The sequence below is a fragment of the Pseudomonas sp. P5_109 genome, from assembly GCF_034009455.1.
Classification (GTDB): Bacteria; Pseudomonadota; Gammaproteobacteria; order Pseudomonadales; family Pseudomonadaceae; genus Aquipseudomonas.
The window spans coordinates 3,479,750-3,537,420 of the sequence record NZ_CP125380.1 but is presented as its reverse complement, the minus strand read 5'-3'; the positions used below and the strand labels follow the sequence as shown (position 1 = coordinate 3,537,420).

At 59.8% G+C, this 57,671-nt stretch carries 48 protein-coding genes (2 of these 48 running past the window's edge); 18 read left to right on the top strand and 30 right to left on the bottom strand.

Translation table 11 applies throughout. From position 1 onward, the window contains the following. The 10 genes from QMK54_RS15875 to QMK54_RS15830 form a co-directional block, all read right to left on the bottom strand. Positions 1-82, bottom strand: partial view of a fumarylacetoacetate hydrolase family protein gene (locus QMK54_RS15875; RefSeq protein ID WP_320400838.1) — the start only. Its footprint begins 902 nt before the window's first position; the window shows 82 of its 984 coding nt (coding positions 1-82); the start codon lies at positions 80-82; the stop codon falls past the left edge of the window. Next, on the bottom strand, positions 79-660 hold the full coding sequence (locus QMK54_RS15870; RefSeq protein WP_320400837.1) for a cupin domain-containing protein: 582 nt from the start codon (positions 658-660) through the stop codon (positions 79-81). The genes QMK54_RS15875 and QMK54_RS15870 overlap by 4 nt, the downstream gene beginning before the upstream one ends. A 13-nt stretch (positions 661-673) precedes the next feature. Beyond that, positions 674-1,921 carry an MFS transporter gene (locus QMK54_RS15865; RefSeq protein ID WP_320400836.1) on the bottom strand — a complete coding sequence of 416 codons (1,248 nt, stop codon included), beginning with the start codon at positions 1,919-1,921 and terminating at the stop codon, positions 674-676. Next, a complete protein-coding gene (locus QMK54_RS15860; RefSeq protein WP_320400835.1) occupies positions 1,911-4,379 on the bottom strand; it encodes an efflux RND transporter permease subunit in 2,469 nt (822 codons plus the stop codon). The genes QMK54_RS15865 and QMK54_RS15860 overlap by 11 nt, the downstream gene beginning before the upstream one ends. A 4-nt stretch (positions 4,380-4,383) precedes the next feature. Then, on the bottom strand, positions 4,384-5,478 hold the full coding sequence (locus QMK54_RS15855) for a WD40/YVTN/BNR-like repeat-containing protein (protein ID WP_223595454.1): 1,095 nt from the start codon (positions 5,476-5,478) through the stop codon (positions 4,384-4,386). Between the two features lie 62 nt (positions 5,479-5,540). Beyond that, entirely contained in the window at positions 5,541-6,929 is a 1,389-nt protein-coding gene (locus QMK54_RS15850) for a DUF1329 domain-containing protein (RefSeq protein WP_320400834.1), read from the bottom strand. A gap of 12 nt (positions 6,930-6,941) precedes the next feature. After that, on the bottom strand, positions 6,942-8,639 hold the full coding sequence (locus tag QMK54_RS15845; protein ID WP_320400833.1) for a DUF1302 domain-containing protein: 1,698 nt from the start codon (positions 8,637-8,639) through the stop codon (positions 6,942-6,944). A 44-nt stretch (positions 8,640-8,683) separates the two neighbouring features. Further along, positions 8,684-9,808, bottom strand: a complete 1,125-nt coding sequence (locus tag QMK54_RS15840; protein WP_320400832.1) for an FAD-dependent oxidoreductase — start codon at positions 9,806-9,808, stop codon at positions 8,684-8,686. Positions 9,809-9,895: 87 nt separating this feature from the next. Continuing rightward, a complete protein-coding gene (locus QMK54_RS15835; RefSeq protein WP_223595445.1) occupies positions 9,896-10,306 on the bottom strand; it encodes a Rieske (2Fe-2S) protein in 411 nt (136 codons plus the stop codon). Positions 10,307-10,315: 9 nt separating this feature from the next. After that, positions 10,316-11,245 carry a VOC family protein gene (locus QMK54_RS15830; protein ID WP_223595440.1) on the bottom strand — a complete coding sequence of 310 codons (930 nt, stop codon included), beginning with the start codon at positions 11,243-11,245 and terminating at the stop codon, positions 10,316-10,318. Positions 11,246-11,522: 277 nt separating this feature from the next. Between QMK54_RS15830 and QMK54_RS15825 the strand changes: the two genes are divergently transcribed. Then, positions 11,523-12,485, top strand: a complete 963-nt coding sequence (locus QMK54_RS15825; protein WP_320400831.1) for a LysR family transcriptional regulator — start codon at positions 11,523-11,525, stop codon at positions 12,483-12,485. 59 nt (positions 12,486-12,544) lie between these two features. Beyond that, the gene (locus QMK54_RS15820; RefSeq protein WP_110658387.1) at positions 12,545-13,702 is read left to right on the top strand and encodes an alpha/beta hydrolase family protein; all 1,158 of its coding nucleotides are present in this window, start codon (positions 12,545-12,547) and stop codon (positions 13,700-13,702) included. Positions 13,703-14,189: 487 nt separating this feature from the next. Here QMK54_RS15820 and QMK54_RS15815 read toward each other — a convergent pair whose 3' ends face one another. Next, complete coding sequence (locus QMK54_RS15815) at positions 14,190-14,576, bottom strand: nuclear transport factor 2 family protein (protein ID WP_110662107.1); 387 nt, start codon at positions 14,574-14,576, stop codon at positions 14,190-14,192. A gap of 259 nt (positions 14,577-14,835) precedes the next feature. Between QMK54_RS15815 and QMK54_RS15810 the strand changes: the two genes are divergently transcribed. Then, on the top strand, positions 14,836-16,185 hold the full coding sequence (locus QMK54_RS15810) for a metal-dependent hydrolase family protein (protein ID WP_110662106.1): 1,350 nt from the start codon (positions 14,836-14,838) through the stop codon (positions 16,183-16,185). Positions 16,186-16,196: 11 nt separating this feature from the next. Continuing rightward, positions 16,197-16,643, top strand: a complete 447-nt coding sequence (locus QMK54_RS15805) for a GlcG/HbpS family heme-binding protein (RefSeq protein WP_223595432.1) — start codon at positions 16,197-16,199, stop codon at positions 16,641-16,643. Here the strand turns inward: QMK54_RS15805 and QMK54_RS15800 are convergent. Both QMK54_RS15800 and QMK54_RS15795 read right to left on the bottom strand, forming a co-directional pair. Continuing rightward, positions 16,628-17,563, bottom strand: coding sequence for a LysR family transcriptional regulator (locus QMK54_RS15800; protein WP_320400830.1), 936 nt, complete (start codon positions 17,561-17,563; stop codon positions 16,628-16,630). The two genes, QMK54_RS15805 and QMK54_RS15800, sit on opposite strands and share 16 nt — an antisense overlap. A 134-nt stretch (positions 17,564-17,697) precedes the next feature. After that, positions 17,698-18,168 (bottom strand): MarR family winged helix-turn-helix transcriptional regulator, encoded by a 471-nt coding sequence (locus QMK54_RS15795; RefSeq protein ID WP_110662103.1) that lies wholly within the window; start codon positions 18,166-18,168, stop codon positions 17,698-17,700. Positions 18,169-18,439: 271 nt separating this feature from the next. On the opposite strand from QMK54_RS15795, the gene QMK54_RS15790 reads away from it, so the two are divergent. Further along, positions 18,440-19,393, top strand: a complete 954-nt coding sequence (locus tag QMK54_RS15790) for a PDR/VanB family oxidoreductase (RefSeq protein ID WP_320400829.1) — start codon at positions 18,440-18,442, stop codon at positions 19,391-19,393. 40 nt (positions 19,394-19,433) lie between these two features. Beyond that, positions 19,434-20,510, top strand: a complete 1,077-nt coding sequence (locus QMK54_RS15785) for an aromatic ring-hydroxylating dioxygenase subunit alpha (RefSeq protein ID WP_223595426.1) — start codon at positions 19,434-19,436, stop codon at positions 20,508-20,510. Positions 20,511-20,524: 14 nt separating this feature from the next. Here the strand turns inward: QMK54_RS15785 and QMK54_RS15780 are convergent, their stop codons facing one another. From QMK54_RS15780 to QMK54_RS15770, 3 genes are all read right to left on the bottom strand, one after another. Continuing rightward, positions 20,525-20,995 carry a hypothetical protein gene (locus tag QMK54_RS15780; protein WP_320400828.1) on the bottom strand — a complete coding sequence of 157 codons (471 nt, stop codon included), beginning with the start codon at positions 20,993-20,995 and terminating at the stop codon, positions 20,525-20,527. Positions 20,996-21,491: 496 nt separating this feature from the next. Further along, a complete protein-coding gene (locus QMK54_RS15775; protein ID WP_320402891.1) occupies positions 21,492-22,550 on the bottom strand; it encodes an IS110 family transposase in 1,059 nt (352 codons plus the stop codon). Positions 22,551-23,357: 807 nt separating this feature from the next. Beyond that, on the bottom strand, positions 23,358-24,293 hold the full coding sequence (locus tag QMK54_RS15770) for a LysR substrate-binding domain-containing protein (RefSeq protein WP_110661401.1): 936 nt from the start codon (positions 24,291-24,293) through the stop codon (positions 23,358-23,360). Positions 24,294-24,383: 90 nt separating this feature from the next. Here QMK54_RS15770 and QMK54_RS15765 point away from each other — a divergent pair, with 90 nt between their 5' ends. Then, positions 24,384-25,328 (top strand): DMT family transporter, encoded by a 945-nt coding sequence (locus QMK54_RS15765; protein ID WP_320400827.1) that lies wholly within the window; start codon positions 24,384-24,386, stop codon positions 25,326-25,328. Positions 25,329-25,400: 72 nt separating this feature from the next. Here QMK54_RS15765 and QMK54_RS15760 read toward each other — a convergent pair whose 3' ends face one another. From QMK54_RS15760 to QMK54_RS15745, 4 genes are all read right to left on the bottom strand, one after another. Next, positions 25,401-26,987, bottom strand: a complete 1,587-nt coding sequence (locus QMK54_RS15760; protein WP_320400826.1) for a GMC family oxidoreductase — start codon at positions 26,985-26,987, stop codon at positions 25,401-25,403. A gap of 153 nt (positions 26,988-27,140) precedes the next feature. Continuing rightward, positions 27,141-28,025 carry a sugar phosphate isomerase/epimerase family protein gene (locus tag QMK54_RS15755; RefSeq protein ID WP_320400825.1) on the bottom strand — a complete coding sequence of 295 codons (885 nt, stop codon included), beginning with the start codon at positions 28,023-28,025 and terminating at the stop codon, positions 27,141-27,143. A 91-nt stretch (positions 28,026-28,116) separates the two neighbouring features. Then, complete coding sequence (locus tag QMK54_RS15750; RefSeq protein ID WP_320400824.1) at positions 28,117-29,139, bottom strand: glycoside hydrolase family 3 N-terminal domain-containing protein; 1,023 nt, start codon at positions 29,137-29,139, stop codon at positions 28,117-28,119. Positions 29,140-29,186: 47 nt separating this feature from the next. Further along, positions 29,187-30,356, bottom strand: coding sequence for a Gfo/Idh/MocA family oxidoreductase (locus QMK54_RS15745; protein WP_320400823.1), 1,170 nt, complete (start codon positions 30,354-30,356; stop codon positions 29,187-29,189). A 420-nt stretch (positions 30,357-30,776) separates the two neighbouring features. Here QMK54_RS15745 and QMK54_RS15740 point away from each other — a divergent pair, with 420 nt between their 5' ends. Then, the gene (locus QMK54_RS15740) at positions 30,777-31,643 is read left to right on the top strand and encodes a helix-turn-helix transcriptional regulator (protein WP_110661413.1); all 867 of its coding nucleotides are present in this window, start codon (positions 30,777-30,779) and stop codon (positions 31,641-31,643) included. A 14-nt stretch (positions 31,644-31,657) separates the two neighbouring features. On the opposite strand, the gene QMK54_RS15735 is transcribed toward QMK54_RS15740, so the two are convergent. Further along, a complete protein-coding gene (locus QMK54_RS15735; RefSeq protein ID WP_223588640.1) occupies positions 31,658-32,830 on the bottom strand; it encodes a thiamine pyrophosphate-dependent enzyme in 1,173 nt (390 codons plus the stop codon). 529 nt (positions 32,831-33,359) lie between these two features. Here QMK54_RS15735 and QMK54_RS15730 point away from each other — a divergent pair. The 5 genes from QMK54_RS15730 to QMK54_RS15710 all read left to right on the top strand — a co-directional run bounded on the left by QMK54_RS15730 (position 33,360) and on the right by QMK54_RS15710 (position 39,170). Beyond that, positions 33,360-34,520, top strand: a complete 1,161-nt coding sequence (locus tag QMK54_RS15730; protein ID WP_110661895.1) for an ABC transporter substrate-binding protein — start codon at positions 33,360-33,362, stop codon at positions 34,518-34,520. Positions 34,521-34,615: 95 nt separating this feature from the next. Next, complete coding sequence (locus QMK54_RS15725; protein ID WP_110661896.1) at positions 34,616-35,551, top strand: ABC transporter permease; 936 nt, start codon at positions 34,616-34,618, stop codon at positions 35,549-35,551. A 28-nt stretch (positions 35,552-35,579) separates the two neighbouring features. Beyond that, positions 35,580-36,371 (top strand): ABC transporter permease, encoded by a 792-nt coding sequence (locus QMK54_RS15720; protein WP_007996153.1) that lies wholly within the window; start codon positions 35,580-35,582, stop codon positions 36,369-36,371. Positions 36,372-36,376: 5 nt separating this feature from the next. Continuing rightward, complete coding sequence (locus tag QMK54_RS15715) at positions 36,377-37,456, top strand: ABC transporter ATP-binding protein (RefSeq protein WP_110661897.1); 1,080 nt, start codon at positions 36,377-36,379, stop codon at positions 37,454-37,456. Positions 37,457-37,583: 127 nt separating this feature from the next. Beyond that, a complete protein-coding gene (locus QMK54_RS15710) occupies positions 37,584-39,170 on the top strand; it encodes a GMC family oxidoreductase (RefSeq protein ID WP_320400822.1) in 1,587 nt (528 codons plus the stop codon). Between the two features lie 820 nt (positions 39,171-39,990). Here the strand turns inward: QMK54_RS15710 and hisD are convergent. Then, complete coding sequence (gene hisD, locus QMK54_RS15705; protein ID WP_320400821.1) at positions 39,991-41,274, bottom strand: histidinol dehydrogenase; 1,284 nt, start codon at positions 41,272-41,274, stop codon at positions 39,991-39,993. Between the two features lie 395 nt (positions 41,275-41,669). Here hisD and QMK54_RS15700 point away from each other — a divergent pair, with 395 nt between their 5' ends. The 3 genes from QMK54_RS15700 to QMK54_RS15690 are packed head-to-tail and all read left to right on the top strand — an operon-like array spanning position 41,670 to position 45,807. Then, positions 41,670-42,395 (top strand): ThuA domain-containing protein, encoded by a 726-nt coding sequence (locus tag QMK54_RS15700; RefSeq protein ID WP_223588633.1) that lies wholly within the window; start codon positions 41,670-41,672, stop codon positions 42,393-42,395. Further along, a complete protein-coding gene (locus tag QMK54_RS15695; RefSeq protein ID WP_223588631.1) occupies positions 42,392-44,179 on the top strand; it encodes a thiamine pyrophosphate-binding protein in 1,788 nt (595 codons plus the stop codon). The genes QMK54_RS15700 and QMK54_RS15695 overlap by 4 nt, the downstream gene beginning before the upstream one ends. Positions 44,180-44,196: 17 nt before the next feature. Continuing rightward, complete coding sequence (locus QMK54_RS15690) at positions 44,197-45,807, top strand: GMC family oxidoreductase (RefSeq protein ID WP_320400820.1); 1,611 nt, start codon at positions 44,197-44,199, stop codon at positions 45,805-45,807. A gap of 66 nt (positions 45,808-45,873) precedes the next feature. Here the strand turns inward: QMK54_RS15690 and QMK54_RS15685 are convergent, their stop codons facing one another. Together QMK54_RS15685 and QMK54_RS15680 are read right to left on the bottom strand one after the other, a co-directional pair. Continuing rightward, positions 45,874-46,968: a LacI family DNA-binding transcriptional regulator gene (locus tag QMK54_RS15685; protein ID WP_110657671.1), complete on the bottom strand. Its 1,095-nt coding sequence runs from the start codon at positions 46,966-46,968 to the stop codon at positions 45,874-45,876. A 61-nt stretch (positions 46,969-47,029) separates the two neighbouring features. Beyond that, complete coding sequence (locus QMK54_RS15680) at positions 47,030-48,115, bottom strand: MFS transporter (RefSeq protein ID WP_413787373.1); 1,086 nt, start codon at positions 48,113-48,115, stop codon at positions 47,030-47,032. A gap of 347 nt (positions 48,116-48,462) precedes the next feature. Between QMK54_RS15680 and QMK54_RS15675 the strand changes: the two genes are divergently transcribed. Further along, positions 48,463-49,734 carry an MFS transporter gene (locus tag QMK54_RS15675; RefSeq protein ID WP_320400818.1) on the top strand — a complete coding sequence of 424 codons (1,272 nt, stop codon included), beginning with the start codon at positions 48,463-48,465 and terminating at the stop codon, positions 49,732-49,734. 123 nt (positions 49,735-49,857) lie between these two features. Here QMK54_RS15675 and QMK54_RS15670 read toward each other — a convergent pair whose 3' ends face one another. From QMK54_RS15670 to QMK54_RS15650, 5 genes are all read right to left on the bottom strand, one after another. Then, on the bottom strand, positions 49,858-50,856 hold the full coding sequence (locus QMK54_RS15670) for a 3-hydroxybutyryl-CoA dehydrogenase (RefSeq protein WP_223588625.1): 999 nt from the start codon (positions 50,854-50,856) through the stop codon (positions 49,858-49,860). Beyond that, entirely contained in the window at positions 50,856-51,962 is a 1,107-nt protein-coding gene (locus QMK54_RS15665) for an NAD/NADP-dependent octopine/nopaline dehydrogenase family protein (protein ID WP_223588623.1), read from the bottom strand. Before QMK54_RS15665 ends, QMK54_RS15670 begins: the two co-directional genes overlap by 1 nt. A gap of 96 nt (positions 51,963-52,058) precedes the next feature. After that, the gene (locus QMK54_RS15660) at positions 52,059-53,033 is read right to left on the bottom strand and encodes an AraC family transcriptional regulator (RefSeq protein WP_110657665.1); all 975 of its coding nucleotides are present in this window, start codon (positions 53,031-53,033) and stop codon (positions 52,059-52,061) included. Between the two features lie 84 nt (positions 53,034-53,117). Then, positions 53,118-54,479 (bottom strand): MFS transporter, encoded by a 1,362-nt coding sequence (locus QMK54_RS15655; protein WP_320402917.1) that lies wholly within the window; start codon positions 54,477-54,479, stop codon positions 53,118-53,120. 160 nt (positions 54,480-54,639) lie between these two features. Further along, positions 54,640-55,890 carry an OprD family outer membrane porin gene (locus QMK54_RS15650; protein WP_320400817.1) on the bottom strand — a complete coding sequence of 417 codons (1,251 nt, stop codon included), beginning with the start codon at positions 55,888-55,890 and terminating at the stop codon, positions 54,640-54,642. Between the two features lie 509 nt (positions 55,891-56,399). Between QMK54_RS15650 and QMK54_RS15645 the strand changes: the two genes are divergently transcribed. Beyond that, positions 56,400-56,945, top strand: a complete 546-nt coding sequence (locus QMK54_RS15645) for a DinB family protein (RefSeq protein WP_110657659.1) — start codon at positions 56,400-56,402, stop codon at positions 56,943-56,945. A gap of 64 nt (positions 56,946-57,009) precedes the next feature. Here the strand turns inward: QMK54_RS15645 and QMK54_RS15640 are convergent, their stop codons facing one another. After that, a protein-coding gene (locus QMK54_RS15640) for a CaiB/BaiF CoA transferase family protein (RefSeq protein WP_110657657.1) crosses the window boundary here: on the bottom strand, positions 57,010-57,671 show its 3' portion. It continues 454 nt past the right edge of the window; only the last 662 of its 1,116 coding nucleotides appear in the window; its start codon lies beyond the right edge, outside the window; the stop codon is at positions 57,010-57,012.

Genomic DNA, 57,671 nt, shown 5'->3' with positions numbered 1-57,671 from the left:
CATCCAGCGCCCAGGCAAGATCGCGCGAGACCACCACGAGCTGACCATCGCGACTGCCGTTTTTCAGGGTGGCGAGTTTCATGCCGATGCTCCCTTGCCGTTGCTCAGCTCAGCGGCATAACGCCCGTCGAGCAAGATGAAAACCATGCGCGCCATCGCTTCCGTGCGGTTGCTCCAGGCATGATTGGTACCGCGTTGAACCACCACGTCGCCGCGTTTGAGGTGCACTTCTTCCTCATCCAGCACCAGCCACACTTCACCTTCGGTGACGATGCCGTAGTCGAGGGTCTCGGTGCGGTGCATCAATTTATGTTTGGAGTCACGCTGGCCGGTGCCTGCATGGGATTCACCGATTTCGGCGAACACCGCCGCGGCATCTTCAGCGCTGACCTGGTTCTGCACGCTGTCCGGCGGAATATCCACCACCCGGATGACACTGCCCTGGGCCCCGGGACTGAGTTGCAGGGGCTTGTTGCTGGGGTCGCTGGCGTTGTCGAGCAAGGCCGGGCTGGTGGTGCTGTTCCACAGTTCATGAAACACCGTGCCCGGCACCGCCGAAAGCGGGAACACGTTCGGCGTCGGCCCGTTGCTGGCGACGATGGCCTGGCCTTGCTGATCGTGACCGGTGACCACTCGTTTGAATTCAGGAAGCGCTTGCATGGAAAATCCTCGTTCAATTTTTCTCGGCGATGGTCGAGCCACCGGCCACAACGTTCGCGTCGTGTAACAAACCACCTGACCTCGGCACGGCCAGACAAAACACCGCCACCAGCAGTTGCAGGCCACCCACGAGGGCCAATGCCTGAGGTAGCACCGTGGAGTCACCACGGGTCATGCCGAGAACCACGAGAGGGCTGATGAATTCGCCCGCGAAGATCGCGGCGGTGAAACACCCAGCCGCCCGCCCGCGCTGATGAAAACTGACGTGCGCCATAATCCAGGTGATCAGTGTCGGCAGCATCAAGCCGATGCCCAGGCCATTGATCGTCACCGCAACCACGACCTGCGTATGGGTCGCGGCAGCCGCCATCAATAACCCGCCAATGCCTGCAAGTACGTAGGCACTCAGCAGCAGATGCTGCCCTCGCATGCCACTGAACAATCGAAAACTCAGCGCACCGACCAGCACGCCCAGTTGGTTGGCACCCATGGTCATGCCTATTTGTTGTGGAGCATCGACGTGCAGCAGGTTGAGCAGATACCCGGCCTGCACCGGCACGATGAACAGGCTCAAACCTGCCAGCAGAGACAACACGTACAGGGGGGCGAGCCCGCGCCACGGGAATTTGCCGGTCGGCAATGGCTGCGTCGGTTGCTCAGGCTGCGTGCGGGCTTGCGGCTCCCACAGTTGCCAGGCCATCAGCGGCAGAAAAATCAAACCGACGGCGTACAACGCAAACGGCGTACGCCAGTCGTTCTGCCCCAGGAAGCCACCCAACGCGATGAATGCCGCAGCCGACAAAGACGTCGCGACCATCTGCAAGGCAAACAGACGCTCGCGTTTGGCACCGCTGTAGTAGTCACCCATCAGTGTGGTGCAGCAGGTCATGATCCCCGCCTCGGCCAATCCGATGCCAGCACGGCTGAGCACGATGGCCTGCAGCGACTCGAGCCAGAGCGGCAGCACGCCGCAGAGCACATACAGCACCATGCTCGCCAGCAGTAACGGCTTGCGCCCAAGTCGATCGGCGATCAGCCCGGCGAAGGGTGCCAGCAAGGCAATCACCAACGCTGGCAGCGTCAGTACGATGGGGACCAGCACGGCGCTGCCGTCGACGCTGGCAAAATGCGCCTGCATCCTCGGTAACACCGGGGCCAGCAACACGGCACCCAACACTGGCAAGCAGCTGCCCAACAGCAGCAATAGCGATTGCGCCAGTCCCGGCTGCCGAGCAGGTTTTACGAAGGTATCAGCGACCATGACAGTGCTCCTTGATTTGCAGGTGTTGAACGTGTGCGACCACTGCCTTCTCGGCACCCATCTCGTTGGGCATCGGCACAACGGCACCCTGCGCCTTGCTGCGTGCGGGTAACAGGAAGTACGCCAACGCCGGCAGCAACACCAATGCGCCAACCATGTTCCAGACAAACATGAACGCCAGCAGCACGCCCATGTCGGCCTGGAACTTGATGGGTGAAAATGTCCAGGTCGCCACGCCGATGGCCAGGGTGATACCGGTCAGCATCACCACCTTGCCGGTGGAAACCAGGGCGCGGTAATACGCTTCGGACAGGCTTTCCCCTTGGCGCAGATGCCCCAGGAGAATGCTCATCACGTACAACGCATAGTCGACACCAATGCCGACGCCCAAGGCGATGACCGGCAGCGTGGCGACTTTCACACCGATGTTCAGCCAGACCATCAACGCTTCGCAAAGGATGGACGTGAGCATCAGCGGAATCACCGCGCACAGCGTGGCGCGCCAGGAGCGGAAGGTGATCAGGCACAGCACAATGACCGCACCGTAGACCCAGACGAGCATCTCGCGGTTGGCTTGCTTGACCACGATATTGGTCGCCGCCTCGATGCCGGCGTTACCGGCTGCCAGAAGAAATTGCACCTCGTCGGTGTTGTTCTCGGCGGCAAATTTTTCCACGTGTTCGACCAGGCGGGTCAGGGTTTCCGCCTTGTGGTCGGTGAGATAGGCATACAGGGTCAGCAGGCTGCAATCTTCGTTGTACAACCCCCGCGGCGCACTGGCTGTGATCATGTTGAGCATCGCCTGATTATTCTGTAGCTCGTACCACTTCGGATTGCCCTCGCTGAGCCCGACCAGCATGCGCCGGTTCAGCAACGCCAGCGAGTTGGTCGAGTCAACGCCCGGCAAGGCGCGCAGTTGCCAGTCGAGGGCATCGACCTTGGCCAGAATGTCGTAGCGCGCACAACTGCTGGCGGGGGTTTTCACCATCACCGCGAACAGGTCGCTGCTCGCGCCGTAATGTCGGGTCAGAAAAGCATCGTCCTGGTTGTAGCGCGAGTCTGCACGCAGTTCCGGCGCACCGGCGTCGAGGTCACCAATTTTCAGTTGCAGGCTGACCAGAAAGCCGAGCGCTGCCAAGGCGAGGCTGATGGCGATGCACAGGCTGGCCCAGCGCCGATGGGTGAACAGGTCCAGAAAGCGCCAGAACCCATGGCGCTTCTGACCGCTTTGCTCGGCCTGTTCGCTCTTGAGGCTCAGTTGCGCGGCACGCGGTGTCACACCGACATAAGAGAGCAGGACCGGCAGCAGAATCAGGTTGGTGAAGATCAGCACCGCCACGCCGATGCTGGCGATCACTGCAAGGTCTTGAATAACCTGGATCTTGATCAGCATCAGCACCGCAAAACCTACGGCATCGCACAGCAGCGCTGTCAGCCCGGCGAGGAACAGGCGCCGGAAGGTGAATCGCGCAGCCACCACCCGGTGCATGCCACGCCCGATGTCCTGCATGATGCCGTTCATCTTCTGCGCGCCATGGCTCATGCCGATGGCAAACACCAGAAACGGCACCAGCACGGAGTACGGGTCTAACTGGTAATTCAACAATGGCAGCAGTCCGAGCTGCCAGACCACCGCCACCAGCGAGCACAGCACTACCAGCACCGTACTGCGCAGGCAGCGGGTGTACCAGAACAGCACGGCGGTGGTGATCAGGATCGCGACGGCGAAGAACAGCAGGATCTGCTTCAGGCCGGCGATCAGGTCACCGACTTTTTTCGCGAAACCGGTGATGCGAATATCGATGTCATCGCTTTGATAGGTGCTGCGCAGGGCTTCCAGTTGCCCGGACAAGACCGCGTAGTCCAGCGCTTTGCCGTCAGAGGTGGTTGCCAGCAACGGCACGTAGATGATGCTGGAGGTCTGGTCGAACGCTACCAGTTGACCGAGTTCGTTGGAGCGCTGCACATTGCGCCGCAGTGCATCGAGGTTGGCGGCGGTGCCACTGTAGTCATCCGGGACTACCGGGCCGCCGTCGAGACCGTCTTCGGTGACGGCGACCCAGCGCGTGGCCGGTGTCCATAGCGACTTCATGTACGCCCGGTCGACGCCCGGCAGCAGGTAGAGTTTGTCACTCAGTGCCTGCAAGGTTTTCAGGTACTCGGCGTCGTAGATATCGCCGTGTTTGTTGGCGACCACGATGCGCAGCGCGTTGCCTAAACCCGTGAGCTGCTTCTGATGCTCAAGGTAGTTCGCAATGTAGGGCTGTTGCGTGGGGATCATTTTTTCGAAGCTGGCATTGAGCTCGATACGGGTGGCTTGATAACCCAATACCAGGGTCGTCAACACACACACCAACAAGACCCACAGGCGGTGATTGAACAGCGTGCGTTCCACCACTGAACCGGAGCGTGGATCGAAATTCGCCAGGCTTGCCATGGCGTTGTCGAATGACTTCATAACCTCACTCCGAAGCGTTGGCGATTGACGGCGACAGGCGCGTCAATCCAGTGAAACCCGCCAGCGTCAGGCTGCCGTCGGCGGCCTGGATAACACTGGAGACGGGCTTGCCGAGCGGTTTGCCGATAGGCTTGAGCATTGCGCCGGGCGGGTTGTCGGTGCGAAACAAGGCGCCACTCTGATTGACCAGCAACAACTGGCCGTCGTCGGTACGGATTGCATCACTGAAAGACACCGGCATCGTCACCGGCGCAGGCTGGAAGCTCTGGCCCAGGTCGCTGGAGACAAACGCATTGCCCTTCAACCCGGCCACCAGCAAGACGCCGTCATCGCGCATCTGCACGGTAAAGAAGCTGCCCGTGTAAGGGCTTTCCAACTGCGCGAATGAATGACCGGCGTCGTCGGAACGAGCGAGGTAGCCCTGCTCGCCCGCCAGGAACCAGTGTTGTCCCTGTTGGGTGATCGCAGACAAGTGCGCACCCATCGGGTTATCGATGTTGCCCATGATGGATTGCCAAGTGACGCCGCCATCGTCGGTGCGAAAGGCAAGGCCATACGCCCCCACGATCAAGCCGTGTCGGGCGTCCACGAATTGCACGGCTAGAAACGGCTTGTCAGCGCCCTCGCCGGCCAGTCGTTCAGCCGTTTGCACCCGCGCGGCGGCCGCTTCCTGGTCGTTGGCCGAAGGCAGTTGCTGACGAGCGGCTACCAGTTCTAGCTGTGCAGCACGCAGGCCATCGAGTTGCACAGCCCAGTGCTCACCGCCGTCATGGGAGACCAATACGACACCCGCATGCCCGACGGCCCAGCCCGTATTCGCGTCGATGAACTGCACGGCCGTAAGGCTGACGGAAACCGGTACCGCCGTTTGACGCCAGCTCACGCCGTTGTCATCGGAAAGCAGCACGATGCCCCGCTCACCCACCGCCACCAACCGCGCACCCGCACGGGCCAGGTCCAGCAACACCGCGGATTTCGCTTGCGGCGCCTGCATCGCCGGCGTATCGAGCGTGTCGCCCACCGCAGCGGCATGCGCCAGGCTCAACGGCAACGCCATAAGACACATGAGCCGACCCACCACCTGACAGATTCTGTTCATTACCGACCTCGACAAACCGTTTGAAACCGGATCACGGTCCACTCACCGCGATCCGGTCTGTCTCAACGAACCCCGGCACCCGCCATTGCCGCCGGCGAAAATTCGGAGGCCTTGTAGCGATCCACCATGCCGTACTGTTCTGGCAGGCCTGTGTAGACGTTCTGGATAAACCAGGCGCCGGAGGTCAGGTCGTAAAAGCCCGAGGACAATTGCGCTTGCGCGGGCAGGTCCGGAAGTACCGCCGGCAACGACCACAACGTTTTGGCCAGTTGGCCGTTAGCGTCCCAGCGGTCGCCCAGCATGGCTTGCCAGGTGTCCTCATCGAGGTAGTAGCGGCCCTTCGGCAATTGGTGACGCTTGCCCGGTGCCAGGTCCGCTTCCACGACCCAGACGCGATGCAATTCCCAGCGCACGTAATCGGGATTCATGTGGTGAGCGAGGAACAGGTCTTCAGGTTTGGCGGCGGTTTGCACCTTGTTGGTGTTGTAGGGGATGTACATCTCCTGCTTACCCACCAGTTTCCAGTTGAAGCGGTCCATGCGGCCCTGGAACACGCTCAACTCGTCGAACGACATCACCCCGGCAGTCGCCGGTGTCGGCGTATCGCAGCAGGCATTGGGCAGCTTGCGCACACGGCGCTGGCCGGTCAGGTACACGTGCGCCTGGGACAGGTCGCCGTTGATGTTGGTGCGGCCCATGATCTGCTCGCCGGCGCGTAATGGCGGACCAACGTTGAGCAGCCGGAACAGCCAATAGTCACCGGCAAACGACTCTGGCGTCCCTTCCTGGTAGTAATACGGCATCTCCTGAATGGCCTGGCCGTCGGTGGTCATCACCTGCTTGCCGTCTGCAGTCATCAGGTAGTGACGAAAATGCATCGACACTGAGGTGCCACGCCAATTCAACACGTGGTTCCACATGGCTTCGGCGCCGTTTTGCGGGATCGGAAACGGGATGCCGCCAAAGGCGCCTTCAGGTACCGGACCTGCGCTGCTGTCCACCAGTTTGGCGCGGGTGGCGTTTTTCAGGGTGTTGTCATACACCCATTGCGGCGCGGCGGCGGTGCGCCGTGTCGGGTAAACGTCGATGCGATAAGTGTCCGGGAAACGCTTGAACATTTCCTTGGTGCCGTCGCTGAGTTTGCCGGCGTATTGCGCCAGGTTTTTCGAGGTGATGCTCAACAGCGGCTTGTCAGCGGCGAACGGGTCGCTGCGCTTGCCGCCTTCTTTGAACGAAGGGTCGACCTTGGTGTAGCCACCGTCCCAGGCGGGAATCGAGCCGTCAGCGTTACCGGCGCGCTCGGCCCCGAACGGTGTCAGGTTTTTCGACAGTTTGGCCGCGTCTTCAGCCGTCGCTGCCAATGTCACCTGACTGCAAATGGCCAGGCTTCCGAGCAGTGCCAAGCCAAGGGCTTTGAGCTTGAAGGCTGCGGTTTTCTTGTTGTGGGTCATGCGCAAGTCCTCTTAAAACGTGGTCTTGACGGAGAAAGCCAGGTAATCCCGGTCTTTCAGCGATTGCTTGTAATTGAACTGGCTGGCGGCGTTGAGGTTGGTGTCTTCGGCGCCGTAGTAATGCGTGTAGGTCAGGCCGGCGGTGACGCGATCCAGGTAAGTGGCGGTGATGCCGATGTTCATGTCGCCGCCGTTGTCCGGGCCGAAGGAGCTGACAACGGCCGATTTGCCCAGCGGGAAGTAGCTGAGGCCAACCGGGAAACTGATGTCGATGCCGGAGAAGAGTTGGCGGTAGGTCGGGGTGTAGACCACCTTGAACCCGAGGCCGTCGTCGGTGGCATTGGGGTCGAGGGCGGCACGGTTTTTGGTGACGCTCAGCAGTCGGTTCCAGGCGATCTCGCCGATCAGTCCCGATTCCCTGGCAAGGAAGTTCGGCCCGAACGAGGCCAGCACGTTGAGGTTGACGTGGGCAGTACGGCCGACCGCGTAGAGGGCGTCGTCATCGTTGTCAGCCACGACCCCGGGCAGAACGGTTTGACCGTTGGAAACCAGCGGCATGTTCCAGCGCATCGAGGCTTCACCGGCGAAGCTGTACTCATCAACCGTGGTAGAAAAACTGGCGCCGAAGGCACGAATGTCTTCCGGGTAGACCCAGTAGTATTCGCCGATCTGGCCCGTGCTGAAGTTCGGTGCACCGGCGGAGGGCTTGAGGTACAGCTTGGGGGTTTTGTCGTGATACTGGATCGCGTACAGGCCGTACTCGACCGTCTCGGCGCTGTACTTCAACTGCAAACCGCCCTGCCCCGAACTTCTTGCTTCCTTGTCATTGCCGTGGAAGAACGCCGCCGGACTGCCGGGATTGCCACCGAGAAACGCAGGGAATGGCGCCCCCACGATCAGGCGTTCGTTGCCTTCACCAATGGTGTCGCTGGTGGAGAAATAACTGCCGGCACCTGGCAGGCGTGTCTCTTCCCATTCCAACTGGTAGTAGGCACCGAGCGACACGTCGTCGGTCAGCTGAAAAGTCCCCGACAGTTGATTGACCGGACGGGTGATTTCCTTGAACTGGGTGTTGGGTACGGACTGCGCCTTCACCACGTCGACCGGGCCCATGCCACCGGCAATCCCGTTGGCCCCGAAGAACAGGCTCTCACCCCAGATCAAGCCGTGGCGGCCCGCGCGCAAGGACGTGGCGTGATCGGCCAGCTCGCCGTTCCAGTACACGAATGCATCGAGCAATTCACCGTCACCGCCATGCAGGTGACGGGTGTCATCGGTGAATTCGTCGTAGGCTACGGAACGGGCGTTGGCACGCGCCGGATCGTCGTTGTCATTATCGTGTTGATATTCGGTGTCGTACCAAGCGGCACCACTGACGCGCGCACCGACGTTCTTGAACGACATATCCAGTTCGGAGAGGATGTCCGTGCGATTGGAAATCAGGCCTTTTTTGAACGCCCGATCGCCATCGTCCTGGTTGAGTGACACCTGCCCTTCGGTCAGTTTGCTGCTGGGGTTTTGGGTGCGCCATGCGGCGCTGTACTTCACTGTGTTATCCCAGCGCAGGTTGAAATCCGGATTACCGGTGTCGACCTGAAAGGCATGGGCAGCCTGGCTGCACAGCACCAGCGCAGCGGCCAAGGTGAAACCAAAGGGTGCAGACGTGCAGACCGGGCGGCGCGCAAGCACCGCAGTCGTGGAACTAACCATCGCGTTAACCTCTTGTTTTTATAGTGGTAACTGCTGTGGGTGAATCAAATGGGCTCGGCCGTCAGCGCAAGCATCTGCTTGACCAATCCGATCCGATCGAACTCGCGGTCGTGCTGCATTTCCTTGTCGCCAGCCAACACCGAGCTTTCGCTGATGTACTTGCAACGCTCGAACCGGCGCGCCATGAAGCGCTGGAGAACCTGCTCAATGCTGCCGTCGCCAGTCAGTTCTTCACTGAGTACGATGGCGTCTTCGATCGCCATGCCCGCGCCCTGCCCCAGATGTGGCGTGGTCGCATGGGCAGCGTCGCCGATCAACAGGACACGACCGCGGTACCATGGCTCGTTGACGAAGACCACCTCCATGGGCTTGTAAACCACTTGGCTGCTGTCGGTGATTTGTTCACGCAACTGACCAATGAGGCCGGTGAAACCTTGCAAGCGCTGACGCATCTGCTCGGCCAGCGTCTGAGGGTCCATCCAGGGATTGGACGGTTCGTGGGAGGTGAGGAACAGGTACATCAAGTCACCGGCCAACGGCACCAGGCCGGCGTTACCTTCAGCGCTCTGGTAGTTGGCGAGGTGATCGATTTGCGGATCGCGAGGGAAGTTGTAGCGCCACACCGATTGCCCCGTAAACCTTGGTTTGTAAGTGTCACCAAACAGCAGGTCGCGCACTTTGGAGAACAAGCCATCGGCGCCCACCACAAGGTCGTAGTCACCGCGGCTGCCATCGGTGAACAACACGTCGACGCTGTCACCCTGGTCATTCAGGGTTTCCACACTGAGCCCCAGGCGTACTTTGGCGCCCAGCTCCAGGGCGGTTTCACTGAGGACTTTATGCAGTGCCAGACGTGAAATACCGACGTTCGCCGGGTAGGCAGGCCCCGCCAGGCGCTGGCCCGGAATACGCGCCAATTGCTGGCCGGCCGGGCCATAGATGGCGACATCTTCAAAGGCATACGCCGCATCGAGATAACCGTCGAGCACGCCGAGCTTGGCCATTTCGCGAACGACGTTGCTTTGCTGGATGATCCCGACACCGTAAACGGTCCATTCTGACTTGAGTTCGATCAGATCGACTTCAATGCCCTTGCGTCGCAGTGCAATGGCCGCACACAAACCACCAATACCACCGCCCACGATCAGAACTTTGTTCACTGCACTCATGGCTTACTCACTTTTTATTCTTGTGATTCGATGCAGCGCCGGGCACTGCGTCGTCAGGTTCAGCTTCCCGTCAAAGCAGGGATTTGACTAATCGCGAGTAGGGATGCGATGTATCGCCAAACGCGATACCTCAACCAACCCTGACAACGCCGTCGCTACAGGCATTTGCAGCACCACCCAACCCTCCTCCAGGCGCCATGGCAACGCGTCCAACTGTTGGCCCAGACACGGGCCGTAGACACATTCGCCAGTGCCCGGAAGAAACTGCGCACCGTGGGCGTAACAGACGATCAACCGACCATCAGCCGACAAAAACCGGTCCTTGCGGTACTCCAGGCGCACATCCAGATGCGGGCAACTGTTGCGATAAATCCGCACCTGCCCCTCGTGCACCAGTGCAAAGACACTGTCCCTGCCGCGCTGCAATGGATCGAATCCACGCGCCTGCCCTTCTGCCAATTCGTCCATCCGGCACAGGAAAAAATCGCTGTGGTCCATGACAGATACCTACCGGGGCGGGCCGCCCGGCGCCCATTTTTCCTTCGAGGTAAACAGGAACAACTGCGAGTTGTCCGCCGACAGCGGTGCGCGGCGCGCCTCCCAGGCGTCATCGTGTTTGTCCATGTCGGCGTCGTATTCGATGTGGCAGCCCAGCGGACTGTTGAAGTACCAGAACCAGTTGGAGCCAAAGAGGTGACGGCCAGGGCCCCAGAAACTGGTCCAGCCTTTTTGCTCGAAGCGCGTACCGGCCAGCAACACTTCAGTGCCGCTGCCCATGTGGAAGGTGAAGTGTTCGCAACCCTTCATGTGCGGCGGGGTCTGGATCATGAACAGGCAATGGTGATCATCGGAACCCGCAGGGCGCATGAATGGCCCCGCGCCGATGAAGGTGTCGGTGGTCCTGAAGCCCAGGCGTTCGGCGTAGAAGGCTTCGGCCTTGGCGGCATCAGGGACGAAATACACGACGTGCGACAGCGTGCGTGGCACCGCAGCCATTTCGAGGGTGATGCCTGGCTGGTTAAGCGGACGCTGTGGTGCGTGGCCGGCAGCATTGGTCAGGTCATCCGGAGCGTTGAAGGACTTGCGAACGCTGACCTGGAAAGCAATTGCAAAACCCATGTCGTCGACGCTGTGCAGCACGCCGTTTTCACGGGTGACCTGACGGTCTCGTGCCAACTCGTCTTCGATGGCGTCAAGGTCAGCCGCGCTGGCGACGCCGTAGATGGTTTCGCGAATCGACGGTGCCGGACCGATGGCCACCGGCAGCGTCGGATCGTCCGCACGGCGAATGATCACGGCCGTGCCGTCCAGTGCTTCAAAACGCCCGCCATTGCTGTCGACGTCAACCGGCGCCAGGCCGTAGTCACGCAGGCAATCGGTACAGGCTTGGATATCATCGACGCCAAAGATCAGGGCATCAAGGCCAATGATGTTCATCGCTACCACTCCATTGAAATTAGTATCCGGAAGCAGGCACCGAGGGCTCGACAGGCCCGTCAGCGATGCATGGAATCCGGTGGTGGTGTCGGCAACAAGTCCGACTGCGGCGAAGATTGCCGTGCGGTTTGGCAGCTGACTAATCGCAAGTGGGGATGCGACCTATCGGAAAACGCGATACCTGAGTGCGCTGGGTAACGGCTCACGGGCGGGGTTGACGTGACGATGAATTAACCGGAATGTATCGTGAAAATAAATACAAGACCGGACATGCCTGATGCGTTTCAACCACCTGGACCTGAATCTCTTGGTCGCACTCGATGTACTGCTCGAAGAGCAGAACATCACCCGCGCCGCCGAACGCCTGCACATGACGCAGTCCGCCACCAGCGGCGTATTGGGACGCCTGCGTACCTATTTCGAGGACGAACTGCTGGTGCAGGTGGGGCGTAAAATGCAGCCCACGCCTTACGCGCAGGAGCTTGCCAAGCCCATCCGCGAAGTGCTGCTGACGATCCAGTCGTCGATCACCGCCAAGCCAGTGTTCGACCCAACGACCAGCAAACGACACTTCCGCCTTGTGACCTCGGATTATCTGATCAGTGTGCTGTTTGCCCAGGTGATTCAGAAGATCCATCAGGAAGCGCCCCACATCACCTTCGAGATGCTCGGCCCTGGCGACAATTCCGGTGAATTGCTGATTCGCGGCGAGGTCGACCTGATGATCGTGCCTGAGCGCTACATCATTGACGGCCACCCCCACAAGCTGCTGTTCGAAGAGGAACACGTCTGCGTGATCTGGCAAGGCAATACCCAGGTCGGCGACAGCCTGACCCTTGAGCAGTACATGGACATGGGCCATGTGTCTGTCGGCTTTGGTCGCAGCCGGCACTTGAGCATCGAAGAATGGTTCATGAACCAGTACGGATTCAATCGCCGTATCGAAGTCATCACCAACGACTTCAACACCCTGCCGCAACTGGTCGTCGGCACCCAGCGCATCGCGACCATGCACCAGCGTCTGGCGCGGTTGTACGCCGAGCACCTGCCGCTGCGCATCCTCAATCCTCCGGTAAAGATTCCGGTCATGCGCGAGGTCATGCTCTGGCACCGCAGCGTCGACGGTGACCCCATGCATCGTTGGCTGCGTGAACGCATCAGCGAATTCATCCAGCATCTTGAGCATGATCATATCGCCGCTCGCGATACCTCCCATCCCGAGTCACGATTGGCGCATTAGTCGGCGCGTCCTTAACGTGCCTTGTGAACGTCAAGGCAACCACAAGGACAACAACAATCATGTTCCGTTATTTCCCGACCAATTACGTGTGGAATCTCTCCGTCGACCTGGCCATCGAGATGGGTGCCCGCATGGGCGAAATCGAAGAGATGTGCGCGCCGCTGCAGGAAGCCGCCCAGCAGCCAGACGCTGCTGGAACCAAGGCGTTTCGCCAAACCTGGGCGAAGATGGCCGACAAGCTCTGCGGCCTGGCCGAAGAAGATGAAGGCCATGGACGCCTGCTGTCCGCCGGCGAAAAATACAACCGCGCGGCCACCTACTACCTCACCTGTGAACGGTTGCAGGCGCATGGCGCGCCGGGCCGGACAGAGCTGTACCAGCGTTTTTTGCAGACCTTCAAACGCGGTATCGAACTGTCTCGCGAGAATTGTGAACGCGTAGAAATCCCCTACGAGGGCAAACACATTTCCGGCTTGCTGGTGCGTGCTGAAGGCGTGAGCGGCCCGGCCCCGATCCTGGTGCAGGTCAACGGACTGGATTCGACCAAAGAAATGAAATATCGCGTCGGACTGCCGGCGTGGTTGGCCAAGCGCGGTATTTCATCGTTGATCATCGACCAACCCGGCACGGGAGAAGCACTGCGTCTGCATAACCTGGTCGCACGTTTCGACAGTGAACATTGGGCCAGCCGGGTGGTCGACTGGCTGGAAACCCGTAGCGATGTGGATGCCAAACGTATTGGCCTGGAGGGTGTCTCGCTCGGCGGCTATTACTGCCCACGTGCGGTTGCGTTCGAGCCACGGTTTGCCTGCGGTGTGGTGTGGGGCGCCAACCATGACTGGCGCGATGTGCAAAAGCGTCGTCTTGAAAAAGAAGGCAGCTTCCCGGTTCCGCACTATTGGGCGCACGTGTGCTGGGTGTGGGGGGCGAAAGATATGGATGAGTTCATGGCCATCTCCGAAAACGTGCACCTGGATGGCGTATTGGATCGCATCAAGGTTCCGTTCCTGGTGACCCACGGTGAAAAGGACTCACAGATTCCACTGAAGTGGGCGCATCGCACTTACGAGCAACTGGTCAACAGCCCAAAACGAGAGCTTAAAATCTTCACCGAACGCGAAGGCGGCGTGCAACATTCCAGCTTCGACAACAGCATCAATGCGGGTCATTACATCGCCGACTGGATTGCCGAAACATTGGGCGGCCACACCGCGTAACCTGCTCCCTCTACAAACTCGCTTGCCAGCGATGGCGGCATCACATTCGCCATCGCCAGCAAGCCGGCTCCTACAGACTTGTGTGATGCCAACCAATCCGAACTCACCCACGACCCTGTAGGCGCTGGCTTGCCGGCGATGGCGGCATCACATTCGCCATCGCCAGCAAGCCGGCTCCTACAGACTTGTGTGATGCCAACCAATCCGAACTCACCCACGACCCTGTAGGCGCTGGCTTGCCAGCGATGGCGGCATCACATTCGCCATCGCCAGCAAGCCGGCTCCTACGGATTTGTGTGGTGCCAAACAATCCAAGCGCACCCACGATCCTGTAGGAGCTGGCTTGCCAGCGATGGCGATGTCACATTCGCCATCGCCAGCAAGCCGGCTCCTACGGATTTGTGTGGTGCCAAACAATCCAAGCTCACCCACGATCCTGTAGGCGCTGGCTTGCCGGCGATGGCGTTTTGTCGAGCGCCGAACGAGCTCAGTTGGGTCCTCGGGTACCCTGGAAGGAGGTGATCTGCCACCCTTGCTCGGCAAACGCCCAGACCTGCGTGGCAAAGCCCTCCCCGCGAATCGACTGGTCACCGCCCCGCTTACGCAATGTGTTGCACTGCGTACCGGTCATGACCGCCAAGCCTTCGCCGTAAAAGCGGATCAGCAATTCACCCCGCTCGATGTCCAGATACTGGACGGCGCTTTTCGCGTACTCCAGATATTGCGCCTTGTCTTGCACCAATCCCGTGGTATGCACATACACCAGATCATCGGCGAACAGGTCTGCGACACGCGAATAGTCTTCCTCTACCAATGCCCGGCGGCGCTCTTGCTCAAGTGCCAGGAGTTCAGCTGTTACGGATGCGGTGGTCATGGGGACTGCTCTCAATGGATGATGAGCGCGCACCATAGACGCCCGATCAGGCTCATAAAAAATCGCCAATCACGATGCCTGTCATCGTCACTCGCGATACCCGCCCAGTGATCCTGGCTAGCGTCGCAAAGCCCCGCACCTCCAGGCGTGCAGCAGCTATCGACGCCATCAATACGCGAGCATTGATACAAGTTGCTGGTGGCTGCCATGGCCCTACCCTAGCTTCGCTTTGCATAACAAACAGCAAAGTGAAACTGCCATGAATGTCCTGCACCTGAAATGCCAGACCTTGTTCGACGGTACTGGCCTGCAAACCCGTCAACAGCAAACCCTGATCGTGAAAAACGGACTGCTGTCCTATGTCGGTCCAACGGCCCTGGCGCCACAGCCGAAACCAGGAGACACCCTGCTGGACGCCGGCGATAACTTTGTCATGCCGGGCCTGGTGGATGTGCACACCCACTTGGCCTTCGGCAACGCGCAGAGCGAAGAAGACATTGATATCTGGACCAGCGACGAATTCCGCGCACTGCGGGGCATGTTTTTCGCCCAACATGTGCTGGCTGCCGGGGTCACCAGCATGGTCTGCCCTGGTGATAGCGGCCAACTCAGCATCGCGGTGCGCAACGCAATCGCTGCCGGTTTGTTTGAAGGCCCGCGTATTGCGGCCAGCAGCCGGGTCATCACCAATCGGCAGAGCCTCAACGACTGGTTCCCAAGCCGCGTAGGCGCTCCGGAATTTTTTACTGCGCGCCTGGTTACCAGCCGCAGCGAAGCGCTGGCTGAAATCCGCAAACAGGCCAAGGATGGCGTCGACCTGATCAAAATCGCCATGGACGGCACTCACCGCCGCCCGAATGGCGAAATCATCGCCGCGTTCACCGCCGAAGAAACCTGCGAGATGGTCGAAGAAGCCCATCGCCTGGGCTGCAAAGTGGCGACCCATGCCTACGGCCGTGAGGCTGTGATGTACGCCGCACGCGCAGGGGTGGACCTGGTGTTCCATGCCTTCTACATGGACGACGCGTGCATCGAGGCCTTGCTCGACGCCGGCAGCATCCTTGCGCCGACCATGACCTTCCCGCAAAACACCGTGGACTTTTGCCAACCCCACGATCCGGCCATCACCACCGGTTACGCCGGCTACTGTGCCCGTACCCTGGAAATCGGTTCGGCAGTGCTCAAGCGGGCCAAGGCTGCTGGCGTGCCTTTCGCGTGTGGCAGTGACAGCGGTTTCGCGGTAACGCCCTATGGCGAGTGGCACGCTCGTGAGCTGGAACTGCTCGTCACCCGATTGGGCTTCACACCCGCAGAAGCGCTGTATGCCGCCACCAATGTGGGTGCACGCTGCATGCCACGCAGTGAAACCATCGGCACCCTCGAAGTGGGCAAGCAAGCCGACTTCCTGTTGCTCGACGGTTCGCCGTTGCACGACATCCGCATCCTGCAAGACCGCTCTCGCCTTAAGGCCGTGTACAAGGCTGGCCAATCCGTGCGCATGGAGCGCAGCCCCTACAACCCCAAACAGGTATCCGATTTCAACTCGTTGAAGTGGACTGACCTTTACACGCGAGACCGCGTAGCCCAATTGGGCAAGTGGGCACAATGAGGACCAACACCATGCAGCCACTCGACTTGATGACCGCCACCAACATTGCCAGTACCGCCATCAGCATCGCCCGGGAAAAGGGCTTCAACCCCCTGGCGGTCGCCGTGCTGGATGCCGCGGGTCATCCGCTCGCAGTCCTGCGTGATGAAGGTGCGAGTTTCCTTCGACCACAAATCGCCACCGGCAAGGCACGGGGTTGCCTGGGAATGGGTTTTGGCGGACGAGAACTTGCACGGCGCGCGCAAGCAATGCCGGCATTCTTCGACGCCATCAACAGCCTGACTGGCGGCGAAGTGATACCCGTCGCCGGCGGCGTGCTGATTCGCAACGCCGAAGGACTGATTCTGGGCGCCATTGGCATCAGCGGCGACACTTCAGACAATGACGAACGATGCGCTTTGCAGGCGATTGCCCAGGCTGCGCTGGTGGCGGACAACGGCGATCAGGTGGCGCGCTGATCAAGCAACGCGGCCTGCTCCGATAACAGGCCGCGAAACCACAGCATTGCCGGATCATGGTCCTGATAGGGATGCCATTGCAGTACCTGGACAGCGTCGGGAAATGCCAGCGGTGCCGGGTGAATACGCAATGGATAATGTTGAGCGAAGCGCTGCGCCTGGCGACGAAATACGGTGGCGATCCGCGCAGTACCGACGATGAATTCGGGCATCAACACGAAGCTTTCAAGGGCCACCGCCACTCGACGCTCAATACCCAATTCTTGCAGGTGCGCAGCATCCATCGCCAGGTTTCGGCCATCGGCAAACTCGCGAACCACGTGCTGCGCACCGCAATAGTCGGCCAGGCTCAAGCCTTCGGCAAACCGGGGTTGCCCAGCACAGACGATGCAACAGAGTTGGTCGGTCATCAGTGGTATATGGGGGTAAGCCGGGTTCAATCGCCGCTGAGGCACAATCACACAATCACTGCGGCGATAATCGAGTGCTTCGCTGACCACGTCACCGTCACGCGGTACAGGCATATCCCGCAGGCTCAAGCGCACGCCAGGCGCGACTCGGGCCAATTGAAGACTGACGGCTGGCAGCAGGACGCCAGCCACGTAGTCGGAAGCCACCAATGTGAAATGTCGCTTGCAACTGGCCGGTTCAAAATTGACCGGTGCATCGACAATCTCACGGGTCAGTGCCAGCGCTTCACGCACTTTTGGAAGCAGTTCCAGACCGAGTGCAGTCGGCTCCAGACGCCGTCCGAGCTGGACCAGCAACGGATCATTGAAATGTTCACGTAATCGTCCGAGCGCCGAACTGGTTGCCGACTGACCCAGGCACAATCGCTCGGCAGCCCGGCTGACGCTGCATTCGCTCAACAACGCATCCAGGGCGACCAACAGGTTCAAGTCAAGACGTCGATAACGCATGTTTTACCTGTCTTGCGCGCAGAAGGTTTCTGATGACCGACAGACTGACGTGACAGAACGAGGCTGACTAATCGCGTTCAGGGATGCGACCTATCGTCAATCGCGATACCTGGAACGTATGCGAGCGTGTGAACTCAAGCGTCTACCGGGTCGTACTCGTTCACGTTGGCTACTTGGGAATGCAACCGGCCCAACAACTCGACGAGGGTGTCCACTTCCGAGGCAGAGAGCCCGCTGAGCAGGCGCCGCTCTCGTTCCAGTGCAACCTTCAATACTCTCTCATGCAAGGCTATGCCGCTGTCCGTCAGGCTGACGGTGTAGCGCCGCGCGTCGGTTGAATCCACTTGGCTGCGAATGTGCCCTGCCGCTTCCAGGGACTGGAGTGAGCGACTGACCGCGCTCTTGTCGAGACCAATCGTCTGGCAGATTCGGTTGGCGGTGATGTCATTTTCAACGGCAAGCATCGAGAGCATTCGCCACTCGACCACACCGATACCGAAGTGTTTGCGATAGCACTGCGATGCGCCTGCGGAGAGTTTGTTGGACAAAAAATTCAACAGCGCGGGGACATAACGCGTCAGGTTCAGTTGGGATTCTGCAGACATTGAATGAACACCTGGAATAGGCTGAGCTTTTGAATATTGGTTGACACCGCAACTAAATAATCAGAGGATTTCTCAACCGAACGTCACGGGCGATTCGCTGCATGATATGCCGCCGCCCTGCCTCATAAAAATAATTATCAGGTTTTGGTCATGAACCCTTTCAATCTCATCGTCTGCTCCTTCCTCGTGCCAGCACCCGGCTGAGCCGTCCCCGGCCAGCGCTCTACCCAACGCTTTTTTCAGCAGCCACTTCAGTGTGGAGGGACAAGTCATGCTTCAAGTCAACGTCACCCGCAAAGCAGACGAAGCCGAAGGCATCTGCAGTTTCGAATTATGTGCCGTCGATGGCAGTACGCTGCCGGCGTTCAAGGCCGGTGCCCACATCGACATTCACATTGCCGATGGCCTCACCCGCCAATACTCCTTGTGCAACGATCCCAGGGAGCGCCACCGCTACCTGATCAGCGTGCTCAAGGACCCGAGCTCACGGGGCGGCTCCAGAGCCATGCATGAGCAGGTACGGTCAGGGCAAACGCTCACCATCAGCGCTCCGCGCAATCTTTTTCCGCTTGATCGCTCGGCACAACGACACCTGTTGTTTGGCGGTGGCATCGGTATCACCCCCATGCTGGCCATGGCTTGGGAGCTATCGCATCAAGGGGCCGACTTCGAGTTGCACTATTGCTTCCGATCAAGCCAGCGCGCGGCGTTCGTGGAGATGCTTGCTCAAGCCCCTTTCGCCGATCGCATAAGGTTTCATGACGACAGTAGCTTGCAGATACAGAAGCTCGATGCGCCGGCCCTGCTGGCAGCGCCGAACGCCGACACCCATCTTTATGTGTGCGGCCCGGCCGGGTTCATGAACCACATCCTTGATGTCGCGCAGAACGCTGGCTGGTCACAGGACCGGGTCCATAAAGAGTTCTTTGCCGCAGACCCTGTCGATCAAAGCGCCAATGTACCTTTCGAAGTTGAACTGGCAAGCAATGGCCAGGTTTTCCGGATCCCTGCCGACCGTACGGTATTCGAAGTGCTCGACGAGGCCGGTATCGCGATCGAGTCATCTTGCGAGCAAGGCGTCTGCGGCACCTGCGTAACCCGCGTATTGAAGGGCATGCCCGATCACCGGGACAAGTTCCTGACTGTGGCCGAACAAGCCGCAAACGATCGTTTTACCCCCTGCTGCTCTCGCGCCAGATCATCACGCCTGGTGCTCGACCTGTGAATTCAAACAACAACATCAACCGTGCCTCCTGGAGAACACCATGAACACCTCCACTCTCCAAACGCTTGCCGAAGAAATTCCGGCGCCTGCCTTGCCCAGCTTTCCCCTTGACCAGTGGTACGTCGCTGCCCTGGGTTGGGAATTGAAGGACAAACCGGTGGGCCGGACATTACTCAACAAGCCTGTAGTACTGTTTCGCAAAGCCAACGGCGAGGTCGCGGCACTGGAAGACCGCTGCTGCCACAGAGCATTGCCACTGTCGAACGGCACGCTCGAAGCAACGGGCATTCGTTGCGGCTATCACGGCCTGCTGTTCGATGACAGTGGAAAATGCGTCGAAATCCCGGGCCAGGACAAGATCCCGAGCAAAGCCAAGGTTCCTGCGTATCACGTGCGCGAGCAGGACCAGATTGTCTGGATCTGGTTTGGCAGTGAGGCTCGACCTGAGCCGAGTTGTGAGCCGCCTGTTTACTCAGTTCACAGCAGCGGCAAATACCTGTTCGACGGCAACGTGTACCACTACAACGCGCCTTATCAGCTGATTCACGACAACCTCATGGACTTGAGTCATCTGGGGTATGTCCACCTGCGCACCATCGGCGGCAACGCCAGCATCCACATGAATGCCCGGATGAGCGTGGAAAGTGAAGACAACGTTGTCCGGGTCGTACGCCACCTGCCGGACTCTGTTCCACCGCCCACCTACACCGCCGCCTTCCCCTTCAAAGGCAACGTGGACCGTTGGCAGGAAATCGAATTTCACGTCAGCCATCTGCGTATCTGGACCGGTGCGGTGGATGCCGGTACCGACTCACTGGACAACCCGGATCGCGGTGGCTTCCACATGCGCGGATTCCACGGCGTAACGCCGGAAACCGAAACCACCAGTCACTACTTCTGGACCATTGCCACCAACCCGGCGAGTGATCCAGAGACCATCAAGGCCAAGGTCGTGGAGCAAACCATCCTGACCTTCGATGAAGACAAGGAAGTAATTGAAGCCCAGTACCTGAACATGTGCCGGTTCGGTGTACGCCCGATGATCGACATACACGTCGATGTAGGTGCCAATCGCGCACGCCGAATCATCGAGCAACTGCGCCAACCCATCGCTTGAGTCATGGCACTGGCTTACTTCTCAGGCATTCGGGAGCGTCCGCGTTTGGGCTCGCTGCAACTCTCGGTAGGAGCTGCCGCCACCATTTTCGACGATGAAAATGAAGAAGGCTTGCCCTCGATGTCCGAGGAAAACGCCGAGCTGCGACGTCCAAAGCTGTTCTGGCTTAATGCCGGCCTGACGATTGCCTTGATGACTGGCCTGGTGATGGAAATAACGCAATGTCCGCGAGCTTCCTGGCAATCTGGCAAGCCAGCTCCTACAAGGGACCGCGCAATACCTGTAGGAACCGGCTTGCTGGCGATGGACTCAAGTGCGCCGCGGTTAGCCGGTTTACTCGCGTTATCGTTGACGACCATCGCTGGCAAGCCAGCTCCTACAAGGGACCGCGCAATACCTGTAGGAGCCGGCTTGCCGGCGATGGACTCAGGTGCGCCGCGTTTATCCAGGTCACACGCGTTATCGTTGACGACCATCGCTGGCAAGCCAGCTCCTACAAGGGCCGCGCAATATCTGTAGGAGCCGGCTTGCTGGCGATGGACTCAAGTGCGCCGCGTTTATCCAGGTCACACGCGTTATCGTTGACGACCATCGCTGGCAAGCCAGCTCCTACAAGGGGCCGCGCAATATCTGTAGGAGCCGGCTTGCCGGCGATGGACTCAGGTGCGCTGCGTTTATCCAGGTCACACGCGTTATCGTTGACGACCATCGCTGGCAAGCCAGCTCCTATGTATGGACTCGCCCCCACTGTCTACCCGCTTTTGAAAAACCGCTGCCCCGTTGCATCTATGTATTAGGCCTATTCGTGGAAGCCGTCTTCGGCTTCTGGCCAAAATTGGAAAAGCTCGTGGTATGCCGATTACAGTCAGGCCTCGAAGGCCAGTAGGAGCTTAGGCATCAATCCACGCCGGTCTTACCTGGGGTCAATTTTTTTCAGCAGAGGGTCAGACGGTTAGTACCTCGGTGGCAGAACTCTGTCGCTCAGTGGCCCATCGTCGCTGGCTGGCCATCACCCGCGTGGCGACGATAAGTCTGGTCATTCTGTAGAAGCACCCAGACGATTCGCAGGTTGCGGTTGGCTAGCCTGATCGCAGCCTCCTTACGGCCCAACCGGCTCATCCAGTGCAACAAGCGGCGGTCATCGGGTTGCTGGGAATCAGGTCGTAGTTGTTGCAGCACCGCATGGGCTCCCTGGATCATCAGGCTGCGTAAATAAGCATCACCTCGCTTGGTCATGCCCCCCAACCGGACCGTCTCCCCGCTGCTGTGCTGGTCAGGCACCATGCCAAAGTACGCGGCAAACTTGCGGGCATTGGGAAATCGCTCAGGCTTGGTTTCCTTGGCCACCAGTGCCGTGGCAGTGACCGGGCCGATGCCGCGCACAGTCATTAGCCGCTTCGCCGTCATGTCAGCGTTGGCGGCCACTTCCAGGCGTCCCGTCAGTACGCTGATGCGCTCGCCCAAATGGCGCCACTCGGCCAACAGTTCGTCGATCAGCTCACGCAGCAGGCCCGGCACCGGCTGGGTGGCATCTTCCAGCACCCGCGGGATTTTCTGGCTGATCGCAACATCGCCCTGTGCCAAGGCTACGCCGTGCTCAAGCAGCAGGCCGCGCATCTGATTACTGAGGGCCGTGCGTCGACGCACATAGCCCTGGCGGGCACGATGCAACGCCTGCATTGCCAGCGCCGCAACGCTTTTGACCGGTACTGCGCAGATTTTTTCATCGCGATTGGCCCGCAGAATCGCCAGCGCATCGTTGCGATCATTTTTAGGCCCGCTGCGATGTGTGGCCACCAAACCGGCTGGAAGAATCCGCACCGGATTACCTTGCTCTTGCAGCTGCCGGGCCCAGGCCTGGGCACCCGGACCGGTCTCCATCAAAACCACGACATGCGCCGGCAACTGTCGGAGAAAATCATAAAACGCCTCGCGCGACTTGATCCGCTGCTCGTAGCGCACCTGGCCGAGGATATCTTCACCGGCGACCTGAAAGACCTGTTTGGCCAAGTCGACCGCCAAGGTTGTGCAGGCCGACAAATCGGAAGAAGACACGGATTGATCAAACGAACTATGATTTTTCATGGACTCGCCCTCGCTGTCGTTGGCTGTTTAGACTGCCACCGTGGCGCATTGACGCCTCGGCTTGGGCGAGTCCATCCAATTACAAGGGACCGCGCAATACCTGTAGGAACCGGCTTGCTGGCGATGGACTCAGGTGCGCCGCGGTTATCCGGTTTACTCGCGTTATCGTTGACGACCATCGCTGGCAAGCCAGCTCCTACAAGGGACCGCGCAATACCTGTAGGAGCCGGCTTGCCGGCGATGGACTCAAGTGCGCCGCGTTTATCCAGGTCACACGCGTTATCGTTGACGACCATCGCTGGCAAGCCAGCTCCTACAAGGGACCGCGCAATACCTGTAGGAGCCGGCTTGCCGGCGATGGACTCAAGTGCGCCGCGTTTATCCAGGTCACACGCGTTATCGTTGACGACCATCGCTGGCAAGCCAGCTCCTACAAGGGACCGCGCAATACCTGTAGGAGCCGGCTTGCCGGCGATGGACTCAGGTGCGCCGCGTTTATCCAGGTCACACGCGTGATCGTTGACGAGCATCGCTGGCAAGCCAGCTCCTACAAGGGGCCGCGCAATACCTGTAGGAGCCGGCTTGCTGGCGATGGACTCAGGTGCGCCGCGTTTATCCAGGTCACACGCGTGATCGTTGACGAGCATCGCTGGCAAGCCAGCTCCTACAAGGGGCCGCGCAATATCTGTAGGAGCCGGCTTGCTGGCGATGGACTCAGGTGCGCCGCGTTTACCCGGGTCACACGCGTTATCGTTGGACTGCTCAGTCGCCCATTGATCCCAGCAGCCACTGCCGGAATATCTCGGCAGAGGCAGAACGCTTGCGATGCTTGAGCGACACCAGGAACTCGCCATTGCCCGTCACGCATTCGAAAGGTGTAACCCGCTGCAATTCTCCCTTGGCCAGCGCCTCATCAGCCATGAACGTCCAGGCCAGGCCGATGCCCATGCCTTGCTGAACGGCCCGATACGCCAGTGTCAGCTGGTTAAAGACCGGGGCTTTGTCCCGCGCTATGTAGTCGATGCCAAAGTGACCGAACCATTGGTGCCAGTCCAGGCATTGCCAGGCGCACGTGTCGATCTGCACCAGGTTGGCCTGCGCCAAGTGTTCCAGGGTCTTGATCCGCGAAACATCCAGTGAAGGATGGGCCACGGCATAGACGATTTCCGGCAGCAGGAAATCGCTGTCCAGCGAGGGCCATTCGCCAGAGCCATAGAGAATGCCCACGTCGAAATCATTGAGGCTGGCCTCATCGAACTCGTTGATGGCGTGGACGTGCACGGCGATGTCGGGGTAGGCCTTGTTGAATTCGATCAGTTTCGGGAACAGCCAGAACTGGGCCAGGGCATGGGTCGCCAGCACCGAGACGGCGTTGGACTGATGGACATTGCGAATTCGCGTGACGCTTTGGTACATCGTGGTGAGGAGCACGTTGACCGTCATCAGCAGCTCATCGCCTGCGCCGGTCAACTTGACACCCCTCGGTTTGCGCTCGAAGAGCGGGACGCCCATGCAGTCCTCGAGCTGGCGCATCTGTTTGCTCACGGCGCTCTGGGTAAGAAACAGCTCGCCTGCCGCCCCCGTGAAACTGGCGTGCCGTCCCACCGCCTCAAATGTGATCAGGGTTTCCAACGGGGGCAAGGTACGCAGGTAACGGTTAATGAGGGTTCTCCTGAGCGGACGACTGCGCCACGACATTCCGCCCGGGAATGGGTGACCAACTATTTATCGCAGGTGGCGCTTATATACCATGGCTAGAATGCCGCTAAACAGCCTTTCAGAGCCAAGATGATGAACAGTGGGATTGTATTTGCGATTTTGGCGGGTGCTCTCTGGGGAGGGGTGATCATCGCCCCCTCGTTGCTGCCGGAATTCAATGCCGTGCTGATCAGCAGCGTGCGGTTTGCAATGTACGGGCTGATCTCGCTCCTCGTCGCCTTGCCTTTTGCATCACGCCTGCTCTCCCGGTTGACGCGCCGCGATGCCTTGATGCTGCTTCGCCTTTCATTCACCGGGAACATCCTCAACTACGCGCTGTTGGGCGCTTCCGTGCAACTGAGCGGGGTGACTGCCGCCGCCCTTATCAACGGCATGATGCCGGTTGCCATTACCTATCTGGGGCGTGGCGATGCCGGGTCCCTGCCCCTGACAAAGCTCAAGCTGCCCTTGTTGCTGGTATTCCTGGGCATCGTATCGGTGAGCCTCGAACACTCGGGCACACAGGGGGCGAGTGGCTCACTGTCTTCGCGCTTGCTGGGCCTGGCCTGCGGGGTCAGCGGCGTGATCTGCTGGTCGTGGTACGCGACCCACAATGCCCGCTATCTCAAGCAAAGCCATTTCAACAGCAGCGAATGGTCGACGCTGTTGGGTATCGTGACGGGTGTCGTCGCGGTCGTGTTCGGCATCGCGGCCTTGATCCTGTTCCCGAACCTGGTCCCCGCTCAGGTTGAAAACAGCCGCTGGACAGCGTTGCTGTGGGTCTGCCTGTTCCTGGCACTCGGTGGTTCATGGGTTGCCAATGGGCTGTGGAATGCCTGCTCGCGTCGCATGGCCACGTCGTTGAGTGGCCAGATGATCGTGTTCGAAACGCTGTTTGCCTGTGTATACGGTTTTCTGTTCAGTCAGCGAGTGCCTGGCTTGATGGAGGTGACGTCAATCGTGTTGCTGGTGGGTGGGGTCGTCTGGGCGGCGAAGCGCCACCAAATCGTGCCGATGAAACAGGCTGAACCGTAGCCGCTGCTGACCGGCAGCAAGCACGGTAGTCAAGGGTTACCCCGTGACTGCCGCGCTATCCCGAGTGCCGGCTCAGTGCCCGTTTCTGATCATGTCCGCGGCTTTTTCGCCGATCATGATGCACACCGAGTTAGGGTTCCCGGAGATCAGCGTGGGCATGACCGATGCGTCGGCAACGCGCAGCCCTTCCATACCGTGCACGCGCAGGTCCGGGCCGACCACCGAAAGTTCGTCCACCCCCATGCGGCACGTGCCGGATGGATGCAGCGCGGCGTGCGCTTGCTCGTGGCAGAATTTTTTCATTTCTTCCCGGGTCCGGACCGCCCCGTCCGGCACATGCCGCCTGGCAATGAATGGTTTGAAGGCGGCCTGGGACATGATTTGCTCACCCTCCAGGCAACCATCCACCAGACTCTCGATATCGTATGGGTCGGAAAAATAGTTGGGCACGATCCGCGGCGGTGACATCGGGTCGGCTGAATAGAGCTCGACATGGCCTCTGGACCTTGGACGTATCTGTCCCAGGTTCAGCGTGCAGCCATTGCCGCCGGGAACTGAATCGACGCCCTCTTCTATGCCGGCACCGACGACCATGAAGTACTGGATGTCCGGATGGGCCGCCGCCTTGTCGCCCCACCAGAAAGCGCCGCCTTCAATGAGGTTGGACGCCGCCGGGCCTTGTCTGAACAAGGCGTATTGCAAGCCCGCCATCATTTTCCAAAGGGGCTTTTTGTACTTGTCGTAGCTATGCGGCCCGGTCAGTTCATACACCAGAGACACTTCAATATGGTCCTGAAGATTCTGGCCGACACCGGGCAAGTCACTGACCACCTTGATGCCATGTTTATCCAGCTGCGCGGCGGGTCCGATACCGGACAACATCAACAAACGCGGTGAGTTGATGGCGCCGGACGATAAAATGATTTCCTTGTCGGCATGCATCACCTGGCGCACGCCCTTCTCGATGTATTCAACGCCAATGGCTTTACTGCCTTGGGTGAGGATGCGGATGACCCGACACCCGGTCTTTACGGTGAGGTTCTTGCGCGATTTGGCGGGTTTCAGGTAGGCCACTGCCGCACTGCTGCGAAAGCCGTTTTTGGCGGTGATCTGATACAGCCCGCAACCTTCAGGCTGGCCCGAATTGAAATCTTCGTTGTACGGCAAGCCGTATTGCTGGCATGCGCGAAGCCACACTTTGGTCAGCGGATGGATATTGATCGGATCGGAAACACCCAGCGGCCCGCCAACACCATGGGCTTCGTTGCAGAAGCGCTCGTTGTCTTCGGCTTTTTTGAAGTACGGCAGTACGTCCTTGTAAGACCAGCCGGCGGCGCCCTGCTCGGCCCAGCCGTCGTAGTCGGCCGGGACACCGCGGATGTAGATCATCGCATTGACCGAACTTCCGCCACCCAAAACGCTGGCCTGGACCATCGTCGGCGTCTCGGTGCGGCGTTGATCTTCGGTAGGCTCCCAGGCATAGCGTTTGAGCAGCGGGCCTTGCGCCGTCTTGTAGTAGGCGCCGGGAATATGGATATAGGGGTTGCGATCGCGCGGCCCCTCTTCGAAAAGGACGACGGATGCCGTTGCGTCTTCGCTCAGTCTCGAAGCCACGGTGCAACCTGTCGATCCGCCTCCGATTACGATGAAATCCACCATTACGACCTCAGATCTTTTTAGTATTGAGAACAAGGCCACCGGGAGCGATGGCAGCCAATAGAGAGTGACAAGCCTTGACTTGCGCCTGCGCAATGACGGGCAGGCCGAAATCAAACTTGAAAAAGTACTTTTTGGTTGTTGTCGAAAAGCTGTTTATCGACCCACAAGCCGGGTCAACAGTAACTTCAACGCTTTGGCGACTTCGTAACTGTTCTGTTGTTGCTGTTTCTTGCAAAACAACTCGCAACTCCACCAGCCCTCGTACCCGGTGGCCTTCACCGCAGCCGTCCACTCGACAAGGTCCAGAACCCCGCTGCCCGTCGGCACATCCCTGAGGATTTCTTCGTTGGCGATACCACCTTCATACGGCAGCGAGTCACACACGTGCACGCCGTAGATCAGGTCTTTGTTCATCCTGGCAATGTCTTGCGGCTTCACGCCCGAGGTAAAGCAATGCCAGTAGTCGATGACCATCTTGACGTTATCGCGCCCGCAGCGATCAATCAGCTGAAGTTGGTGGTCCAGGCTATTCAGTGGCGTCCAGGACAGCGCTTCAAGATAAAGAAGAACGTCATATTGCTTGGCCAGATCAGCCAGCAAGGTGAGATTCCTGGCGGTCAAGTCATACTGGGTCGCTTCATCAAGACCCAGCAAGCCCGAGTAATGCTTGCTCTTGCCGTGCTGCTGGAAATCGATCACGGCCTGGACATTGATTGGCCCGGTGAGCACTTGCACACCTTTGGCGCCGGCCAGGTTGGCCAACTGGAACAGTCGCTCGGCCTCTTTGAGCAAGTCATTGCGTTCGGTACCCTGGCGCTCGATATCCCTCAGGTAACCAATGCCTGTGACAGGCACGTCCGCAAGCAAATTTTTCAGTTCCGCTTCGGTATAACCGGCCTGCAGCCAGGCTTCCAGTTTTGCGCTGTTGATCTCCAGCGCATCGAAACCCGTGGCCTTTTTAATGTCGATGTCCATCGCCAGGGTCGAGTGCTTTGCAACTGTGGAATGCAGGGCCAGGATATTGTTTTGGGTTTGCATATGACGCTCCTACCGTTGTTATTCATTGTAGAGCGATCGGATTCAGGTAGAGATTTCGCAGCCACGCTAAATAAGGCGCGAACTGACGCAGTTACCGCGTCAGGTCGTGCGTGGCATTGGCCAACGCCCGTACCTTGAACGCGGCAGCCAGCAGAACCCGACGGTCCAGAACCCCCGCATCGACGGCCGCGACAATGGCTGCGGCGATGGCATCCAGACCAGACTCACTGGACACCAGCAACAGGTGTGCGCCTGCCGACAGTGACGCAACGGCCGTGTCCGTGATGGAGTTACCGCGAAGGATGGACACCGCATCGAGGTCATCGGAAATAATCAAACCGTCGAAACCAAGGGTGTCACGCAGAAGGCCGATGATTGTCGACGAGGTGGACGCCGAATGCTCAGGGTCGAGCGCCGGGAACACCGCTGGCCCCGGCATCACCGCCTTGACGCCCGTGGCGATGACTTGCTTGAAGACCTCAAGGTTGTCGTGCAGCAAATGCACTGGCCCGGGAACTGTGGCGGGGGCAATCGCCGGATCCGCTTCAGTGATGTAATGGCCCGGGAAGTGTTTGGCCGTGGCAATCACGCCTGCCCGTTGCACCCCGCGGATAAAGGCACAGCAAACCCGGCTGACCTCGAGCGGGTCGGCGCCCAGGTGCCGGTTGAGCAGCCATGGGTTGGCGCCGGTGACCACGTCGACAATCGGTGCCAGGAACAGATTGACGCCCAGGCTGCGTGCCGCCCGGGCCATCTCGAAGCATCGATGTTCGATGTCCTGAGTGCTCAGCGCCTTGAACTGCTCTCGCGACGCGACGGCAGGGACCAATTGATGAAGGCGTTCGATGCCGCCGAGTTCCTGGTCCACCGCAATCAGTACCGGCGACCCCGCCAACGAGGCCCCTTGCCGGGCGATGTTGACGAAATCTGCCTGGGTTTCCGCGCCCTTTCGCGCCGCGCTCATGGCTCGGCCCACGTACTCGTCCCGTGTCTCCCCCAGCAACAGGGAAACGCCCCCGCGGCTCAGATAACGACGGACGTTTTCGTCCAGGTGCAAATCCCCGAACGCGGGAAGCAGTACCGAATATGCCGCTCTGTAGAGTTCGCTAGACATCGATTTTCCTTGGTTGCGTAGTGTTGAGCACAGAAAGCGTGGAGGTGTCAGTTGGAGGGAAAAGGCACCCAGGCACGCCGTCGGCTGGACTCGACGCACGCCTGGGACAGGCAGACGCCGCGCACGCCCTCATGGATGTCGGGTAACGCAATGCTGGTTGCGCTGCGCCAACCTGCGCCGGCATCGAGTGCCTCGGCGAAATCGGCGTAGAGAACAGCGAGTGCTTCCAGATAGCCTTCGGTGTTGCCGGCGGGCAAGCTGGTGAAGTTCAGTGTCTGGGCGGCGTTGTCGCTCTGGCCTCGGCGGTAGATGCGCTCTGCACCGTCGACGGGGGTAAAGCGCAGTGTTTCCGGGGACTCCTGGCACCATTCGAGCGAAGCCTGGCTGCCGATGATTTTGAAGCGCAGGCCATTACGATGGCCGGGCGCCGCGAAACTGGCCCACAGCAGACCGTCTACCCCGCCTTCGAACTCCAGCTGCACCACACAGGTGTCGTCCAGCCCCCAGCCGGGTACGACCGTGGTCAATTTGGCATTCAGGCTGGTGCAACGGCGCCCGCCCAGGAACTCAAGCATGTTGAAGGCATGGGTGCCGATGTCCCCGACGACACCGGTGGGGCCGGCCTTTTGCGGATCACCGCGCCAGGCCAGGCTTTTACTCAGCGTCGAGACACCCGGCGCCAACCACTCCAGCAGGTACTCGACATACATGAAGCGAATGTCGCCAAGCTCCCCGGCCTGAATACGACTGCGGGCATCCCTGACCATGGGATAGCCCTGGTAGGTGTAGGTCAGCGCGAAGAACGTATCGTGCTGATCGGCAATGCTCGCCAACTCAGTGGCTTCTTGTGGGCTGTTGACCAGCGGCTTGTCGCAAATGACCGGAATGCCCGCCCGCAGAAACAATCGGCAAGGTTCAAAGTGCAGGTGATTGGGTGTCACGATGACGACCGCCTCTATGGGGTCGGATCGACGCGACTCGGCAGCGGCCATGTCCTCGAACGACAGGTAGATGCGCTCGGGTTGAAGGCCAAGTGCCGCGCCCGCCTCCCGACACTTGTCGGCATCCGAAGAGAAGGCACCGGCGACAATGTCGAATCGATTGCAAAGACGCATGGCCGCCCGGTGATAACTGGCGAAGTAAGCGCCCTGCCCGCCGCCAACCATGCCTACCTTGAATCGCCTTTGTCCTGGAATATCGCCGGTCAACCTTGCCATCGCCTGAGACTCCAATCGTTAAGCCTTGAAGTATCGATGGCGAACTTTCTTTGCACCATTTCGCACACCCTCGATACATGACGCGGACTGAAGCACTATTCGGCCATGGCATGGATATCTGTTACCGACGGCCGGACGAAGTGTTACTGGCCGGGCATGCGCCTACCCAATGGTGACTCGGACTGGCCAGCAGGAGCGCTTACAATCTGACGCATTGACTGATATTGGCGGATTGAACTTAAATACTCTTTGCGGGCATGAAACATGCTTGATTAACTATTGAAAATTCAATTGTTTAAGTGGGCACCAAGTTATACAGGCGGTTATTTCGATAACTGATTTATAACCTATATAACCTTCCGCTCTTACACCCTGGCCTATATCGAGAAAAAAATGCCCAGCCGAGGAGATTCGTCGCCCATGTCGCTAACTGCCGCCACCTCGCACCCTGAGCGACAACAGGTTCGCAGCGACTTGCAAGCCAACGTGCAAAAGAACCTGAGTACGCTGGTGGAGTCTTGTCGCTCGGTGGCAGACATGTGCCGCAAAGTTGATGTCAATCGCCAGCAGTTCAACAAATACCTGGTGGGCCAGCACGTCCCCTCGCAGAAAATCCTGCAGAAGATCGGCCGGTATTTCATGATGGAGGCCGAAGACCTTTTCCGGCCGCCCGCCGAGTTCAAGAAGTTTTATGAAGGCTACGAAAACGAACTACCGACAGACTTGCGGGCCTCGGCGCAATTCAATCATTTCCTGCCCCTGGCGAAGCAGTCGGCGGATCTGCTCGAGGACTATCTGGGCGTCTATTACCGGTACCACAACTCCTCTATCTATAAAGGCCGCATCCTGCGTTCGGTCACCTGCCTGTATCGGGCCGACTCGATGGTCCAGTACGTCACCGTAGAACGCTTTCCCTTGCTCGATGGCAGTGGAAAGATCGGCTATTCGTTCACCTATCACGGATTCTGCCTGCTGCTGGGCGATCGTCTGTTCATGGTCGATTTCGAGGGCAAGCAACGTAACGAAATGACGTTTTCGATTCTCACGCCGCAGCATCGCCGGCCAATCCGGTTCCTTTATGGTTTGGTCACCGGTGTGGCGTCATCGTCTTTTCGCCAACCCTTCTCGACGCGCATGGCGTTGGGGCTGGTGGACAAAGGCAAGATCCGCAAACATCACCTGCGCAATGCAACCGCGGTGCTTCCCAGCGATCAGTCGTTACCGCTGGAAGTGCGCGAATACATGACGGGCGATAACGCCACTATCGTCTGGGGCGGTCAGGATTGAGACGTTGCGCTCAATCAGTTCGCTCGCGAACTGCGCGCAGTAATGATCTCCACCAACGACGGCCCTTTGCTGTTCAGCGCCTTGATGAAGGCTGGATTGAGTTGCGAAGCATGTTCGACTCGCCACGCTTGCAGGCCAAAGTTTCTGGCGATGCCCGCGAAGTCAGGCGAGTAAGGTTTGCCGTCCGGCAAATTGAATTCCCCGGCCCGATGTTGCCCGGCGAGGGAAACTTGCACATCGCTCAACGACTCAGGCCCGCTGTTGTTGAACACCAGGAACACCACGGGAAGACTGTGCATCACGCACACCGCCAGTTCCTGCATCGACTGTAAAAAATCCCCGTCGCTGACGGCACACACCACTTGACGTGCCGGCATGGCGAGCTTCGCGCCAATGGCTGCCGGAACTGCCCAACCCAGCGCGCCGGCGCCAGAGGTACAGAAGTGACCTCGGTGTTGATAATCCGGGAAGATCTCACTGACAGTCTCCCGCAGACTCTGCGTCCCGACCATCAGCAGCGCATCCCCCTCCAGGATCGAACTCAGTTGCGCCAGGGGCCTGAGAGCCACCAGCGGTGGGATGTCGCTGGCGTTGTTGGCCCGCAAGGTGGCGGGTGACAAACTGGCGTCGACCGAGGCGCCCTGGACAGCCGCCGGGATATCCAGGCTGACCGGGCCGACGCGACCGCTGAACATCGTATCGAAGGCCTGGCGCAGGGCCTGCGCCAACTGTTCAATCGACGAAACCCGCACATGCTCTTTGCTGATGCCAGTGGCTGTGAACTCAGGAGAATCAACGCCGCGTTCGGTGTCGCCGGCAGTGATCACCAGCATCGCCGAGGCATCCGCCAACGCCACTGCAATCGCGCCCAAGGCTTTCGAAAGGCCCAGCGGCGCCGGCAGAAGTATGGCCATCGGCCGACCGCAGGCACGAAAATAGCCGTCGGCCAGGTGGACCGCGCTTTGCTCCTGTATGACATGAATGAAAGGGATGTCGGAGCCTGTCTTGAGCAATGCTTCTACCAAGGCCCAAGAGCCTTCACCCGGCATGCCGGCAACATAATCGACACCGTTCGCTTTCAGCGCTTTCGCAACAATCTGACCACCCGTGAGCTTCACAGAAAAACTCCCATCGAATAGACGCTGGCGCCAGTGCGGATGCACGTTGCTGCGTCTCAAGACCGTCATCGGAGTATTCGCCTGGAACAAACACGGCTCAATTTCGCACCCCCCGCAAAAGAGACGCACGTTGACGCACGTGAACACCGCCCATCCCCCGCTCAAGCGGGACTATCGTTATCAGGAGACTGCTGCGCCGATTAGGTCACTTTGATGCGTCAGAGTGCGTCGCTTTTAAAGGTGCTGCGAAATTGAGTGCCCTGCCCGCCAGGCCAATACTCGATCCATGAAAACAACAAGCCGAGCCTATCAAGCGCTGGGCGCGCCACGTGAAGCCTTCACCCTGCTACTTGAAGAACACGGCGCGTACCCAGCCAAGGAAGAGTCGATCGGACCAGTGGAGGCCAACTGCGCAATGCTCTCTCTACCAGGCAGCACAGCGCCACAACCTCCCCAGCCGCATGGAAACATCGCTGGCCATAACTCTGCCGATTTACCTGACTGCATGCATAAGGACATGCCCGGCGAAACCCGCCGAGCGCACGCCATTGCAAGTCGTTAACCGTTAGCAAACAACCACCCTAGGCAGGAACTCAAAATGAAAAAAGAAACAGAGTCGGGTTATGGATCAACCGGCATTAACCTGGATTCGATCAGCCTGAACCGGCGCTCGTTCATGCTGGGGGCTGCTGCGTCTGCCGCAGGGTTGTACATTGCTTCGTTCGTGCCAAGTGCATTTGCCGCCTCCTCGGGTCATCTGGAGATTCTTGGCTGGGAAGGTGAAACCGGTGATGCGGAGCTGGCCGAGTGGCGCAAACAGCGTGGCATCACCGTGCGCTCCAGCTATGCCAGCAACCAGGACGACATCACCGCGCGGCTGGCCGGTTCCGATCCCGTGCAGCTTGACCTGACCATGTACGCGTTGGGCTACGAGACCATCTATCAGCAGATGGGCCTGCTCAAGGCGATCGATACCGCGCAGATCCCCAACTACTCCGCAGAAAACACCGTGCCGCTGTTCTATAAAGGCAGCCGCTGGTACTGGGATGGCAAGCAATGGGGCGTCCCGCTGTTGTGGGGCATGAACACGATCGTCTACAACCCCAAGAAAATGAACAAACCCGCCGAGTACAAAGACCTGCTCGACCCGAAACTGAAGGGCCGGCTGACCTTTGTCGATGACGGGACTTCCAACTGGTCACTGATCGCGATCATTGCCGGCTACGGCGACAAATTCCCTAACCTGACCCGCGCCGAATTCGATGACGCCTTCGAAAAACTCAAACCGTATCGTGATCAATGCCGAGTCTTTGCGGCCTCCTCGGGCGATGCCGTTTCGCTGTTGGTGTCCGGCGAAGTCGACGCGGTGTTTTCGGCGTCGGCCAACACCCCGAGCGAGACCAAAAAGCGCGGCATAGTCACAGAGCTATCGGTGCCCAAGGAAGGTGCTGCCCTCTGGTGCGATGCCTTGTTCATCCCCAAGACAGCCAAGGACGTACCGCTCGCGCTGGAGTTCATCAACAAGACGCTTGAGGCCGACACGCAGGCGAAAATGGCCACCACCATGTTCTCCGGCGTGGTCAACAGCAAGGCGGTGCCGCTGCTCTCCGAAGAGCTCAGGACAACGTTCGACTACGCGAACCTGGACAGCTTTTTCGAGAAATCGAAGCTCTACGGCCAGCCGCCCCTGAGCTCCGACAAGTACGTGACCTATGCCGAGTGGATCGATCAGTGGGCGAACTTCAAAGGCTCGTTCTAGCGGCCCCGGCTATCCGCCCAGGTAAAAGAACGGCTTGAGAGGGCGCCCGGCAAGGCGCCCTCGTTATCGAAACAAAAAGCAAAGGCACAATCATCATGAACGTAGTCAACAACAGCGAGCCCATCCTCCTCGATGACAGGGATTCAAAGGCTGGCAAACACGTGAAAATCGACAAGAAAACACTCAGCGGCTATCTACTGGCATCGCCTCCCCTGTTCTTTCTGGTGGTGTTCTTCCTCATTCCGTCGCTATTGCTGCTGGTCGCGAGTTTCTGGACCGCCAAGACCTTCAGCATGGAACCTGCGGCAACCCTGGCCAACTACGCCAAGGCCTTGACTGCCACCGGGTTTTACGACTCGCTCTGGATCGCCCTGCAGAATGGCTTCTGGACCGCGGTGCTGTCGACGGTCATCAGTGCCCCGGTCGCCTACTACATTGTCTATCGCACGCGCTCCAATGCCGTGCTGTACCTGGCCCTGGTCTCCTGGTTCTCCAGCTACCTGGTGCGGGTCTACGCCTGGCGCTCGATCCTGGGCACCAACGGCGTGATCAACTCCACCCTGATGCACCTGGGACTGATCGATCAGCCACTGGAATGGCTGGTCTTCAGCAAGTTTTCAGTGGTGTTGACCCTGGTGCACATCATGCTGCCCTTCACCCTGCTGCTGCTGGTGTCGGGCTTGCGCGACATCAAGCGGGACTACCTGGAAGCCGCTGCGGACCTGGGTGCCGGCGGTGCCACCATCCTGTGGCGGGTGATCATGCCGATGGCACACAAGAGCATCGTCAGCTCGTTCATGTTCACCTTCGTGCTTGCCGCCAGTGACTACGTCACCCCCCAGCTTTTGGGCGGCCGTGACGCGATGACCACCGGCCTGGTGATCGCCAACCAGTTTCGCTCGGTCGGCAACTGGCCACTGGGGGCTGCGATGGCCTACTTGCTGCTGCTGGTTTTCATGCTGGTCTATGCGTTGCTGCTGGGTGTGTTGCGGGCTGCAAACCTGGCGCCCGGCAAGCGTTACCACGACTGATGACCGCCCATAAAAAAGGTAACTCGCCATGATCAGGCTCTTCACTTACGTCTACATGCTGTTTCTTTATGCGCCCATCGCGATCATCGCGCTGTTCAGCTTTCATTCGTCGGCCTCGCTGTCGTTCCCGTTCGAAGGCTTTTCGACCCAATGGTACGAGGCGCTGTTCAGCAGCCCGGACTTCATGACCGCATTGACCAACAGTGCAATCGTCGCCGCGGGTTCGGCCATTCTGACCACCTTGCTGGGAACGTTCTCGGCCCTGGCGCTGATGCGCATGAAGGGCCGGATCAAATCCATCTTTGCCTTCATGAACTTCGCTCCAATCGCCCTGCCCGGGCTGTTCCTGGGGATCGCGCTGGTGATTTTCTTCTCGTTGATCGGCCTGCCACGCTCACTGTTGACGGTGATCATCGGCCATACCTTGTTCACCTTCCCCTTCTTCGTCGAGTCCGTGCGTTCTCGCCTGGAATACTTCGATCTGTCGTTCGAAGAAGCTGCACGTGACCTGGGTGCATCGCCGCTCAAGGCGTTCTGGTTGGTGACGCTGCCGATCATCGGCCCGACGATTGCCGGTGCCGCGATCCTGGCGATCGCCCTCTCCCTGGACGAATTCCTGATCACCGTGTTCGTCACCGGCAGCGACACCACGTTGCCACTCATGATTCTTTCGATGATGCGCCGCGCCGTCAGCCCAACCATCAATGCCGCCTCGGTGTTCATGCTGGTCGTGACCATTGCCATCATTGTCATTGCCGGCCTGGTCATGACCCTGCGCCGTCGTCGTCTCGAACTTGAACGTGCTGAAACTGCAGAGTAATCGCCATGACCAACAGTATCGAACTGACCGGAATATCCAAGAGCTACGGCAATCTGACTGCCCTGGGCAAAGTCGACCTGACCGTAAAGCGCAACGAAATCCTGACCCTGCTCGGCCCCAGCGGCTGCGGCAAAACCACACTGATGCGGATCATCGCGGGCTTCGAAGAACCGACCACCGGCAAGGTCGTGATCGACGGCAAGGACTCCACCGCGCTGGCACCGGAACATCGCCCCGTCAACATGGTGTTTCAGAAGTACGCCCTGTTCCCGCATCTCGATGTCTTCGACAACGTGGCGTTCGGACTGCGCCTGAAAAAGAAACCGCGAGACGAAATCAAGCGTGAAGTGACCAAGGCACTGGAGTTGGTGCAACTGGAAAGCTTCAAGAATCGCTGGATTTCCGAGCTCAGTGGCGGCCAGGCGCAACGGGTAGCGCTGGCCCGAGCCCTGGTCAACCGCCCCGCCGTGCTGTTGCTCGACGAACCCTTGGCGGCCCTGGACCTGAAGATTCGCCACCACATGCTCAACGAGATCAAAAGGATCCACGAAGAGACCTCGACCACTTTCGTCTACGTCACCCATGACCAGGACGAAGCGATGATCCTCTCCGATCGGGTGGTGCTGTTGAACAAGGGCGGCATCGAGCAGATCGGTGGGCCACAGGAGATGTACTGGTCGCCGCGCACCTTGTTCGCCGCAAAATTTTTCGGCGACACCAATATCGTCAACGGCACCTATGGGCCGGCCGATGCCAGTAGCGGTTATGTCGAGCTTCCGTTCGGACGCTACGCACACACGGTCAAGAACAACCTGGGTGCCGGGCCGGTCAATGTGTCGATCCGCCCGGAAACCATCGGCCTCGAGCCTGCCCTGGGCAAACCACTGGCCAACGGAGCCTTTGCCGGAAAAGTCAAAGACACTTCGTTCATCGGCAATCGGGTTATTTACCGCGTCGCCGTAGCCGGCGGAACCCTCGACCTCAAGTGCCAGCAGTTGCCGACCCCCGGCAGCCTCACACTGCCGCCCGGTGCGGATGTCGCCCTGACCTGCAAACCGGACAGCTTCGTGGTGATACCCGCCTGAACAGCTTTCGTTTGAACGGCAATCCCTGCGGCATTTCGCGCCGGGTCTGCGATTAACACCGACGCTGGATCAGCTCTTCACCAAGAGCCTGATCCGGCGTTTTTTTTGACCTGAACGGTGAACAACAATGGTCCAATATATCGTGGTCGGGGGTGGGTCAGCCGGGTGCGTCATCGCCTCGCGCCTGAGCGAAGACAAACAGGCGTCGGTCGTGCTGCTGGAGGAAGGGCCGAGAGACACCCACCCGTTCATTCATCTGCCGGTGGGTTTCTATAAAACCAGTCAGGGCAACCTGGTGGAACGCTACCCCTGGGAGCCACCGGCCGGCTATATCGGCACGCCGAATCCGACCATGGTGCAGGCCCGGGTACTGGGTGGCGGGAGTTCCGTAAACGCCATGGTGTACTTGCGCGGGCAACCTGCCGACTACGACAGTTGGGCCGAGGGCGGTGCCAGGGGCTGGGCCTACAAGGACGTCCTGCCGTTCTTCAGGAAATGCGAAAGCAATGACCGTTTCAGCAACGACGCCCATGGCACCGACGGCCCGCTCGGTGTCTGCGATCAACGTTTTACCCACCCCTTGACCAAAATCTGGCTACAGGCCTGCCAGCAGGCAGGGCTGGCCTACAACGCCGATTTCAACTCCGGGGTGCAGGACGGTTGCGGGCTGTATCAGATCAACGCCAGCAACGGCCTGCGATCGAGCACCTCGGTGGCCTATCTGAAACCCGCGCGGCGGCGCCCCAACCTGACGGTCAAGACCGATTGCCGGGTGTTGCGCATCCTCGTCGAAAACGGACGCGCCATTGGCGTTGAATACCTTGAGAAGAACCGTCGCCAGGTGCTGCGGGCCGATTGCGAAGTGATTGTCAGCGCTGGGGCGATCAACACGCCAAAACTGTTGATGCTGTCGGGCATTGGTCCGGCCGCTCACCTGCACGACAAAGGCATCAGGGTGATCCATGACCTGCCGGGGGTCGGGCGGAATTTGCAGGATCATATCGAAGTGTCGTTGATCAATGAACTGCGTCGCCCCTTGAGCTACGACAAGTACAAGAAGCCGCACTGGAAGATCGCCGCCGGCTTGCAGTACGCCCTGTTCCGCCAAGGCCCGGTGACCTCCAACGTGGTCGAAGGTGGCGCCTTCTGGCGGACTTCCCTGGCCGAGAACCGTGCGGACGCCCAGTATTGTTTCATGGCCGGGGCCGGCGTCGAGGACGGCGTAGGGTCCGTTCCTGGTGGCAACGGCTGCACCTTGAACGTCTGCCAGACCCGCCCTCGTTCCAGCGGTTTCCTGCAACTGCACAGCGCAGATCCCATGGACCTGCCCCGCATCGAGCCCAATTACCTGGCCGACCCGTTCGACGTGGAGTGCATGGCGCAGGCCACCGAGTTTGGTCGGCACATCATGTCCCAGGCCGCATTGGCCGGGCACATTCAGCGCGAGCACGTGCCCGCGGAACCGTTACGCACGCGTGATGACTATCGGCGATTCGTGCGCCAGCACGCCCACGCTGCGCTGCATCCGGTAGGCACCTGCAAGATGGGTATGGACGACATGGCGGTGGTGGACAACGAACTGCGTATACACGGGATCGATGGCCTGCGGATCGCCGACAACTCCATCGCACCGAGCCTGTGTTCCAGCAATACCAATGCGCTGGCGATCATGATCGGCGAGAAGGCGGCTCATCACATTCAGCGCGCGGGGTAACCCGGGCAAAGGGCCAATACCTGTAGGAGCCGGCTTGCCGGCGATGGACTCGAGTGCACCGCGTTTATCCGGGTTACACGCGTTATCGTTGACGATCATCGCTGGCAAGCCAGCTCCTACAAGGGACCGCGTCCCGGTCGAAACACGAAATACCTGTAGGAGCCGGCTTGCTGGCGATGGACTCCAGTGCGCCGCGTTTATCCGGGTTACACGCGTTATCGTTGACGATCATCGCTGGCAAGCCAGCTCCTACAAGGGACCGCGTCCCGGTCGAAACACGAAATACCTGTAGGAGCCGGCTTGCTGGCGATGGACTCCAGTGCGCCGCGTTTATCCGGGTTACACGCGTTATCGTTGACGATCATCGCTGGCAAGCCAGCTCCTACAAGGGACCGCGTCCCGGTCGAAACACGCAATACCTGTAGGAGCCGGCTTGCTGGCGATGGACTCAAATGCGCCGCGTTTATCCGGGTTACACGCGTTATCGTTGACGACCATCGCTGGCAAGCCAGCTCCTACAAGGGACCGCGTCCCGGTCGAAACACGCAATACCTGTAGGAGCCGGCTTGCTGGCGATGGACTCAAATGCGCCGCGTTTATCCGGGTTACACGCGTTATCGTTGACGACCATCGCTGGCAAGCCAGCTCCTACAAGGGACCGCGTCCCGGTCGAAACACGCAATACCTGTAGGAGCCGGCTTGCTGGCGATGGACTCCAGTGCGCCGCGTTTACCCTGTTCGCACGCGTTACCGTTAACGACCCTCGCTGAAAGTCCAAAAAAAACTCCCCGAATGGGGAGCCTTTTTTACCACTGGACGATCACACGGCCTGTTTGTAACGGCGAATCCGGATATCCGCCTGTTCCTTGTGCCCGGCAAAACCTTCCATGCCGCACAAGCGCGAGCAGTACTCGCCGACCAGCACAGAGGCTTCGTCAGTCAGGACACGCTGATAGGTGCAGGTCTTGATGAACTTGCCGACCCACAGGCCGCCGGTGTAACGCGCGGTTCCGGTGGTGGGCAATGTGTGGTTGGTGCCGATCACCTTGTCGCCGTAGGAGACATTGGTGCGCTGCCCGAGGAACAGCGCACCATAGTTGGTCATGTGTTCCAGGAAATACAGAGGGTCACGGGTCATGACCTGGACGTGTTCGGAGGCAATGCGGTCGGCTTCCTCGACCAGTTCGTCCACGGTGTCGCACAGGATGATCTCGCCATAGTCACGCCAGGCGACGGAGGCAACGGGCGCGGTCGACAAAATGCCCAGCTGGCGCTCGATTTCCGCCGGCAGGGTTTCCGCCAGCTCAGCGCTGTTGGTCAAAAACACCGCGGGCGAGTTGACGCCGTGCTCGGCCTGCCCCAGCAAGTCCGCGGCAATGATTTCGACATCGGAACTGTCGTCGGCTATCACCAGTGTTTCGGTCGGCCCGGCAATCAGGTCGATGCCGATCTTGCCGAACAACTGACGCTTGGCTTCGGCGACATAGGCGTTGCCCGGGCCGACGATCATATCGACAGGCTTGAAGGCATCGGTGCCCAACGCCAACGCAGCAATGGCCTGAACGCCGCCAACACAATAGATTTCATCGGCGCCGGCCAGGTACATGGCCGTCACGATGGCCGGATGAGGCTTGCCGTCGAACGGTGGCGCCGCTGCAACCACGCGCTTGACGCCCGCAACCTTGGCCGTCAATACGCTCATGTGTGCCGATGCCAGCAATGGATACTTGCCGCCGGGGATATAGCAGCCCACCGAGTTCACCGGAATGTTGCGATGTCCGAGGATCACGCCCGGGAGTGTTTCGACTTCGACATCGTGCATCGAGGCTTTTTGCACCTCGGCAAAACGCCGCACCTGTGCCTGCGCAAACTTAATGTCACCGATTTCCTGTTCCGAAAGACTGGCGACGCACGCGGCGATTTCTTCGTCGGTCAGGCGGAAGGTCGCAGGCTCCCACTTATCGAATTTCTTCGAATACTCGCGAACGGCTGCATCGCCGTTCTTGGCGACATTGGCAATGATCTGCTCGACCGTCTCGCGCACTTGCGCAGCGATTTCGGCTTGGGCTTCGACCGGCTTACTTTTTTTCAGATAACGAATCATCAATTTGCTCCTGGTGGTTCTTGATGCACGCAACATGCACTCAGCATTGGCAAACATCTTTTCGCACCCCCCTGCTCCGGGCAATTTCGCAGCCGCCCTATTGCTGACGCGATCTGACGCAGCACAGACGCAAAGTTGAAGCACTTGCAGCAGCGCAGCCGCTCTGGCGCGGGCGATCGTGTTATTCGTATAACCTTTTATTATCAAAACCGACTTGAACAAAACCGTTCTACTGTCCGTGCCTGTTCACCGCATCTCCACGCAAACCCAAGCCAGACTGGCTATTCCATTAAAAATTTGATCAAGGCATTGACAGCGGCGTTTTGAGTGATAGCTTAAATAAGCGGTTATACGTATAACCTAATAATCACACCCAACCTAAGAGGTGACCAACCGTGAGTCGAGTCTTGTATCTATACGGTGGCTGGCCCGGCCATTTCCCCTACGAAATCGCCGCATGGGCCCGGACCGTTTTCCAGGAGCTGGATTTCGACATTGAAGAGTCGACCGACATCTTCACATTGGACAGGGATTTGACCGGTTACGACCTGATCGTGATTGGCTGGAACAACGCGGTCACCACTGAAACGCTGACCGCCTCGCAGGAAAACCGCCTGCTCGAAGCGATCGAAAGCGGCACCGGCCTGGTGGGTTGGCACGGTGCGGGGGCGGCCTTTCGCGCCAGCCTCAAGTACCACTGGGTGCTGGGCGGCTCCTTTCTTGAGCATCCGATGGGCGAAGGCTTTCCCCATCCTTACCAGGTCAACGTCATCGACCACACGCATGAGGTCACTCAAGGCGTCGAGGATTTCGAGGTGCGTTCCGAGCAGTACTACATGCAGGTGGACCCGAACATCCATGTGCTCGCCGAAACCACGTTCGATGGCAACCCGTTCCCGTGGATCAAGGGCCATCGCAGCCCGGTTGCCTGGGTACGCCAGTGGGGCCTGGGGCGCGTTTTCTACCACTCCATCGGACACGACACCAGCAACCTGGCCGACCCCAATATCCGCCGCCTGACCAAACAGGGCCTGAACTGGGCAACGCGCGGACGAGCTGAAGGTCACGGCAAAACCACCGCATCCACCCCGCTTTCATCAACCCAAGGAGTCCTGTCATGAGCAAATTGACCGGCAGCCAGATCGTGGCACAAACCCTGAAAAACTACGGCGTCGAGTATGTCGCCGGCATTCCCGGCCACGGTATCTGGACACTCACCGACGCCTTCCTCGAGGAAGACTCGAAACTCAAGTTCATCCAGGTCTTCCACGAACAGAGCGCCGTGCATCTGGCCGATGGTTACTACCGCGTGGCCGGCAAGCCGATGGCGGCGGTCACCTCCATCGGTGCCGGTGCCGCCAACACCGTAATCGGCATGGCCACCGCGTTCACCGACTCCACCAGCCTGATGCTGATCACTGGCGGGCCGCCCACCCACATGCGTGGCCACGGTCTGCTGCAGGAGCTGGAACGCTACACCGACAACGACTTCCCGAAAATCGCCGAAGCCGTGACCAAGCGCCACTGGGTCGCCACGCGCGTTGAAGAGTTGCCGTTCATGATGCATCGGGCCTGGAGCTCGATGGTCACCGGCCGCCCGGGTCCGGTCCATCTGGAAATCCCGATGGATGTTCAGGCCGAAGCCGCGGAAGTGACCCTCCATGCCCTGGAAGAACGCACGCCGATCGGCAAGTGCTTCCCGGATCCGGCGGCCACGGCCCGCGCCGTTGAAGAACTGCAGGCCTGCAAGCGCCCGGTGCTGGTCATCGGTGGCGGTGTCATCACGGGTGAAGCCAGCGCTGAAGTGCTCGCCCTGGCCGAGGCCTGGAAAATTCCGGTGGTCACCACCTGGAACGGCAAAAGCGGTTTCCCCGAAGACCACCCGTTGTTCGCCGGCAGCGTCGGCCAGACCGGCACGATGTGCGGCAACAAAGTAGCCTCCACCGCCGATGTGATTATCGCCGTGGGTTGTCGCTTCACCGACTGGTCGTCGTCCAGTTATGCCAAGGGCGTGACCTTCGCCATTCCGCCGTCGAAGTTGATCCACATCGATATCGACCCGCACGAAATCGGCAAGAACTACCCCGTCACCGTGGGCATCTGCGCAGACGCCAAACACGCACTGGCCCATATCGTCGAAGGCCTGAAAGGCCAGACTGTCGATCGCGAGGAGTACCTCGGCGATCTGCGCGGTTATCAGGACGAATGGGAAACCAAGCTCGCCGGCCGTCGTGACTCCGACCGCTTCCCGTTCACCTCGCAACGTCCATTGGGCGCGTTACGCAAGATCTTCCCGCGCGACACCATCGTGGTGGTCGGTTCCGGCAACACCCAGGGCGCGGTCAAACAGACCTTCCCGGTCTATACCCCGCGCACGCACCTGACCTCCGGCGGGTTCTCCTCCATGGGCTGGGCCGTGCCTGCCGCCATCGGCGCCAAACTGGCGGCGCCGAACCAACCGGTGGTCTGCATCCTGGGCGACGGTGACTTCCTGATGACGTCGCAGGAAATCGCGATTTGCGTGACCAACAACATTCCGGTCGTGTTCATGATCCAGAACAACGCCGGGTACATGTCGATTCGCGGTGGTCAGCGCAAGCAGACCAGCCGCCATATCGGCACCGAGTTCAACCACCCGGACGGCACGCCATACAGCCCGGACTTCAAAGCGGTGGGCGAAGCCTTCGGCCTGAAGTCTTACCGTGTGGAACGCCCGGAAGACCTTGAGCCGATCCTGCAGGAGGCGCTGGACCTGAACGCTCCGGTGCTGATCGAAATCCCGACTGACCGCGACGCTGCCGGCCCTTGGGTACCGGGCTGGTGGGACTTCCCGATTCCCGAATACATCACTGACGAACGTCAGGACGAGTACTGGGAAATCCGCAACTCCGAACAACACCTGTAAGAACTGGAGCAGCTCAAATGAGTGATGCATTGATTTCGCATCATGCAGAGCTGAATCCACAATCGGGGGCGTCGCGCGAACCGCGCGTCCTCGACGTGGTGACACCTGATGCAGATGGCAATATCAATTGTGATGTGGTGATTATCGGCTCGGGCATGGGCGGTTCGACCTTTGCCCATGCGTTGCGCGATAGCGGGCTGGACATTGTGATCGTCGAACGTGGTGATTTCCTGCCGCGAGAAATACACAACTGGAGCAGCGAATCGGTCTTCGGACAAGGCCGTTACCGCAATGCCGAGCAGTGGCTGGACGAAGCCAACCAACCCTTTTCGCCTGGCGTATTTTATTACGTCGGTGGAAACACCAAATTCTATGGCGCGATGCTGCCACGGTTTCGCGAAGAAGACTTTGCCGAAATCCGGCACGCCGAAGGCCTCTCCCCGGCCTGGCCGATCAGCTATGCCGATCTGGAACCCTGGTACGCCGAGGCGGAAAAACTCTACCGGGTACACGGCCAGGCAGGCGTCGACCCCAGCGAGCCCTGGCGCTCGGGCCCCTACCCGCAACCGGCGCTCGAGCACGACCCGGCCCTGGCTGCCCTGGAGCAGAGCATGCGCCGCTCAGGCCTCAAGCCTTTCGTGATGCCCGCAGCCGTGGACTATGGCAATGGCGGTGACTGCGTACTGTGCTCAACGTGCGATGGTTACCCTTGCCTGCTGGACGCCAAGGCTGACGCTGAAGTTTCTGCCTTGAGGCCGGCCTTGCGCAGCGCAAGCGTCAGGTTGCTGACCCGTACCACGATCAAGCAACTGATAACCGCGGCGGACGGGCGCACGGTCACGCAAGCCCACGGCCTGATCGATGGTCGTGCCGTGACGCTGCACGCCAAGCGCTTCGTACTGGCCTGCGGTGCGGTGAACAGCGCCGCGCTGCTGCTCAAGTCGGCAAACGAACAGCACCCCGAAGGCCTGGGCAACAGTTCCGGGCAAGTGGGTCGCAACTACATGGTGCACAACAGCACGTTTATGCTGGCGGTCGACCCTCGACGCAAAAACAAGGTGATCTTCCAGAAGACCCTGGCCATCAACGACTGGTACAGCGCCGGTGCGAACAACTCGTTCCCCCTGGGGAACGTGCAGATGCTGGGGAAAATCCGCGAACCGATGATCACCTCCATGCGTCCGTGGCTGCCGAAGTTCGCCTCGCGCTACATCACCGATCATAGCGTCGACCTGTACCTGACGTCGGAGGACCTGCCGACCCGGGAGAACCGGGTCACCTATGACGCGCAGCGCGGCGCGATCAAGGTCCATTGGCAACCCAACAACCTCAAGGCCCATGAAGGCCTGGTGAGCAAGACCAGCCAGGTCATGCGGGCGGCTGGCTACCCGTTGATCCTGAAAGCGCGCATGGGCATTGCCACCAATTCGCATCAATGCGGTACGGCGGTCATGGGCAAGGACCCGGCGTCGAGCGTGCTGGACATCAATTGCAAGATGCATGACCTGGACAATGTCTGGGTGGTCGACAGTTCTTTCTTCCCGTCATCGGCCGCGGTCAATCCGGCACTCACCATCGCCGCCAACGCCCTGCGGGTCGCGGCGAACTTCAAGCAATTGGCGCCGTGAACGGCATAGGGTGAAAGTGAAGGCTGCGATTGTGCAAGTCACCGCAGCCTTGTTCATCGAACGGTGTCAAGCGTCCTGCACCTTGCGCGTCGAAGTGCGCACGATCAATTTGGTGGCGAAAATCTTCTGTTCAGGCTGCAGCGGAGCATCGGCCGGCGCATTCAACTGCTCGGTCAACAGCCTTGCCGCATAGACGCCTTTCTCGACGATGGGTTGGCCAATGGTGGTCAGGCCCAGTTGCACCGCCTCGGGGATATCGTCGAAGCCAATCACCGAAAGGGCTTGCGGAACCTCGCGATTGAGCGCGTGGGCGGTTTTCATGCAGGCGATCGCCATGACATCCGAACAGGCAACCACTGCCGTGACGTCGCTGGATGTCAGCAAGGTAAAGGCCGCGGCTTGCCCGGACGTCGAATCAAGCCCGCCGGCCTCTATGATGCTCAGGTCCTCGAATGCCAGGCCCGCTGCACTGGCCTCCTCCACATAGCCGGTCAGCCGCTCCCTGACGATACGCTCGCTGGCACTCTTGAAGCGGTGGCGGTCGATTGGTCCGCGATATCCATCCGGGTTCAGCCGGTCGATGATGACCCCTATCTTGCGGTGCCCCAGCTCGAGCAAGTGACGCATCTGCGCGCGTGCGGCACCGCGGTCATCGATCCCGACAAAAAAGGAGCCTTCCACCAGCGGCGAATCGATCACCACAAACGGAATGTTCTGTTTCACCACGGCCAGCACGGCCGGATGGTCATCAGGCAGGGTCGAGATGATCAAGCCATCCACCAGCCCGCGCAGCGCGAGGCTGCCGTGGTTCGCTGCGGGTGTGCGGCCAATGAGCCGATTGTTGTTGAGCGGGAACAACGTCAGCGCGACGTTCTCCAGTTCGCCCACCTCGCTGATCCCGCGCAGCAAGGCAACGGTGCAAGGGTCGGCGAACGCCAGGGACAACTTGTCCATCATCATCAACCCGATCGCCCCGATCTTGCCCGAGCGAAGGCTGCGGCCAAGCACATTGGGTCCCGGGTAGCCCAGTGACGCGGCTACGGCAAGGATATGCTCACGTTGGGCCTCGGACAGTTTGGATGGGCGATTGTAGGCGTAAGACACCGCAGGCTGAGACACCCCCGCCGCCAGTGCTACATCTTTCATTGAAACGGATGCCATCGCTTGCTTCCCGATCTGTTTTGAAAACCTCATGAGAGGTCAGTAAAAAAACGCCATGTGCTCAGTGTAACCGTTGCGGCGAAACCTTCGGAACCAGTCGAGTGGCACTGAAAATGATCGCGATCATCAACGAGGCAACGACGAGCAATGCCAGCGAAAGGTTGCTTGCATGGGCGACGAACCCGATGGCCGCCGGCCCCATCAATATGCCGAGGTAGCCCAGGCTGGTGGCGGCGGCAATGGCCAGCTCACCGGGCATCGACGTTTGCGCGCCTGCCAGCGACAGGTAGACCGGAGCGATGTTGGCCAGACCTGCGCCTATCACCGCGAACCCCACGAGATTCAATAGCCAGTCATTGGCCAACACCACCATCGCGAAGCCGGACATGACCACCAGTCCACCGCCAACGAGCACCACCCGTGCGCCCAACTTCAGCAGTATCCGGTCACCGTTCAATCGGCCCAGCGCCATCATGACCGCAAACACCGCGTAGCCCAGGCCGGCCAGCGAATGCTGGACACCTCGCTCGTCAGCCAGGAACACCGCGCTCCAGTCGAGAATCGCCCCTTCCGCGAGGAAGGCGAACAGGCAAAGCATACCCAGCAGTAAAACTTTTCGGGTGGGCCTGACAAATATCGGGGCGCCTTCGTCACCACTGCGCCCCAGCAACTGGCGACCATGCGTCAGGACGAAGGTGACCAGGATCGCCATGACCGCACTGCTTGCCACCAACGGCGTGGCGCCCAGCCATAACAATGCAGTGATACCCGCCGCACTGATAATCGCGCCGAGGCTGAACAGCCCATGAAAGCCGGACATGAGCGAGCGTCCGGTCGCGCGTTCGACCATCACGCCCTGAACGTTCATCGTCACGTCGACCGACCCGCACCCCGCCCCGAACACGATGAGGCTGAATATCAAGCCGGCAAAGGAATGAGTCGTCGCCAACAAGGGCAAGGTCAGCAGCACCAGGGCAATACCCACGTGCATCGTAAAGCGACAGCCCCTGCGCGCATTGAGAATGCCCGCCAGCGGCATCATCACCAGTGAACCCAGGCCAAGGCACAGCAACAGCAGTCCCAGGGCAGCGTCGTCGATCCCCGCTCTCGTGCGCGCATAGGGCACCAACGGCGCCCAGGCGCCCATACACACCCCTGACAACAGGAACGTCGATCGATAGGCCGGCAGATGAGGCGTAGCGCACGGCAGTAGCAATTCTTGAGACGACACGGACACCCCTGGGCTCGGATTATTTCGAGTTATACGTATAACTCAAAATAATCCGTTCGGCCACAGGATCCATTCAAAACCGACTGCCTCGGTGAACTGAGCTGAATGCTATACGTCGCCTGAGTTGAGAATGGCGCTCGAAACAGTTGACATCAGTGGCGCCACCAATGCTATTTTTGATGGGGTTATACGTATAACTCTTTCTGGTCTTACCTAGCTTTTGCATGCACACCCAACAAAAACAACAGGGACAATGCAGCGTGATGAATAACGTTCAAAAAACTCCAGTGCCCAAACGCATCCGCAAGGCGCGTATCGCGACCTTTCTCGGATTCATGATGATCGGCGCAATGATGTACATCTGGTCGACCGGGGTGAGCGTCTTCAGGACACAACTGGGCTTTACCGGTGAGCTGGGTGACGCGAACTTCGGCCTGATCGCACTCGGGGTCGGCGTCGGCTCGGCGGCAGGAGCGCTGCTGGTCGGGCGTCTGCTGGACTCCTTCGGTGCAAAACCGGTGATCACCGTGTGCGCCCTCGCCTACCCGCTGTCCATTATCCCGCTGGGTTTCGTCAGCGGTTTCTGGTTCGCGATGTGTTTTGGCGTTGTCCTGGGACTGCTGCGCGGCGCCCTGGATACGGCGTTGAATGCCCATGGCGTGCAGGTCGAGCGGTTTTATCAGCGCTCGATCATGTCCGGCTTCCATGCGTTCTATTCGCTGGGTGGTTTTCTGCTCGGGATGGCATGCAGCTGGCTGACGGGTTTCTACACCGACAGCGTAAAAGTGCCTTTTACCGTCCTGGGTATCGCCATGTTGATCGTCGGCTGTATTTTCAGCCGGTGGCTGCTGGGCAAGCATGACGTCCCCGACGCTGCCTCCGGCGACTGGCAAGCGGGCGCTCAGTCCGCGGATGAAATCGGCAAGGGGCCGTCGACCAAAACGCTTCTGGTGATGATTGCGCTCGGCGCCCTGCTGCTCGGCAGCATGATGGGTGAGAATGCAATCGCCGACTGGGGCCAGGAATACATGCGCCGCGAGTTCTCGACCTCGACTTCCACTGCGGGCATGGCGGTGTCGATATTCGTCGGTGCGGCGTTCATCGGGCGTCTGTTCGGCGACCGGCTGGCGGCAACCTTTGGCAATGCCCAAGTGGTTTTCGCCTGCGGGACAGTCTGCGTCCTTGGCATGACCCTCACTATCGTCGGCGGCACGGCCGTTACCGGCATCCTCGGCTTCGCGTTGTTCGGCCTCGGCCTTTCCTGCATCGCGCCGCTGATGATTTCCGCGGCCGGACGCCGGGACCCGCAACATGCGGGCCGCAACATCGGCATCGTCAATTGCATCGGTTTCTCCGGCATGCTCGTGGGGCCCGCCGCCATCACCGTGATCGTCAGCCATTTCGGCCTGGATTCGCTGATGTTTTTCCCGTTGATCATGCTTGGCCTGCTGGCAACATTCGGCCCGCTGCTGATGAGAGCGCCAAAAGGCGACAAAGGCGTGAAACAGTGCGCCGCCACCAACACCAGCGCCTAGCCCATCGGCCCAATGCAGACCCAGCGCGACGGCAGGCAAGGCGGATTTCGCGCAGGCCTGCTATCCCTGCAGTGGAATAGCAGGCAGTGCGCTGATCAGGGCCCGACCTCCGGACCCTGATGTTCAGGCCTGCCGCAAGGCGCCATCGAACGCTGGCGTCAGCCCCGACAACTCCAACTTGCGCACAAAGTCGCCGAGACGCTGCTGCTTGTAGGCGTCCACGTCCAGGTCGCGGTAATCGTAGAAACCCTGGCCATCGCGCAAGCCATTGCGGCCGTTTTGCATGTTGTCGGCAATCACCTGCGGCGACTCGAAACGCGGTGACAGTGCTCCACTCAGGTAGCGCGAGGCGTAGTAGAGAATGTCGCCTCCACCCCAGTCGATGAACTCAAGCAGGCCCAGCACCGAGAAGCGCAAACCGAAACCGACGCGCACCGCGGTGTCGATATCTTCCGCGCTGGCCACGCCCTCTTCCACCATCCGTGCGGCCTCGTTCATCGCCAGTGCCTGGATGCGCGGCACGATGTAGCCAGCCACCGGGTTGCACACCACAGGCACCTTGCCGATGCGCTTGAGCAGTTGCAGCAACCGCTCGACCACCTGTGGGCAGGTCGCTTCGCTGCGGCTGACTTCCACCAGCGGCATCAGGTAGGCCGGATTGAGCCAGTGCGCGTTGACGAAGCGCTGCGGCTCACTGACCATTTCGCTCAACTCGGTGACCAGGAACGTCGAGGTGGTCGACGCGATGATGGTCGACGCCGGGACATGCTCGCTGACCCACGCGAAGGTCTCCTGCTTGACCGCGATGACTTCCGGCACCGCTTCGAACACCAGGTCGCACTGGCGCAAAACCTCGGCGGCCCGGGACCGGGATTGCAGCGTCAACCGGGAGATCGCGATGTCCGCCTGTGCAGGCGCGAGCATGCCCAGGCGCACCAGCATCTGCAGTTCGCCGCGGATGTTGTTGCGCACTCGCTCGAAGTAGCCTTGTCGCTCATCCTCGGCGCGATCCTTGATATCGATGAGCGTCACCGGCAGGCCCGCATGGATGAATGCCAGGGCAATGCCCTCGCCCATCCGGCCGGCACCGACCACGCTGACTTGGGGCAGCGCGGCGTTCATCAGTTGTAGCCCTTGGTCAGCAGTTCGGTCATCTGCGCCCGACTCAGCGTGGCCAGACCGAGGTTTTCCAGGGTGCGGCCCTCGGCATAGAGGTCACGAGCCGCGACGACCGAGGCAATGCTCAGCAAGCCCTGCGCGACCGGGGTCGGCACACCGGCCCAGCGGCCGACGGACACCAGGAAGGACAGGCCCAGGCGGGTGTCTTCGAGCATGTAGCGATGCTTCTGCAGGTCGATGTCTTCACGCCAGTCGCCGCTGTCGGTCAGCTTGCCATGGGCACCGCGACCGTACATCCACTCTTCGCCTTCGGTGGTGTTGTAGTGGTCGGCCAGCGGGAAGTGCGGCGCACCGTAGGTCAGTGCTTCGCGCACGGCCATGCGCTCGGCATCAAGCTGGTTGGTCACGCGACGAATCGACGGCTGGGTGCCTTCGTTGTGAATGTCCCAGGACTCGAAATGCTCCAGGGGACCGGCGTTCATCATGATCAGCGGCGGGTGAATGATGGGACCGGCGTTCATCAGCGCACCGCTGAGGGCGTCTTCAATCGGCTCGACGCTCGGGTAGGCTTCACGCAGCACCGCGAACGCATGCTCGGACAGGTTGCTGGGAAATACGCCAGTCGGCAGGCGGGTGGCGTAGCCGCTGATCACCAGGTCGCTGGCGCCATGCTTGCGCACCAGGTACGGCAACGTGCCGGTTTCAGCGAAGGCGACCTTGCTGCGGTTGCCCGCATCGGCCATGGCCTTGGCGAACACGAAGCTGCCGAAGGTGCCCGGCGGCAGGAACACCACCTGACCGTCGTGCAGGTGCGGCGCCACATGTTTGGCCAGGTCTTCGTGGGAGGTCGACGGCAGCGGGATGATCACCAGTTGCGCGTCGGCCAGGGCTTCGGCCAGGTCGTCGGTGAACGAGAGCTTGTCGCCCTGCTGGCCGACGGACAACTGGCGAGTGCCCTTGTAGTCCTTGATGGTCAGGCTGCCGATGGCCAGCAGCTCCTTGAGCGCGGCGGAGTCTCGACGCCACAGGCGGGTCTGGTGCCCCTTTTCAGCCATTTCGACAGCAGCGGCGTAACAGCCGTGACCACCACCCAGCACGGTAATATTCATGCAGATACTCCTTTTTGTTAGAGACTCGATCCTATCGAGCCGCACCGCCACAGACTCATCCGATTGCGCAGCCGAATGACGGATTGCGCAGCAGTCTCAATGCTTCTGCCGCCGCAGGGTGTCCGACGGCAGGCAGCCATAGCGTTGCCGATAGGCGCTGGAGAAATGCCCGAAACTGTTGATGCCGTGACGCAACAGGATATCGGTGACAGTCTCACCGGCCCTGCCCTGTTTGAGCGACTCATGGATCACCGCCAGTCGGCGGTCACGGATGTACTCGACTGGCGCCTGCTGGAGGAACTGGTTGAAGCCGTTCTGCAAGGTGCGCACCGAGACGCCACACAGCTCGCTCAAGGTCGTCAGGCTGATGGGTTCGTCGAGGTGCTCCTCGATGTAGTCACGGGCCTTCTTCACGTGGTGCGGCAGCGGCGCGCGCGAATCGAGCAAAAGATCCGCCGAGTAGTTGTGCGGCAATTGCGTGAGCAGCAGTTGCATCAGGTATTCGGACAGACCGCCGGCGAGGCGCGAACCGTCGACGCCGCTGCCGTACAGCCGGCAGATGTAGTCCAGGGTGTGATAGAGGCTGACGACGCCGGCGCCCAGGTGGTCGACGCTGACATCGAAGATCACCGATTGGCGCAGGCTGCGGCCGAGCAGGCGTTGCAGTTGCGTCTCCAGGGCATCGCGATCGACTCGCAGGATCAGGTTGCGGCACTCGCCATTGGTGACGATGCGACTTTGCGCAAATGGCGAGGACACGCTCAGGTAGCCCGACTGCATCGCCGCGCTGCGCCGACCGTGGGCGACTTCGCACTGCCCTTGCAAGGTAATGCGAAACAGGTACTGATCGGCGATGTCGCCGATGGTGATCTCCACCGGCGCGCCATAGCTCAAGTCGAGCAGCGCCGAGTCGCCGAAAAACACGCCGTTGAGCCGGGTGTACATCGGCTCGTCACGCAGTACGTTGAAACTGTGCGGGCACAGGTAGTGGCTGACCTTGTCCTTGATCTCGCGGTAATCGGCCGAGCTGAGCAGGCTGTGCCGTTCCAGCAGGTGTACGTCATTCAACATCAAGGGTTCCCCCTGTCTGAAGCACATCAGCCCCGCATCCGTTGAAGGAGCGAGGCCGAGGTGCCGATTGCGGTCTGTGGCTGATCAGGCCCGGGTCGGATATTCCCGGGCATAACTTTCACGGAAGCGACGGCAACCGCGCCACAGCAACAGCACCGTCAAGGCCGAGGCACCGGCGATCACCAGCGACATCGAAGAACCCACCGCCGCGGGCGAGCCGAAGTAGCGGTCGGTCAGCAACGCCACCAGCGTGGTGCCCAGGCCCAGGCCCAGCAGGTTGCTGATCAGCAGGAACACGGCAGAAACCTGTGCACGCACCTGGTTCGGCGCGAGGATCTGCATCGCCGCCGTGGAGGCTGGCATCGGGAACGAGGCGAAGAACATCGCTGGCACCAACAGCGTCACCGACAGCCACAGTTGATCGACTTGCGGGAACAATACGGCCGGCACCGCCATGCCGAGGGCACCGATGACGCCGGTGCGCATGGCCGCGTCCTGATAGCCTTTCTTGGCCAGATAGTCGGTGAGCCATCCACCGAACAGCACCCCGGCGGTGTTGGCCACCAACAGCACGGTGCCGAGCATGTAGCCCGCCTCCATTGGCGACAGGCCGAACTTGCGGATGTACAGCGCCGGGCTCCAGCTCATCATGCAGAACAGGGCCATGGCGTAGAACGAAAAGCCCAGGTAATGGCAGGTGAAGGTGGCACGGTGGCGGGCGAGGAAGCGCAAGCCATCGCTCATCGCGACCTTCTTCGCCCGACCCTGCGCATCGACCTGCAGGCCCTTGCGCGCCGGGTCACGGACGGTGAGCCAGATCAGCAGGCCGACCAGCATGCCGGGCAGACCGACGATGAAGAACGCCAGTTGCCAGGCCTTCATCGCGCCGAGAAAGGCGACCTCGATGGTGTTCATGTCCTTGAGCATCGCGATCACATAGCCGCCCACCAGGAAGGCCAGGCCACCACCGACGAACGAGCCGATCGAGTAGATGCCCACGGCGCGGCCGAGTTTCTCCTTGGGGAACATGTCGCTGAACATCGAGTAGGCCGAGGGCGACAGGGCCGCTTCGCCGACGCCGACGCCAATGCGCGCGAGGAACATGTGCAAGAAGTTCTTGCTCAGGCCGCAGGCCGCTGTCGCCAGACTCCAGAACACCACGCCGACAGCGATGATCTTCGGGCGCGAAAAGCGGTCGGCCAGATAGGCGATGGGCATGCCCATGAACGCGTAGAACAACGAAAAGGCCAGCCCGTGCAGCAAGCTGAACTGGGTGTCGCTGATCTGCAGGTCGGCTTTGATCGGCTCGATCATCAACGCCAGGATCTGCCGATCCACGAACGAAAAGATGTAGGCGATCATGCACAGGCCGACCACGTACCACTCGTAGATGTAGGTTTTCTTCTTCTGCTGCTGTAGGACCGCGTTATCGACCTGGATATTCACTAGTGTTTGCTCCTCTTGGAATCCGCTCATGCGCGCAGCGCGCCGGTTGACGGTGCACAGCACACCGACTGGGAAGTTGCGGGGCAGATGCAAAGGACAAAGGGTTCGAACATGGTCAGGCCTCTTATTGTTATGGGGTCAATCCCTGGGTGGACCGGGCTTACCAGAACTTCCAGGTGTAGGTCGTGGCGACTCGAAATTCGTTGTAGTCGTAGCCGTACTTCTGTTTCACGTCGATGTTGCGCAGGTCCAGCCCCAGGCCTTGCAGCGCCCCGCTCTGCACCACGTAGCTGAGCCCGAGGAAACGTTCGCTTTCCTGGTTATCGCTGAGGTTGTTGCCACGGTTCCAGTGGGTGCCCTTGATGTAGCGGGTGTAGAGCTTCAGCCCCGGCATGCCCATGCCGGCAAAGTCATAGCTGTAGCGCGCGCCCCAGGACTTTTCACCCGGGCGGACGAACCCCAGGGACGACCAGTGCACCAGGTAAGGTTGCGGGATATAACCGTTCATCGTCGGGAACACGCTGTCACCGAGCATGCGCTGGTAACTGAGGCCAAACATGTGGGCGCCTTTGAGCAAGGTGAACAAGCCACCGTAGGAGCGGTTGTCGATCTCACCGTTCAAGGCATTGCCATCTTCATTGTTATTAAAGTAGCGCAAGTCGGTTTTAAGTTTGTAGCCATTACCCAGATCAGCCATGTGCATCAGGCCGAAATAGTGTTGCTGATAAATATCGTGCAACACGCCATAGAAATAACTGGCTTGCAGGTTCTTGGTAATGTCGTAAGTTGCGCCGCCGAAGTCCAGGCCGTCACTGTCGAGATTATCGGTAGAGCCAAACTTGTACAGTTTCTCGTGATTGGAGGATTCGCGTGTCACGGCAGACCAGAAACGGCCGCCGGTCATCGTCAACCCATCGATTTCCTTGGACTCGACCACCGCCCCTTGATAGATCGTATCCAATTGCCGACTGGTGTCATCGAAAGCCACCGGCAATTGTGGGCGAAGGTCGCCCACCTTCAACTCGGTCTTGCTGTAGCGCATCTTCAAGGTTGCGCCGGCGCGACTGTAGTCATCGGCCGTCTGCTGTTCGCTGACGCTGTACGGCAGCGAACCGTCGTTGCCCGACGAATCCAGGCGCACGGCGTATTGCGCGTCCACATCAAGGCCGATGGCCAAGGCCGTGTCGGTGTAACCGGAGGTGAACTGCGCATCGAAACCCTGGGACCAACTATGCACTTCAGAAACCGGCGCATTGGTATTGGTGTAGTTACGGTGCAAGTAGAAGTTACGCGTATCCACTTTGAAGTGACTGTCATCAATAACATCGGCATGCACTGCCAATGGCGAACAGATCATCCCCAACACGCTGGCAATACTGAGCCCTCGGCAAGATTGCTTTACCTCATGCATCTAACTTCTCCACATCTGTATGTGCTGGGCACTGTATTTATAGGAGCAGAATTAAACTAAAAACTAAAAGCGCCGGTCTTTTGTTGTTATCGGGTAAAGCGCCTGGTGGGCTCAATGGACCAGTCCGCCATGACGACACGCCTCGTGCCTGTGCAAGGTAAGTCAGTAGACGCCTCGGGGGTATCAAGATGAACAGCATCCGTTGAGGGGTAATCTCCCGCCCGGCTAAAGGTTTCCCTTAGTCCACACCACCCACATAGCGGAAACCGGCACCGACGTCGTGGAAGTGGATGAGCCCTAAACTAGCGATTGCACTGCCTGCCAACCTCCCCGATTGCGCAGGCAATTCTCCAATTGCGCAGCCTGATGCAAAGCGCCTTGGCACTGAACCGGGCCAGAACCCAGGCCTACAGGTAAAGATGTGGCCGCTCTCGACCCAGCGTGTGTAAAAACGCAGAGACTGTTTGGAAAACAGACATCAATATGGGTGACCTGAAAGGAGGAACACCATGAGCCGCACCCGCCATACCTGCCTGATGGCGACCTACAACCAGTGGATGAACGAAAAGATTTGCCAGGCGGCCAACAGCCTGTCCGATGAAGAACTCGCAGCGGACCGCAAAGCATTCTTCGGTTCCATTCTCGGGACGCTCAATCACCTGGTGGCCGGGGATACTGTCTGGCTCAAGCGATTCGCCACGCACCCGGCGAACTACCTGGCGCTGGAGCCGATTCGACAGTTGCCGGCCCCCAGGAACCTCAACGAGTTGCTGTTCTCGAATATCCGCGAACTGTCAGCACATCGAGTATGGCTCGATCAGGTCATTGTCGATTGGTCTCGCTCCATTACCGAGTCGGACCTGGATCACATCCTCAACTACTCAAGCATGCAGGGAGTGCCCGCTGACAAGGATTTTCATGGCTTGCTCATGCACTTCTTCAACCATCAGACCCACCACCGCGGGCAAGTGACGACCTTGCTTTCACAAGCAGGTGTCGACACCGGTGATACAGATCTGGTCATCCTTATTCCATCCGAATCCCGCACACCATAGATATCGCCAGATACGTGCAAGGTTGTCGGCTGGCCAGCGTCAAGGCCAGCGGGATGTCCACAAACTACGAGCGCCAGACAGCGGTGAGGTCATCGCCGTCGAGGCCCGCCATGACCTCGGCCGTGTGCGCACCCCGTGTCGGAATCGCTCCCGGCGTCGCGACCCGGCCGTCAAATCGCGGCGCGGGACTGGCCTGCAGCAGGCCATCGCGTTCGAAATACACGCCCCGCTCCACCATATGCGGATGTTGCGCGGCCTCACGCGGGCTCAGCACTGGCGCAAAGCACACATCGGTGCCTTCGAGCAGATCGCACCAATGCGCGCGCGGCTGGCTGGCGAACACATCGGCCAACAGCCCGCGCAGTTCCTCCCAGCGCTTGCTGTCCCATTGTTTGGCGAAACGCGGGTCATGCTCTAGCCCAAGCTTTTGCAGCAACAGCGCATAGAACTGCGGCTCCATCGAACCCAGCGCCACGTACTGGTCATCGGCGCAGCGATAAGTGGCGTAGAAATGCGAGCCGTCGTGAACGCTTTTGCCGCGCTGCTCCTGGAGCAGGCCTCGGCGGGTCAGTGACATCATCAACTGCATCATGTGCGCCGAGCCGTCGACGATGGCGGCATCGACCACCGTGCCCTTGCCGGTCTGCCGGGCACTGAGGACACCGGCCAGCACACCGACCGCCAGATACAGCGCACCACCACCGACATCGCCGATCAGGGTGATCG

Coding starts and splice junctions, on each gene's coding strand:
- QMK54_RS15865 (WP_320400836.1), bottom strand. CDS start 1,921: ATGGTCGCTGATACCTTCGTAAAACCTGCTCGGCAGCCGGGACTGGCG.
- QMK54_RS15765 (WP_320400827.1), top strand. CDS start 24,384: ATGATGAACAGTGGGATTGTATTTGCGATTTTGGCGGGTGCTCTCTGG.
- QMK54_RS15735 (WP_223588640.1), bottom strand. CDS start 32,830: ATGACGGTCTTGAGACGCAGCAACGTGCATCCGCACTGGCGCCAGCGT.
- QMK54_RS15845 (WP_320400833.1), bottom strand. CDS start 8,639: ATGGTTAGTTCCACGACTGCGGTGCTTGCGCGCCGCCCGGTCTGCACG.
- QMK54_RS15790 (WP_320400829.1), top strand. CDS start 18,440: ATGCTTCAAGTCAACGTCACCCGCAAAGCAGACGAAGCCGAAGGCATC.
- QMK54_RS15805 (WP_223595432.1), top strand. CDS start 16,197: ATGCAGCCACTCGACTTGATGACCGCCACCAACATTGCCAGTACCGCC.
- QMK54_RS15755 (WP_320400825.1), bottom strand. CDS start 28,025: ATGCAAACCCAAAACAATATCCTGGCCCTGCATTCCACAGTTGCAAAG.
- QMK54_RS15770 (WP_110661401.1), bottom strand. CDS start 24,293: ATGTCGTGGCGCAGTCGTCCGCTCAGGAGAACCCTCATTAACCGTTAC.
- QMK54_RS15860 (WP_320400835.1), bottom strand. CDS start 4,379: ATGAAGTCATTCGACAACGCCATGGCAAGCCTGGCGAATTTCGATCCA.
- QMK54_RS15720 (WP_007996153.1), top strand. CDS start 35,580: ATGATCAGGCTCTTCACTTACGTCTACATGCTGTTTCTTTATGCGCCC.
- QMK54_RS15750 (WP_320400824.1), bottom strand. CDS start 29,139: ATGTCTAGCGAACTCTACAGAGCGGCATATTCGGTACTGCTTCCCGCG.
- QMK54_RS15760 (WP_320400826.1), bottom strand. CDS start 26,987: ATGGTGGATTTCATCGTAATCGGAGGCGGATCGACAGGTTGCACCGTG.
- hisD (WP_320400821.1), bottom strand. CDS start 41,274: ATGATTCGTTATCTGAAAAAAAGTAAGCCGGTCGAAGCCCAAGCCGAA.
- QMK54_RS15785 (WP_223595426.1), top strand. CDS start 19,434: ATGAACACCTCCACTCTCCAAACGCTTGCCGAAGAAATTCCGGCGCCT.
- QMK54_RS15810 (WP_110662106.1), top strand. CDS start 14,836: ATGAATGTCCTGCACCTGAAATGCCAGACCTTGTTCGACGGTACTGGC.
- QMK54_RS15725 (WP_110661896.1), top strand. CDS start 34,616: ATGAACGTAGTCAACAACAGCGAGCCCATCCTCCTCGATGACAGGGAT.
- QMK54_RS15840 (WP_320400832.1), bottom strand. CDS start 9,808: ATGAGTGCAGTGAACAAAGTTCTGATCGTGGGCGGTGGTATTGGTGGT.
- QMK54_RS15680 (WP_413787373.1), bottom strand. CDS start 48,115: ATGGGCGCCTGGGCGCCGTTGGTGCCCTATGCGCGCACGAGAGCGGGG.
- QMK54_RS15850 (WP_320400834.1), bottom strand. CDS start 6,929: ATGACCCACAACAAGAAAACCGCAGCCTTCAAGCTCAAAGCCCTTGGC.
- QMK54_RS15820 (WP_110658387.1), top strand. CDS start 12,545: ATGTTCCGTTATTTCCCGACCAATTACGTGTGGAATCTCTCCGTCGAC.
- QMK54_RS15870 (WP_320400837.1), bottom strand. CDS start 660: ATGCAAGCGCTTCCTGAATTCAAACGAGTGGTCACCGGTCACGATCAG.
- QMK54_RS15745 (WP_320400823.1), bottom strand. CDS start 30,356: ATGGCAAGGTTGACCGGCGATATTCCAGGACAAAGGCGATTCAAGGTA.
- QMK54_RS15795 (WP_110662103.1), bottom strand. CDS start 18,168: ATGTCTGCAGAATCCCAACTGAACCTGACGCGTTATGTCCCCGCGCTG.
- QMK54_RS15715 (WP_110661897.1), top strand. CDS start 36,377: ATGACCAACAGTATCGAACTGACCGGAATATCCAAGAGCTACGGCAAT.
- QMK54_RS15730 (WP_110661895.1), top strand. CDS start 33,360: ATGAAAAAAGAAACAGAGTCGGGTTATGGATCAACCGGCATTAACCTG.
- QMK54_RS15825 (WP_320400831.1), top strand. CDS start 11,523: ATGCGTTTCAACCACCTGGACCTGAATCTCTTGGTCGCACTCGATGTA.
- QMK54_RS15855 (WP_223595454.1), bottom strand. CDS start 5,478: ATGAACAGAATCTGTCAGGTGGTGGGTCGGCTCATGTGTCTTATGGCG.
- QMK54_RS15685 (WP_110657671.1), bottom strand. CDS start 46,968: ATGGCATCCGTTTCAATGAAAGATGTAGCACTGGCGGCGGGGGTGTCT.
- QMK54_RS15690 (WP_320400820.1), top strand. CDS start 44,197: ATGAGTGATGCATTGATTTCGCATCATGCAGAGCTGAATCCACAATCG.
- QMK54_RS15645 (WP_110657659.1), top strand. CDS start 56,400: ATGAGCCGCACCCGCCATACCTGCCTGATGGCGACCTACAACCAGTGG.
- QMK54_RS15670 (WP_223588625.1), bottom strand. CDS start 50,856: ATGAACGCCGCGCTGCCCCAAGTCAGCGTGGTCGGTGCCGGCCGGATG.
- QMK54_RS15675 (WP_320400818.1), top strand. CDS start 48,463: ATGAATAACGTTCAAAAAACTCCAGTGCCCAAACGCATCCGCAAGGCG.
- QMK54_RS15710 (WP_320400822.1), top strand. CDS start 37,584: ATGGTCCAATATATCGTGGTCGGGGGTGGGTCAGCCGGGTGCGTCATC.
- QMK54_RS15815 (WP_110662107.1), bottom strand. CDS start 14,576: ATGACCACCGCATCCGTAACAGCTGAACTCCTGGCACTTGAGCAAGAG.
- QMK54_RS15835 (WP_223595445.1), bottom strand. CDS start 10,306: ATGGACCACAGCGATTTTTTCCTGTGCCGGATGGACGAATTGGCAGAA.
- QMK54_RS15800 (WP_320400830.1), bottom strand. CDS start 17,563: ATGCGTTATCGACGTCTTGACTTGAACCTGTTGGTCGCCCTGGATGCG.
- QMK54_RS15695 (WP_223588631.1), top strand. CDS start 42,392: ATGAGCAAATTGACCGGCAGCCAGATCGTGGCACAAACCCTGAAAAAC.
- QMK54_RS15650 (WP_320400817.1), bottom strand. CDS start 55,890: ATGCATGAGGTAAAGCAATCTTGCCGAGGGCTCAGTATTGCCAGCGTG.
- QMK54_RS15660 (WP_110657665.1), bottom strand. CDS start 53,033: ATGTTGAATGACGTACACCTGCTGGAACGGCACAGCCTGCTCAGCTCG.
- QMK54_RS15665 (WP_223588623.1), bottom strand. CDS start 51,962: ATGAATATTACCGTGCTGGGTGGTGGTCACGGCTGTTACGCCGCTGCT.
- QMK54_RS15830 (WP_223595440.1), bottom strand. CDS start 11,245: ATGAACATCATTGGCCTTGATGCCCTGATCTTTGGCGTCGATGATATC.
- QMK54_RS15740 (WP_110661413.1), top strand. CDS start 30,777: ATGTCGCTAACTGCCGCCACCTCGCACCCTGAGCGACAACAGGTTCGC.